The 57,671-nt window shown below is 68.8% G+C and carries 44 protein-coding genes, 1 tRNA gene and 1 pseudogene (1 of these 46 running past the window's edge); 30 read left to right on the top strand and 16 right to left on the bottom strand.

All coding sequences use genetic code 11. The features are described 5' to 3' along the window. Together GWK61_RS09225 and GWK61_RS09220 are read left to right on the top strand one after the other, a co-directional pair. Window positions 1-663, top strand: the final stretch of a protein-coding gene (locus tag GWK61_RS09225; RefSeq protein WP_194907085.1) for a mycothione reductase. 729 nt of this gene lie to the left of the window's left edge; the window shows 663 of its 1,392 coding nt (coding positions 730-1,392); its start codon lies off the left edge, out of view; the stop codon is at window positions 661-663. Between the two features lie 141 nt (window positions 664-804). Beyond that, complete coding sequence (locus GWK61_RS09220; RefSeq protein WP_194907083.1) at window positions 805-1,458, top strand: hypothetical protein; 654 nt, start codon at window positions 805-807, stop codon at window positions 1,456-1,458. A 99-nt stretch (window positions 1,459-1,557) separates the two neighbouring features. Here the strand turns inward: GWK61_RS09220 and GWK61_RS09215 are convergent, their stop codons facing one another. Further along, a complete protein-coding gene (locus tag GWK61_RS09215) occupies window positions 1,558-1,845 on the bottom strand; it encodes a hypothetical protein (RefSeq protein ID WP_194907081.1) in 288 nt (95 codons plus the stop codon). Between the two features lie 194 nt (window positions 1,846-2,039). On the opposite strand from GWK61_RS09215, the gene GWK61_RS09210 reads away from it, so the two are divergent. Further along, the gene (locus GWK61_RS09210) at window positions 2,040-2,309 is read left to right on the top strand and encodes a GlsB/YeaQ/YmgE family stress response membrane protein (RefSeq protein WP_323747472.1); all 270 of its coding nucleotides are present in this window, start codon (window positions 2,040-2,042) and stop codon (window positions 2,307-2,309) included. A gap of 76 nt (window positions 2,310-2,385) precedes the next feature. Here GWK61_RS09210 and GWK61_RS09205 read toward each other — a convergent pair whose 3' ends face one another. Continuing rightward, a complete protein-coding gene (locus GWK61_RS09205; protein ID WP_194907077.1) occupies window positions 2,386-2,940 on the bottom strand; it encodes a hypothetical protein in 555 nt (184 codons plus the stop codon). 126 nt (window positions 2,941-3,066) lie between these two features. On the opposite strand from GWK61_RS09205, the gene GWK61_RS09200 reads away from it, so the two are divergent. Further along, on the top strand, window positions 3,067-3,648 hold the full coding sequence (locus tag GWK61_RS09200) for a hypothetical protein (protein ID WP_194907075.1): 582 nt from the start codon (window positions 3,067-3,069) through the stop codon (window positions 3,646-3,648). Between the two features lie 135 nt (window positions 3,649-3,783). Here GWK61_RS09200 and GWK61_RS09195 read toward each other — a convergent pair whose 3' ends face one another. The 5 genes from GWK61_RS09195 to GWK61_RS09175 all read right to left on the bottom strand — a co-directional run bounded on the left by GWK61_RS09195 (window position 3,784) and on the right by GWK61_RS09175 (window position 10,099). Beyond that, window positions 3,784-4,863 carry a 1-acyl-sn-glycerol-3-phosphate acyltransferase gene (locus GWK61_RS09195; protein ID WP_194907073.1) on the bottom strand — a complete coding sequence of 360 codons (1,080 nt, stop codon included), beginning with the start codon at window positions 4,861-4,863 and terminating at the stop codon, window positions 3,784-3,786. A gap of 2 nt (window positions 4,864-4,865) precedes the next feature. Then, window positions 4,866-5,723: a patatin-like phospholipase family protein gene (locus GWK61_RS09190; RefSeq protein ID WP_323747471.1), complete on the bottom strand. Its 858-nt coding sequence runs from the start codon at window positions 5,721-5,723 to the stop codon at window positions 4,866-4,868. A gap of 13 nt (window positions 5,724-5,736) precedes the next feature. After that, entirely contained in the window at window positions 5,737-7,554 is a 1,818-nt protein-coding gene (locus GWK61_RS09185; RefSeq protein ID WP_194907071.1) for an APC family permease, read from the bottom strand. A 278-nt stretch (window positions 7,555-7,832) separates the two neighbouring features. Beyond that, on the bottom strand, window positions 7,833-8,861 hold the full coding sequence (locus GWK61_RS09180) for a GDSL-type esterase/lipase family protein (RefSeq protein ID WP_194907069.1): 1,029 nt from the start codon (window positions 8,859-8,861) through the stop codon (window positions 7,833-7,835). Window positions 8,862-9,085: 224 nt separating this feature from the next. After that, a complete protein-coding gene (locus GWK61_RS09175; RefSeq protein ID WP_194907066.1) occupies window positions 9,086-10,099 on the bottom strand; it encodes a helix-turn-helix transcriptional regulator in 1,014 nt (337 codons plus the stop codon). Between the two features lie 220 nt (window positions 10,100-10,319). Here GWK61_RS09175 and GWK61_RS09170 point away from each other — a divergent pair, with 220 nt between their 5' ends. From GWK61_RS09170 to GWK61_RS09160, 3 genes are read left to right on the top strand one after another with little or no spacing between them, the layout of a single operon-like run. Further along, window positions 10,320-10,490, top strand: a complete 171-nt coding sequence (locus tag GWK61_RS09170) for a hypothetical protein (protein ID WP_194907065.1) — start codon at window positions 10,320-10,322, stop codon at window positions 10,488-10,490. A gap of 11 nt (window positions 10,491-10,501) precedes the next feature. Beyond that, window positions 10,502-10,846 carry a hypothetical protein gene (locus tag GWK61_RS09165; RefSeq protein ID WP_194907063.1) on the top strand — a complete coding sequence of 115 codons (345 nt, stop codon included), beginning with the start codon at window positions 10,502-10,504 and terminating at the stop codon, window positions 10,844-10,846. Further along, window positions 10,827-13,706 (top strand): CHAP domain-containing protein, encoded by a 2,880-nt coding sequence (locus GWK61_RS09160; RefSeq protein ID WP_194907060.1) that lies wholly within the window; start codon window positions 10,827-10,829, stop codon window positions 13,704-13,706. Before GWK61_RS09165 ends, GWK61_RS09160 begins: the two co-directional genes overlap by 20 nt. 281 nt (window positions 13,707-13,987) lie before the next feature. Here GWK61_RS09160 and GWK61_RS09155 read toward each other — a convergent pair whose 3' ends face one another. Beyond that, the gene (locus GWK61_RS09155; protein ID WP_194907051.1) at window positions 13,988-14,623 is read right to left on the bottom strand and encodes a TetR/AcrR family transcriptional regulator; all 636 of its coding nucleotides are present in this window, start codon (window positions 14,621-14,623) and stop codon (window positions 13,988-13,990) included. 167 nt (window positions 14,624-14,790) lie between these two features. Between GWK61_RS09155 and GWK61_RS09150 the strand changes: the two genes are divergently transcribed. The 4 genes from GWK61_RS09150 (at window position 14,791) to GWK61_RS09135 (ending at window position 24,814) form a co-directional block, all read left to right on the top strand. Then, window positions 14,791-16,986, top strand: coding sequence for an MMPL family transporter (locus GWK61_RS09150; RefSeq protein WP_194907049.1), 2,196 nt, complete (start codon window positions 14,791-14,793; stop codon window positions 16,984-16,986). 143 nt (window positions 16,987-17,129) lie between these two features. After that, window positions 17,130-20,534 (top strand): FtsX-like permease family protein, encoded by a 3,405-nt coding sequence (locus GWK61_RS09145; protein WP_194907048.1) that lies wholly within the window; start codon window positions 17,130-17,132, stop codon window positions 20,532-20,534. Window positions 20,535-20,536: 2 nt separating this feature from the next. After that, window positions 20,537-23,449, top strand: a complete 2,913-nt coding sequence (locus tag GWK61_RS09140) for an FtsX-like permease family protein (RefSeq protein ID WP_194907046.1) — start codon at window positions 20,537-20,539, stop codon at window positions 23,447-23,449. 96 nt (window positions 23,450-23,545) lie between these two features. Next, window positions 23,546-24,814 (top strand): plasmid pRiA4b ORF-3 family protein, encoded by a 1,269-nt coding sequence (locus tag GWK61_RS09135; RefSeq protein WP_194907044.1) that lies wholly within the window; start codon window positions 23,546-23,548, stop codon window positions 24,812-24,814. Between the two features lie 98 nt (window positions 24,815-24,912). On the opposite strand, the gene GWK61_RS59405 is transcribed toward GWK61_RS09135, so the two are convergent. Continuing rightward, window positions 24,913-26,847, bottom strand: a complete 1,935-nt coding sequence (locus GWK61_RS59405; RefSeq protein ID WP_194907042.1) for a helicase-associated domain-containing protein — start codon at window positions 26,845-26,847, stop codon at window positions 24,913-24,915. Between the two features lie 188 nt (window positions 26,848-27,035). On the opposite strand from GWK61_RS59405, the gene GWK61_RS09125 reads away from it, so the two are divergent. From GWK61_RS09125 to GWK61_RS09100, 6 genes are all read left to right on the top strand, one after another. Next, on the top strand, window positions 27,036-27,668 hold the full coding sequence (locus GWK61_RS09125; RefSeq protein ID WP_323747470.1) for a TetR/AcrR family transcriptional regulator: 633 nt from the start codon (window positions 27,036-27,038) through the stop codon (window positions 27,666-27,668). Window positions 27,669-27,837: 169 nt separating this feature from the next. Beyond that, the gene (locus GWK61_RS09120; RefSeq protein ID WP_194907040.1) at window positions 27,838-29,385 is read left to right on the top strand and encodes a cellulase family glycosylhydrolase; all 1,548 of its coding nucleotides are present in this window, start codon (window positions 27,838-27,840) and stop codon (window positions 29,383-29,385) included. Between the two features lie 110 nt (window positions 29,386-29,495). Continuing rightward, window positions 29,496-30,269, top strand: a complete 774-nt coding sequence (locus tag GWK61_RS09115) for a hypothetical protein (protein ID WP_194907038.1) — start codon at window positions 29,496-29,498, stop codon at window positions 30,267-30,269. 151 nt (window positions 30,270-30,420) lie between these two features. After that, window positions 30,421-32,424 (top strand): sigma-70 family RNA polymerase sigma factor, encoded by a 2,004-nt coding sequence (locus GWK61_RS09110; RefSeq protein WP_194907036.1) that lies wholly within the window; start codon window positions 30,421-30,423, stop codon window positions 32,422-32,424. Between the two features lie 468 nt (window positions 32,425-32,892). Next, window positions 32,893-34,731: a beta-galactosidase gene (locus tag GWK61_RS09105; RefSeq protein ID WP_228562005.1), complete on the top strand. Its 1,839-nt coding sequence runs from the start codon at window positions 32,893-32,895 to the stop codon at window positions 34,729-34,731. A 5-nt stretch (window positions 34,732-34,736) separates the two neighbouring features. After that, window positions 34,737-36,569 (top strand): glycosyl hydrolase family 28-related protein, encoded by a 1,833-nt coding sequence (locus GWK61_RS09100; RefSeq protein WP_194907035.1) that lies wholly within the window; start codon window positions 34,737-34,739, stop codon window positions 36,567-36,569. Between the two features lie 122 nt (window positions 36,570-36,691). On the opposite strand, the gene GWK61_RS09095 is transcribed toward GWK61_RS09100, so the two are convergent. Together GWK61_RS09095 and GWK61_RS09090 are read right to left on the bottom strand one after the other, a co-directional pair. Continuing rightward, window positions 36,692-38,635, bottom strand: a complete 1,944-nt coding sequence (locus GWK61_RS09095) for a hypothetical protein (RefSeq protein ID WP_194907033.1) — start codon at window positions 38,633-38,635, stop codon at window positions 36,692-36,694. A 182-nt stretch (window positions 38,636-38,817) separates the two neighbouring features. Next, window positions 38,818-39,099, bottom strand: a complete 282-nt coding sequence (locus tag GWK61_RS09090) for a hypothetical protein (protein WP_194907030.1) — start codon at window positions 39,097-39,099, stop codon at window positions 38,818-38,820. 339 nt (window positions 39,100-39,438) lie between these two features. On the opposite strand from GWK61_RS09090, the gene GWK61_RS09085 reads away from it, so the two are divergent. Both GWK61_RS09085 and GWK61_RS59400 read left to right on the top strand, forming a co-directional pair. Further along, complete coding sequence (locus GWK61_RS09085) at window positions 39,439-40,713, top strand: hypothetical protein (protein ID WP_194907028.1); 1,275 nt, start codon at window positions 39,439-39,441, stop codon at window positions 40,711-40,713. Between the two features lie 139 nt (window positions 40,714-40,852). Then, complete coding sequence (locus GWK61_RS59400) at window positions 40,853-41,857, top strand: SEC-C metal-binding domain-containing protein (protein WP_194907026.1); 1,005 nt, start codon at window positions 40,853-40,855, stop codon at window positions 41,855-41,857. A 424-nt stretch (window positions 41,858-42,281) separates the two neighbouring features. Here the strand turns inward: GWK61_RS59400 and GWK61_RS09075 are convergent, their stop codons facing one another. Further along, on the bottom strand, window positions 42,282-43,571 hold the full coding sequence (locus GWK61_RS09075; protein WP_194907025.1) for a plasmid pRiA4b ORF-3 family protein: 1,290 nt from the start codon (window positions 43,569-43,571) through the stop codon (window positions 42,282-42,284). A gap of 183 nt (window positions 43,572-43,754) precedes the next feature. On the opposite strand from GWK61_RS09075, the gene GWK61_RS58415 reads away from it, so the two are divergent. From GWK61_RS58415 to GWK61_RS09055, 5 genes are all read left to right on the top strand, one after another. Next, a complete protein-coding gene (locus GWK61_RS58415) occupies window positions 43,755-43,886 on the top strand; it encodes a hypothetical protein (RefSeq protein ID WP_267254232.1) in 132 nt (43 codons plus the stop codon). Window positions 43,887-43,904: 18 nt separating this feature from the next. Further along, window positions 43,905-44,195, top strand: coding sequence for a hypothetical protein (locus tag GWK61_RS09070; protein WP_194907023.1), 291 nt, complete (start codon window positions 43,905-43,907; stop codon window positions 44,193-44,195). Between the two features lie 427 nt (window positions 44,196-44,622). Continuing rightward, on the top strand, window positions 44,623-49,824 hold the full coding sequence (locus tag GWK61_RS09065) for a DUF6531 domain-containing protein (protein ID WP_194907020.1): 5,202 nt from the start codon (window positions 44,623-44,625) through the stop codon (window positions 49,822-49,824). A 247-nt stretch (window positions 49,825-50,071) separates the two neighbouring features. After that, window positions 50,072-50,317, top strand: a complete 246-nt coding sequence (locus GWK61_RS09060; protein WP_194907018.1) for a hypothetical protein — start codon at window positions 50,072-50,074, stop codon at window positions 50,315-50,317. A gap of 348 nt (window positions 50,318-50,665) precedes the next feature. Beyond that, the gene (locus GWK61_RS09055) at window positions 50,666-51,901 is read left to right on the top strand and encodes a hypothetical protein (RefSeq protein ID WP_194907016.1); all 1,236 of its coding nucleotides are present in this window, start codon (window positions 50,666-50,668) and stop codon (window positions 51,899-51,901) included. On the opposite strand, the pseudogene GWK61_RS60650 reads toward GWK61_RS09055, so the two are convergent. Then, window positions 51,900-52,142, bottom strand: a pseudogene (locus GWK61_RS60650) (maturase); the annotation flags it as partial. The gene GWK61_RS09055 and the pseudogene GWK61_RS60650 overlap by 2 nt on opposite strands. 25 nt (window positions 52,143-52,167) lie before the next feature. Beyond that, window positions 52,168-52,452 carry a hypothetical protein gene (locus tag GWK61_RS09050; RefSeq protein WP_194907013.1) on the bottom strand — a complete coding sequence of 95 codons (285 nt, stop codon included), beginning with the start codon at window positions 52,450-52,452 and terminating at the stop codon, window positions 52,168-52,170. 159 nt (window positions 52,453-52,611) lie between these two features. On the opposite strand from GWK61_RS09050, the gene GWK61_RS09045 reads away from it, so the two are divergent. From GWK61_RS09045 to GWK61_RS09030, 5 genes are all read left to right on the top strand, one after another. Next, on the top strand, window positions 52,612-53,331 hold the full coding sequence (locus tag GWK61_RS09045) for a hypothetical protein (protein WP_194907011.1): 720 nt from the start codon (window positions 52,612-52,614) through the stop codon (window positions 53,329-53,331). Window positions 53,332-53,744: 413 nt separating this feature from the next. Further along, complete coding sequence (locus GWK61_RS09040; RefSeq protein ID WP_194907008.1) at window positions 53,745-54,074, top strand: hypothetical protein; 330 nt, start codon at window positions 53,745-53,747, stop codon at window positions 54,072-54,074. 3 nt (window positions 54,075-54,077) lie between these two features. Continuing rightward, the gene (locus tag GWK61_RS09035; RefSeq protein ID WP_194907006.1) at window positions 54,078-54,236 is read left to right on the top strand and encodes a helix-turn-helix domain-containing protein; all 159 of its coding nucleotides are present in this window, start codon (window positions 54,078-54,080) and stop codon (window positions 54,234-54,236) included. Window positions 54,237-54,343: 107 nt separating this feature from the next. Then, window positions 54,344-54,580 (top strand): hypothetical protein, encoded by a 237-nt coding sequence (locus GWK61_RS56180; protein ID WP_228562004.1) that lies wholly within the window; start codon window positions 54,344-54,346, stop codon window positions 54,578-54,580. A 23-nt stretch (window positions 54,581-54,603) separates the two neighbouring features. Further along, a complete protein-coding gene (locus GWK61_RS09030; protein WP_228562003.1) occupies window positions 54,604-55,596 on the top strand; it encodes a tyrosine-type recombinase/integrase in 993 nt (330 codons plus the stop codon). Between the two features lie 64 nt (window positions 55,597-55,660). Here the strand turns inward: GWK61_RS09030 and GWK61_RS09025 are convergent. Together GWK61_RS09025 and GWK61_RS09020 are read right to left on the bottom strand one after the other, a co-directional pair. Next, window positions 55,661-55,733: transfer RNA gene (locus tag GWK61_RS09025), tRNA-Ala, on the bottom strand. 220 nt (window positions 55,734-55,953) lie between these two features. Next, window positions 55,954-56,370 (bottom strand): YidB family protein, encoded by a 417-nt coding sequence (locus GWK61_RS09020; RefSeq protein WP_194907004.1) that lies wholly within the window; start codon window positions 56,368-56,370, stop codon window positions 55,954-55,956. 203 nt (window positions 56,371-56,573) lie between these two features. Between GWK61_RS09020 and GWK61_RS09015 the strand changes: the two genes are divergently transcribed. Beyond that, window positions 56,574-57,527 (top strand): amidohydrolase family protein, encoded by a 954-nt coding sequence (locus tag GWK61_RS09015; RefSeq protein WP_194907002.1) that lies wholly within the window; start codon window positions 56,574-56,576, stop codon window positions 57,525-57,527. The last annotated feature ends 144 nt before the right edge of the window (window positions 57,528-57,671 follow it).

The following is a 57,671-nucleotide window of genomic DNA, read 5'->3' as shown; positions in this document are numbered from 1 at the left end:
CGGGTTCACATCAAGGGTCCAGACGGAAGCGGCGGCGAGGTCGTCGAAGGCGACGAACTCCTCGTGGCCGTCGGCCGACGCTCCAACGCCGACCGGCTGGACCTGCCCGCGGCCGGGATCGCGACGCATCCCGACGGCCGGATCGAGGTGGACGGCCGGCAGCGGACGAACGTGCCCGGCGTGTTCGCGATCGGCGACGTCAGCTCCGAGTACCAGCTCAAGCATGTCGCTAACCACGAGGCCCGCGTGGTGGCGCACAACCTGGCGCATCCCGATCAGCCGATCGAGGCCGACCACCGCTTCGTCCCGCACGCCGTGTTCACGTCACCGGAGATCGCCTCGGTCGGGCTGACCGAACAGCGGGCCCAGGCCGACGGCGTCCGGTACGCGGTCGGGCGGCGCGACTACAAGGACATCGCGTACGGCTGGGCGATGAACGACCCGGAGGGCTTCGCGAAGGTCCTCGCCGATCCGGAGACCGGACGGCTCCTCGGCGCGCACATCATCGGCCCGCAGGCGTCCGTCCTGATCCAGCCGCTGATCCAGGCGATGAGCCTGGGCCAGGACGCGCAGACCGTGGCGCGTGGCCAGTACTGGATCCACCCGGCGATGTCGGAGCTCGTGGAGAACGCGCTGCTCGATCTTCCGCTGCGAACCGGCTGACGACTCTTGCGGCGAATCTTGCGACAACCAGACGGCATTCCCGACGACCTGCCCGTGGATTACCCGGCATCGGGGGTATGGAAGGGCTCGTGCGCCGACCGAAGGCCACGGGAAGCAGGTGCGACGGCCATGATCCGACGGGTGAAGTCCACGTCCCTGAACGTGCGGGGCGACACATCGGCGGCCCGGCATGCGATGCTCCTCACCGGGCAGAAGCTCCTCGACGAGGTGCTGGCCGTAGCGCCGAAGCTGCCCGTCCGCAGCCAGGAGACACTGCGCGAGCAGTATCCCGGGCTCACTCCCGATGAGATCGCGGCGCAGCTGATCCGCACCGCGTCACGCGCCACGGCGGCGACCGGCGCCACTGTCGGCGTCTGGGCGGTCCTGCCGTTCATCCCGGCGTTCCCCGTGGAGGTCGCCGCGGAGACCGTGGCCGTGGTCGCGATAGAGGTCAAGCTCGTCGCCGAACTGCACGAGTTGTACGGGCTCGGCGTCCCGGGGACGAGCGTGAGCCGCATGACGGCCTACGTCGTCGCCTGGGGCGAGCGCCGCAGCGCCGTACTGGTGCCCGGCGGCTTCGCCCTGGCGATCGGCTCTCCGCTGCGCAAGCGGTTGTCGCGCCGACTGGCGGCCCGCACCGGGCGCAGCGCACTGTCCCTCGGGCCCCTCCTCACCGGTGCGGCCGCGGGTGCGATCTTCAACCGCCGTGAGACCCGGCGCGTCGGCCAAGTGGTCCTGGACGACATCCGGAAGCGGGCTTCGGCCACGTTTGCCGATCCGAATCCGGGTCACTAGGCGGAGGTGGGCCCGCCCGCCATCCCCCCCGGGCGGGCCCCCTTCCTCCACAGACCAGGTCGGCTCCGGCCGCCGGAGTCGGAGCCGGAGCCGGAGTCCCTACAGGTCGCGCACCACGCGGCGCAGCAGCGCGCCGACGGCCAGGAAGAAGAGCGCGGCGAGTCCGTAGTTCAGGAAGGTCCTGAGCTTGACGTTCGCCGGCGTGAACAGGTCGATGAACCAGGTGGCCAGCCAGCCGGCCCAGTCCGCGTCGGTGGAGACGATGTCGTTGCCCTGGTTCGCGTTCAGCCACACGAAGATGATGTGGAGGACGAGGATGGCCGCGATGATGAGAGCGGCGAGCGATATCAGGTCTCTGGGTCCGCGCGAGCGGAGTTCGTATGCCATGGGCCGCCTGGTGCCCCGGTTCAATATCGAATAACGGTCGCCGGGAAAAGGTTCAAGAATTCTTCGGGATAGGTCTGAATATTCTGGTTGATGCCGTGAGGCGTGGGTAGCAGGACGCGGCCGCCGGAGAGTACGGCGGCGCAGAAATCCCTTCCACGACATCGGAGATCCTTATGGGCATCATCGCTTGGATCGTGCTCGGCCTCGTCGTCGGCCTGATCGCCGACCGCATCATGGGCAGCCCGCACGGCCTCATCGTCACCACGGCGATCGGCATCGTGGGCGCGCTGCTCGGCGGATGGATCGCCGACAAGGTCTTTCATGTCGAGAACCTCCAGGGCTTCTTCAACATCTCCACGTGGATCACCGCGATCCTCGGGGCGATCGTCCTGCTGGGCGCCGTCGAATTGGTGACCGGAAAGCGGGGCCTCACGTCGGGCCGGCGGCGTGGACTGCGTCGCTGAGAGTTCGCCTCGCACCCTGACCGAAACCATTCGGCCGCCGCGGCCCGAGGGCTGCGGCGGCCGAATTCTGCATTTCCTACCCGGGAAGGATCACGCCGAGGAGCGAGCGGTACTGCAGGACGGCCCGCCGCATCTCCTCGGTCCCGCCGTCGTTCTGCCAGGTGGCGCTGAGCGCGCTGCGGCGTTCCGCGATCGCGCTGACGTAGGCGGCTGAGATGTCCTCGATGAGGGCGTCGGCATCGCGCACGGACTGCGCGGGGTCCTCGACGAAGCCGACCTGGATGGTGTTCCAGCGGCTGAGGAACTCGCGCTTGTCGCCGGACGGCAGCAGCCCGGCGGCGGACGTCGGCTCCGGGGGAGTGGCGGGAGCGGTGGGAGCGGCGACCGCGACGTTGTCAGCGTCCTCAAAGCGGCTCGGGTTCTCCTCGGCGGCACCTTCATCGTGCGCATCATCGGCGTCCACCGGGAACTGGCCGTCCACGTCGATCCCTGCGGCCGCCATCGCCACACGTCCCTGCGGACCCTGCGGCCCGTCCTGCAGCAGGCGCTGAACATGCGCCTCGTCCGGGGCGTGGTGGACGCTCTCGTTGTCGTTCTCTTCGACAGGGTGCTCGTCGGTTGCATGCGTCATGTTCATGCCTCTCGTACCTCGTCGAGTTCGGGGCCTCCTGCTACCCCTGCCCGCGATTCCTAACAGCCCTGTTTCGGTCGCGACATCGAGGGCATGGCTGAGCCCCGAGAACCTCAGGAGGCGCTCATGTCCATCGGTGCGATCATCGCCGTCATCGTCCTCGTGCTCATTGTCGCCGTCGCGGTGTACGCGGCACGGCGCGAGCACGCCAGGCGCCAGATCCGGGCCGCGTTCGGGCCCGAATACGAGCAGGTCAGAGCCGACTACGGTGGCGTGCGCGGCGCGGACCGGGAACTCGTCCGGCGCACCCACCTGCACAAGAAGCTGCGCCTGGAACAGATCAGCGCGGACGACCAGGACTTCTACACCACGTCCTGGGACCACGTCCAAGGCGGCTTCCTCGACAACCCGGCGCTCGCCCTGACCGGCGCCGAGCAGCTGCTCGCCCGACTGGTCGCGGCCCGCGGTTACCCCGCGGCGGACGACGACGAGCACCTGGCCCTGCTCTCGGTCCGACACGGACACGTCCTGCCCGGCTACAGGCAGGCGAGGTCGGTCAGCGAACGCGCGGCGACCGACCCGACGCTGGTGTCGACCGAGGAGGAGCGCAAGGCCCTGATGCAGTATCGGACCCTCTTCGAGGACCTGCTCGCCGTACCCGGCGCGACGGCTCCCCGCGCGACCCAAAGCTCGGGCGCCGAGCGGTAAGCCGAAAGCCAAGTAAGCGCGTGCAGGTAGGCAAGACCAGGTAGGCAAGTGCAGGTAGGCAAGTAAGCACCCAGCAGCACAACCACCGACTTGGTGGCCGCGCCTCCCCGCCGAGGCGCGGCCACCAGCCGCGTCTCAGCCCCGGTGCTGCCCGATCCAGGCATCCACCTCGGCCCAGTTGTCCTGCAGCCACCGCAGGCGAGCCTCCCGGTCGACCGGTATCCGCGAGGCGGGAATCGTCCACCAGGTTGCCTCGACCGGCTTCGTCAGCGGGACCGAGCGCCAGACACCGGCGACGGACTCCATGTGGTCCAGGCCCGTGTGCGCGACGAACACGACCGAGGCGTCCGGCGCGGCGTCAATCGCCGCGAAGACCCCCGCCGGCCGCGGCGGCAGCACGTGGTGCAGCCGACGAGCGCGGTTCGCCGAATCCCGCAAGCCCCGGCGCCGCAGCTTCGTGATGGCCCGGATGCGGCGACCCGGCGTGAAGTTCCCGCCCTCGGGGAAGACCACCAGCGCGTCGGACGGGCCCATGCCGGCGGCCAGGCGTCCGATCTCCGCAGCCGTCTTCTCACCCTGTTGGTCCGGGTCCGGGTCGATGAAACGGTGCGGCACTCGATGAAGCACGACATCGATCAACGGATCCATTGCCAGCGTGTCCTTGAGCACGATGCGAGGCCGTCGCCGTCCGTGCACCAGCAGCGCGTGGATCAGCAGGAACGAGTCCCCGGGACCACCGTGTCGGCTCAGGATGATCATCGGACCGGCAGGCAGCTCCGGCACCGTGGGCGTCCCGGAACGGGAAGGACCCACCGTCTCCGGAAGCTGCATCCGCAGCCCGTAAAGCCTCCCGGCCGCCGCGTACAAACGATCGAGCAGGCGAGCCAACAGCCGGAAGTTCGCTTCCTGATACGCCTGCGATGACTCGGTCGTCGCAGGCCCTTTCGACACGCGAAGGCCCGCGCGACCCCAGATCGCCACGCAGGCCACCAGCCCGCCGATCTCAGAGGCTAGATATACCGCCAAGAAGACCGAGAACCGAAAAGCGCGCCCCCGTCCGCCCGGACGTAGCGTGAAAGGCGCCGTGAGCACCCCGACGACCGGGACCAGCGCGAACGTCAGCACCGCGAAGCACAACAGCACCGGGATCGTGATCGTGCGGCGGAGCAATGGGAACCGCAGCACCGCACGCCGAACCGATATGCCGACGCCCATCACTACCTCCCGGCCAGATAAGCGGCCGACGCGTGGTACGACTGCTCGATCCGGGCCCGCGTGCGGCTGAAGTCGCGGAACCGCACGTACTTCGACCATCCGTCGCCGTCGGACGCGGCGTTGCCGGTGGGCAGCACGTGGATCGCGACGTCATCGGGCACCTCGGCCAGGTCCCGGGTGAACCGGTGCCGCCGCGCGACCTCGAACGCCACCGCCGCCACCTCCCAGGGCCGGCTCGGCGCCGTCAGCGGCCGTTCCAGGTGTCCCACCTGCAGGACGTAGACCGTCGTGGCCCCGAGCGCGAGGGCCCGCCCGACCGGCACGCTGTTCACGATCCCGCCGTCCAGGTAGTGCTCGCCGTCCACCGGCATCGGCGGCAGCAGCCCGGGGACCGCACAGGAGGCCAGGACAGCGTCGGCGATCGGACCGCGGGTGAACCAGTGCTCTGCGGCCCGCTCGATGGAGGCGGCCACGCACTGGAAGGGCACCGCCAAGTCCTCGATCAACCGAACCGGCAGGTCGGATTCCAGCCGCCGACGCAGCGGTTCGTTGGTGAACAGGTGCGTCCGGCTGCGCAGTGCCGTGCCGAGCCGCGTCGTCAGGGAACCCTCGAAGACCCCGTTCTTGCCGAGCCCGGACCAAAGTTCCTCTAGGCGCGCCACGGCTACTTCAGAGGGATCAGCGGCCAACACCGCGCCGTTGATCGCTCCCACCGACGCCCCGACGATCGCGTCGGGTTTGATTCCGGCTTCCAGCAAGGCCCGGAGCATGCCGACCTCGTACGCGCCCCGGTGTCCGCCGCCGCCGAGGACGAAGATGGTCCGCCCGGTTCCAACAGTGCTGTCCGTCGTGGGACTCACGCTCCTTTCGTCCCTACCGCGAGGTGAGCCGGTAGGGGATCGTGCAGATGACGACGTCGGTACTGGCCCGCAAGACCGTCGCCAACAGCAGGCCGCGCTGGTTCTGCAGGATGCGGTACCGCCATCGGCGCGGCTGGACCTCGACGATGAGCACGGCGATCTGCCGACCGCCCTTCGCAGCGTCGCGCACGTATCCGACCATCGGGTGGACCAGCGACCGGTGCGGGCTCACCAGCGTCTCGAGCCGGACGCCGGGATCCCACCGGTCCCACGCGGCGCGGAACTCCTTGCACTGGTCGGGGTCCGGCCAGACGCTGACCGCGACGACGTCGTCGGCCAGCGAGACGGCGGCGGACAGCGCGTGCTCGGTCAGCTTGCTGACACTGCCGACCGGGACGATCACCAGAGTGGGCGTCGGCGTGAGCGGCGGCGGAGTTCCGGTCAGGTCGAGTTCGTGGCCGACCGCCGTGTAGTAGCTCTCGATCCGGGCGAACAGCAGCATCAGCGCCGGCACGGTGATCACCACGACCCAGGCCCCCTCCGTGAACTTCGTCGCGACGAACACGGCGGCGGCCAGCGCGGTCAGGGTCGCCCCGGTGCCGTTGAGCATGACGCGCAGCCACCAGCGCGGCGGACGCTCGCCGAACCAGTGCCGGACCAGGCCGGTCTGGCTGATCGTGAAGCCGATGAACACCCCGATCGCGTACAGCGGGATCAGCCGGTCGGTGGCCGCGTGCACGACGATCAGCAGCAGCCCGGCCAGCAGCGCCAGCGCGACGACGCCGTACCGGTACACCGGGCGTTCGGCGCGCAGGCCGAACAGGTGGGGCAGGCGGTTGTCCCGGGACAGCAGGCTCATCAGCACCGGCAGCCCGCCGAAGCTGGTGTTCGCGGCCAGCGCCAGGATCAGCGTGACGATGATGTTGGTGGCGTAGTAGGCCCAGCCGGTGCCGAACGACCCCGCGGCGAGCTGCGCCAGCACCGTGACGCCGCCGCGCGGTGCCACGTGCTGCCGGTGGATGAGGATCGACAGCCCGATCAGCATGGTGCCCAGCAGCGCGCCGAGCATCAGCTCGGTGCGCTGGGCGTTCCTGGCGCGCGGTTCGCGGAAGGTCGGCACGCCGTTGGCGATGGCCTCGATCCCGGTCAGGGCCGAGCAGCCGGCGGCGAAGGCCTTCAGGACCAACAGCACGCTCACCGCCTCGGCGGCGTGGACCGGCATCGCGGTCCCCACGACCGCGGCCGGGTGCGAGCGGCCCAGGCCGATGCCGATGACGGCGAAGACCGCGCCGAGGAACAGCAGCATCGGCAGCATGAAGGCCCGGGCGCTCTCGGCGATGCCCCACAGGTTGATGCCGGCGATCACGACGAGCCCGGTCAGCGACAGCCCGAGGACGTGGCTCGCCAGCGACGGGAACACCGAGGCCAGGCTCGCCGCGCCGGCGGCCAGGCTGACCGCGACGGTCAGGACGTAGTCGACCACCAGGCTCGCCGCGGCCAGCAGGCTGACGGTGCCGCCGAGATCCTTCTTGCCGACCGCGTAGGCGCCGCCGCCGTCCGGGTGCACCGCGATGACCTGGCAGTAGGAGACCACCAGCACCACCAGCAGCCCGGCGATGGCCAGCGTGATCGGCAGCGTCAGGCGCAGCGCCGAGGTCCCGGCGGCCGCCAGGACCAGCACGATCGCCTCCGGGCCGTACGCCACCGAGCTCAGCGCGTCCAGGGACAGCGCGGCCAGGCCGCCGAAGCTCGTCAGATGATCCTTCTTGCCCTCACCGTGCCGGAGCGGGACACGTGGCACGACCTTCTTCGGCGCTGTCCCATATCCCATGGCGGATCCCTGCTGTCGAGGCTCACGGCGGTCGTTTCACGGCTTTTGACCGCCTCTGTCACAAGGTACTGATCCGGCGGGAGGGTTTATCGGACCGAACCGGAGTGGGTTCGGCGCGCGCGGGTGCCGGACAGCCGGTCGTCGGAGGCTGTCGGCCTCCTGCTGTCCGGGACGCGGGAAGGTAAACCGGGGGAGATCGCGGCGAGCCTTGCCGAGTGCCGAGTGCCGAGTGCCGAGTGCCGGCGGGAACCTGTGTGAGCCGCCAGAAGGTCCGGCCGTCAGAGACCGGCGCTCAGCCGCAGCAGCTTCGAACGCGGTCCGAGCCTTTCGCCGCGCGCCGAGGTGACATCGAATTCGTAGAGGTGGCCGGCGGTCAACCCCTGGGCCAGCCAGCGGTCGCCCAGCACCGGGATCGGCCCCACCCGGCGCGGCTCACCGAGCGTGACGTCGCGGAGCGCGACCCGGTAGGCGGAGGCGCCCCGGACCCGATTCCACGTGAGCCGGATGCTCGCGTCCCGGGCGCGCGTCGCGGCGATCGTCGGTTCGGCCAGCGGGAGCTCAGGCGGCCGCGTGGGCGGCAGTCGCAGCGGAACGCGGCCGACCCCGAAGCGCAGCAACGCGTCCGCGAAGCTCCTGGCCATGGCCAGCTCGCCGGACGGGTTCGGATGGATGCCGTCGTAGGTGTCGGCGTCGGGGTCGAAGTCGGAGTGCACGTCCACCAGGGCGACGGGGGAGACGTCAGTCGAGAGCGCGGCCAGGACCGAGGGGAGCTTGGCGTTGTAGTCCCGGATGGTGTCCCGGAACCACGCGTTGCCCCAGGTCGTGGTGCCGGCTATGGAAGCCGCCAGCACGACCAACGCCGATGCGGCCGAGCGGGCCTCGGACACCACGGCGGTCAGGTCCCGCAGGGCCTGTTCGGGCGGCCCCACGGTCGCGAGGTCGTTGAACCCGAGCTGGACCAGCAGGAAGTCCGGGCGTTCGGCGGCGACGTGCTCGCGGACCGACGCTTTCGCGGCGTGCGCGGTCCATCCCGGCCGGGCGCAGTGGCCGCCCTCGAAGCGCCCCTCGCGGTAGGAGCCGGTCATCGGGTTCTGCACGTCGGGCCCGGTCGGGATCGGCTTCCCCTCCACGAGCGCCAGGAGGACGGGATCGTCGTACATCGAGAACGTCCCCGTGTACGGGCCCACGAACTCAGCGGGCGTACCAGTGCGCCGGAAGTGCTGCGCCAGCTGCCAACGCCAGGTGTAGTCGTCGTGCATCCCGCTGGCGAGCGAATCGCCGAGGACCATGATCCGGGGTGACCTCATGACGCGCCTTTCGTCGTGTGTCGTTCGTCGGCAGTTTGAAGCCTCTCATCCGGGTATGAGGCCGCGGATCCGAAGGAGGTACGACGATGGCGACCGTCCTGATGCTGCTGCTCCTGGTGGGAGCCACCGTGTTGGTCATCGGTGGATCGGTGAAGGCGGCGAGAATGCAGTCTTCCGCTGCCCGCGGTCGCGCTCGACGTGACGCACGACAACGGTGATGCCTCCTATGACAACCAGCCACGCTGCCCGGCCTTGAGCCCGGCCTGGAAACGGCTGCCGGCATCGAGCCGGCCCATCAGGTCTTCCATGCGGCGCTTGACGGTGCGCAACGAGACGCCGAGCCGTTTGGCCGCGGCTTCGTCCGTCATGCCCGTGCCCAGCATCTTCAGCAGTTGGCGTTCGATGGCGGTGATGGCCTGCCGCGCGTCGTCCGGTGCGTCCTCCTGCGCGTCGTCCGGCCCGGCCACCGCGTCGAGGCCGGCGGCGGCGTCCCACGTCTGCTCGAAAAGGGCGACGAGGCTGGCCAGGACGCCGGCTTCGCGCAGGACCGCGATCCCGGCGGCGGGGGCGTCGGGATCGGCCGCGACGACCGCCACCGCGCGGTCGAACAGGAGCATGCGGGGCGGGACCACGGGAGCGGTGCGGACGGCGTGTCCCAACCCTGTCAGCCAGCGGGCGTAGGCCACGGTGGTGCGGTCGGCCCGCATGCTGTCCTGGTAGACGCTGCGCAGCAGGACGCCCCGGGTGGCGAGCGATTCGTCGAGCGGCCGGGCCGCGGTCAGGATCTCGGCGGACTGCGGCCCTCCGGGGACGACCGCCATCACCTCGGTCGCGGCCGAGGTGGCCAGTTCTTCCAGCCGCGCCTGGATCGCGTCCAGACCCAGCACGTGTTCCACCTGCGCGTCGGACGATCCCGCGGGACCTGCGCCGTCCGCGACGAGGTCGGTGATCGCCTGCCGTCCGGCGGCGATCGCGGCCTGCCGGGCGGTTATGTCAGCCTGCTGACGCTCCAGCAGGATGGCCATGGCCCGCTTCAGTGAGACCGGGACGCGAAGCCCGGGATCCTCGCGGGAACTGCGCAGCAGCGCCAGGTCGGCCAGCGTGTCCAGGGCCTCCCGGACCTGGTCCCCGGAGACCAGCAGATGCCTCGACAAGTCGGTGACACCGAAGTCGGGGAAGGCCAGAAGGGCCCGGTAGACCTTCTCCGCCGTCGGTTCCAGACCCAGCGACACCAACATCCGCGATCCTCCTGCCCTGCTCGCTCTGTCGCTCAGCGAGAGCCGTACCGTCGCACGAATCCTGATATTCGCAGTCTGATCCAGGCGCGGACAAGTGTTTTGAACCTCATCAAAAGGGTGTCGGCCCGGTGCTCGCCAGGTGTGGCCCGAAAGTGCCAGGCACGTTCGGGCCGTCGGCGGTGTCTTTCTGCCTCCATGACGTGCTGGAAAGGTCTTGGGCATGCCCCCTTTTGCCCGCGCACGCATCCGCATCGTCTTCCGTGACGCCCTAGTCGCCTCAGTCGCCCTGGTCGCAGCCGCCGCGCTGATCGGCACCACCGGTACGGCGCAGGCAGACGTGAGCGCGGCGCCGGCGCACCGCCTCATGGCGGCGTGCGTGTGCTGGGGCTGAGGCCGAGGGCCATGGACCTCGTCCTCGTCCGGCTCAGCGCGCCGAACGGCGGTGGGGTCACCGATCGGCACCCCGATCCGGAAGCGGTCGCCGACATCCTCTGGGCCAACGCGGCTGTCGACGACCGGCTCGAACACATCAGAGCCCGTCACGGACCGACCGCCGGATCCTTCGATCTGGCCCTGTTCTACCGATCCGGCCCGGCATCGCCGACCGAACTGGCCGAATGCCTGTGCCACCGCACGATCACAGCCTCACCCGCACTCGACGGTTGGGTCATGACCATTCCCTTCGACATCGTCACCTGTTCTGCCTCGAATCCGTCAGGAGACAGCCATGTCCTTGATTTCCCGTAGCCGGCGCACCATCCGTGCTGCCAGCCTCACCACCGCGTTCGCCCTGGTCGGAACGATGGGGGCGGTGGCCGCGGCGGTACCTGGCCACGCCGCGGTCGTCACGGCCGCCGCTCACGCGTCCGTCCATCAGCGCACTGCGACGGTCGACGGCGTGCCGTTGACCGTCGACTCCTCCGACTCCTCGCTGCTGCCGACCGACGCCTTCCAGGTCAGCAAGCCCGGAGACCTGGTGCAGCTGGCGTCGGTGCTGCAGCTCAAGCCCTACCGCGACTTCTCGGTCACGGCCGTCCCCTACGGAACGTCTCCGCCCGGGACGAAGCTGCCGTTGGCCGGCGCCGGAGCCGTCGCGCAGTACCGCGATCTCCTGAACCAGTCCGACGGCCCGACGAGCACTGCGACCGGGCCGACCGCCTCGTTGTTCGGGCAGACCGTCACGGGCACGCTCACCCACCGCACGGACGCCCCGGACGGGAAGAACCAGGTCGACATCGTCACGGCCCGCTGGGTCGTGGCTGCGGGGAACCGGCTGTGGATCGTTCAGGCGGCCCGGGATTCGGCCGGTGCCACGGCCGGATTCGGCAGCGGGATATCGGTGGCCGGCAGCGCGCTGGCGACGCCCACCACTGTGAAGGTGACGGCCGGGGCCACGCCGTCCAAGACCCCGACGCCCACGAAGCCCGCGTCCCCCGGCCACGCGGTGACGAACCAGGCGCTGTCCCCGAATTCCGTGCCCTTGGGCGGAACGCTTCCGACGCCGTCGTGGTGGAGCGGGCTGTGCGACAACGGCAACGGCGCTTCCTGGAACCTCGGTACCAGCCCGCACGCTCTGAGCGGTGGCGCGAGTTTCATGGGCATGGAGGCTTGCGGCCCCACGAGATCCGACCGCGGCGGTGGTTCGGAGCCGGTGACGTCGGGCATGCCCGGCACCCAGGCCTACGAATGGGAGTGCGCTGAGCTGTCCGCCCGCTACATGGTCACGCGGTACGGCATCTCCAACCCCGGCGAGTACGGGAGCACCGCCGCGAACGACTTCTTCACGTCGTACGGCCAAGGGCACGGGTTCTCACTGATCTTCAACGGAACCAGCGGCCAGGCACCCCGACCCGGGGACGTCATCAGCTGGGATGCGAACCCCAGCGTGCTGACCAGCGGCACATCTCCCACCGCCCTGTCCTGGGGGGAGTCGCACAACGGCCACACCGCCGTGGTGACCGGTTCCAGCGTCAACTCCTCCGGCAACGGCAGCATCAGCATCATCGAGGAGAACTACAACGAGGGCGGCACCGGCACGATCTCCGTCAACAACTGGGTCGTCCAGTCGGTCATGGCCAGCCCGGTCGGCACCATCAACTGGCTCCACAACCCGGCCGACGGCGGCACCACGGTGTCCGCGCCGACCTCGGTGACCATCAACGGCCTGGGCAACGGCACGCTGACCGGGCCGGCGACGATCAGCAGTACCGTCACCCCGCTCACCAACGGGACCAACGACAAGCTCGACAGCCTGAGCTACTCCATCGACGGCACGGTCGTCGCGGCCGTCGGCGGCACCGGCAACCTGACCGGCGGCGACAACTACACCTGGACGCTGGACCCGATCCGGGACACCGGTAGCAGTTCCGGCGGCGGTACGTGGAGCATCCCGGCGAACCTGCTGTCCAGCGGCACCCACACGATGACGGCGACCGCCGTGAACTCCGCGGGGAGCAAGACCGGCTCGGCCGCCTTCACGGTCGCGTCCGGCACGGACAAGCCGGTCGGCGCGACGCTGCTGCACGACGGGGTGACGAGCGTGTACTCCGTCGATGGCAACGGTCACCTGTGGGAGACCTGGCTGACCGCCTATGGCCAGAACTGGGCCACGCAGGACATGACGTACCTCTACGGCACGCCTGTCGTGAAGCCGGGTACCGCTCCGGCCGCGCTGTTCCATGACGGGGTCGCGAGTGTGTACACCGTCGACGTGAACGGGCACCTGCACGAGACGTGGCTGCCGGCGCTGGGCCAGAACTGGGCCACCCAGGACATGACCTACCTGTACGGAACGCCGGTCACATCGCGGACCCCGGTCGCGTTGGCGCACCCGAACGCCAGCGGTGGTATCGCGGCCAGCGTGTACACCGTCGATGGCAACGGGCATCTGGACGAGACCTGGTTGCCGGCGATGGGTCAGAACTGGGGCACGCAGGACATGACCATATACGGCTCGCCGGTGGTCAAGGCCGGGACTGTTCCAGCTGCGCTGCTTCATGACGGTGTCGCGAGCGTGTACTCCGTCGATGGCAACGGCCACCTGTGGGAGACGTGGCTGACCGCGTATGGCCAGAACTGGGCGACTCAGGACATGAGCTACCTCTACCGGACGCCAGTCACGTCACGGACTCCGGTCGCGTTGGCGCACCCGAACGCCAGCGGTGGTACCGCGGCCAGCGTGTACACCGTCGACGGCAACGGGCACTTGGACGAGACGTGGTTGCCGGCGATGGGTCAGAACTGGGGCACGCAGGACATGACCATCTACGGTTCCCCCGTGGTCAAGGCCGGGACTGTTCCGGCCGCACTGCTTCATGACGGCGTCGCGAGCGTGTACAGCGTCGACGGCAACGGCCACCTGTGGGAGACCTGGCTGACCGCCTACGGCCAGAACTGGGCGACTCAGGACATGAGCTACCTGTACGCGACCCCGACCACGTCCCGAACCCCGATCGCGGTGGCGCACCCGAACGCCGGCGGAGGCACCGCCGCCAGCGTCTACACCGCCGACTCGCGCGGCCATCTGGACGAGACCTGGCTGCCGGTGATGGGCCAGAACTGGGCCACCCAGGACATGACCATGTACGGCACGCCGACCGTCAACTGATGGCCAGCCGCACCATAGTCGCACCGTAGTCGCATCGAACTGATCACAGGCCCCGGTCGCAGCGCCCAGCACGCGGCGCTGTGACCGGGGCCCTGCTTGCACTCCTTGTCGCCGAACCCGCCGTCCTCCAGGGACGTGGTGCCGTCGTCGGCGAAGGCGCCGGGGCCGCCGGACGTACCGGACGCACCGGACGTCGGGGTCGTCTGACGCCCTGATCACCGGCCCGGGTCGCACCATTCGGAATCTGTGATCCGATCGCGATTGCGCCAGTGAACAGTGCGTCAGCGCTGCTTGGCCGCGTCGATCACGGCCCGCAGGTAACGGATGGCGGTCTCGTGCCGCTCGGGCGTGGGCGTGTGCGTCGCGAACGAGATGAAGTAGGCGCCGATCACCGCCTGCACCGCGGCCAGGCACAGCTCCATCGTGGGATCGTCCGCGGGCAGGCCGACCAGGGCGATGAGCGCCGCGTCGCCGGCCTTCGCGGCGTCGGCGAGGCGCACGTTCGCGAGGGCGCGCAGGTCCGGGTTCGTCACCCACATCGCGTCCGTGAGCGCCATGAACTCCCGGTCGAAGACCTTGCCCTCCTCCACCAGCCACTCGTCGAGGACGTCGACCAGGTCCGTCTCCGGGGTCGCGGCGAGGGCGGTGGTGAGGCGTGCGGCGATCTCGTCGGCGAACGAGGTGGCCAGCTCCAGCTTCGACGGGAAGTAGCCGGTGACCGTCCGCACGGCCAGTTCGGCCTCCTCGGCGATGTCGGCCAGCGTGGTCTGCTCGAAGCCGCGTTCGGCGAACAGCCGGATGGCCGTGCGCTGGATCAGCGCGCGCCGCTTGGCCTTCGACCGTTCCCGCAGCCCGGAGGCCTGCTCGGGTGCGGCGTCGCGGGTTCCGGGAGTGGCGGGAGGGACGGTCGAGGCCATGTGTCAAGACTACCTCACATGGTGAGTTTGCCGTCCACGGCAAGAATGCCTACTGTGGCAGTCATCGGCTTCGGACCCGGGCACCCCCGTCCGACCCGCGACCGACCCGCGACCGGCCCGCCCCTGTTCACAACCGGCCCGCCCTATCTCCGAGGAGCTGCGACGCGATGTCCGTCTACCTTTACCGATTGGCCCGCTGGTGCTTCCGGCGACGCCGGACCGTGCTGGGTATCTGGCTCGTCGCGGTGTTCGCCACCGTGCTGATCGCGCAGGCCGGCGGCGGCAAGACCAGCAACACGTTCACCATCCCGGGCACCGAGGCCCAGCAGGTCGTCTCGGTCCTGCAGCAGAAGCTGCCGGCCGCCTCGGGCGGCTCGACCCAGGTCGTGTTCGCGGTGCGGGACGGCTCGGTCGCCGACCCGGCCGGCACCGCCGCGATCGACCAGGCCGTGGCCCAGCTGGGCAAGCTGCCGCAGGTCGCCGCGGTGACCAATCCGTTCCAGGCCAAGTCGATCTCCCCGGACGGCAAGGTCGCGCTGGCCACCGTCTCCTACGACGTCGCGGCCTCCGACGTGAAGACGAGTACCGTCGACGACCTCGATCCGGCCGTCGCCGCGGCCCGGCACGCCGGGCTCGATGTCGAGTTCAGCGGCGTCCACCCGCAGCCGGGCGCCGGCGCGAGCTCCGAGGCCGTCGGTCTGCTCGTGGCGTTGGTGGTGCTGGTCATCACCTTCGGCTCACTGCTCGCCGGCGGCCTGCCGATCGTCACGGCCCTGGTCGGCGTGCTCATCTCGATGATGGGGCTGACCGCGCTGTCCGCGGTCGTCCAGATCGCCTCGGCGTCCACGGCGGTGGCCACGATGCTCGGCATCTCCTGCGGCATCGACTACTCCCTGTTCATCCTCTCCCGCTACCGCGCGCACCTCGTCGAAGGCCACGAACCCGAAGAGGCGGCCGGACGCGCCGCCGGCACCGCGGGCAGTTCGGTGGTCTTCGCCGGTCTCAGCGTCGTGATCGCGTTGTGCGGACTGGCCGTGGTCGGCATCCCCTTCCTGACCGTGATGGGCTTCGCCGCGGCCGGAACCGTGCTCGTCGCCCTGCTGATCGCGCTGACTCTGCTGCCCGCCGCGCTCGGCTTCGTCGGCCATCGCGCCGCCCGGTTCTCCCGCCTCCCGGGTCTGCGGCGCGCGAGGAAGGCGACGACGACCTCGGTGACCGATCCGACCAAGCTCACCGGCACCCGTTACGCCGCCTGGGTCGTGCGCCATCGCTTCCCCGTGCTGATCGTCGGCGTGCTCATGCTGTCCGCTCTGGCCCTGCCCGCCTTGCGCATCGACCTCGGTGTCCCCGGCGCGAGCTCGGAGCCGACCAGCCAGACCGACCGCCGTGCCTACGACCTGACCACCGCGCACTTCGGTCCCGGCTTCAACGGGCCGCTGACCGTCCTCGCCGAGGACGTCACCAACCCCGCGCAGGCCCAGCAGGTCGCCACGAACCTCGGCCGCCAGCCCGGCGTCGCAGCCTCCAGCGTCGCGACCGTCACCGACGGCATCGCGCTGGTCACCGTCGTTCCGACGACGGGGCCCAACGACAAGGCCACCACCGACCTCGTCCACCGCATCCGCGCGGACCGCGCACAGTTCGAGGCCGGCACCGGGACGCACATCCTGATCGGCGGTGTCGCCGCCACGAACATCGACGTCTCCGGCAAGCTCGGCAGCGCGCTGCCGGTCTTCCTGATCACCATCGTCGGCCTGGCGTTCCTGCTGCTCACCTTCGCCTTCCGCACGATCCTGGTGCCGATCAAATCCATCATCGGCTTCCTGCTCTCGGCGGCGGCCGCCCTCGGCGCACAGGTGGCGGTCTTCCAGTGGGGCTGGTTCAAGAAGGTCTTCGACATCGAACCGAGCCAGACCCTCAGCTTCCTGCCGATCATCCTGCTGGCGGTGCTGTTCGGCCTGTCCAGCGACTACGAGGTCTTCGTCGTGTCGCGCATCAAGGAGCACTTCACCAAGACCGGCGACGCCCGCGAGGCCGTCGTGCACGGCGCCGGGCGCTCGGCCCGCGTGGTGGCCGCGGCGGCGCTGATCATGGCGAGCGTCTTCGCGTCGTTCATCTTCACCAACGACGCGACCACCAAGGCCATCGGGTTCAGCTTCGCCATCGGCGTCCTGCTGGACGCGTTCGTGGTCCGCCTCACGCTGGTGCCGGCGCTCATGGCCATCGCCGGCGAACGCATCTGGTACCACCCCAAGTGGTACGCCAAGCACGTCCCCGACCCGGACATCGAGGGGGAGAAGCTTGAGGAGAAGCTCGGCGGTACGGCGGCTCCGGAAACGCGCGCACGGCATGCTGCGGTCTGACCGGCTGAGCATCGACAGCCACCGCCATGCCACCGACCGATAAAGATCCGCCTCCAACCGCAACGCGCCGCGCACGCCGAGACGTCTTGCTCTGAAGGGCCGGTCGCCGACCGGCGTTCAGGGGTTCCGCGCGAGGGGGTGCGATGCCGACGCACAGGCTGGTTCTCAGCCGGCTCCGGCGACAGCTGCCGACGATGAGCGCCGTGGTCGCGCTCATCGTCATCACGACGACGCTGCTGGCGATGCTGGCGCGGTTCGTCTCCGCGGCCGGCGACACCGCGGCGCAGCAGGCGCTGACGTCGTGGCGCGCGTCCGGGCAGCTCACCGCGCAGCTGGACAGCCATCCGGATCCGACACAGCGCTCCGCGGCCCTCGCGGCGCTGGCCCAGGACACCGGCGCGCTGCCGCACCCGACCGTCAACGTGGCGCAGGTGTCGGCGTCCTACGCGCTGCCCGGCAAAACCGCCACCGGCGATCCGCCGCTGATGACGTTCTGGGCCGTGGACCGGCTGGACCAGGAGGCCGAACTGCTCGCCGGCGCCTGGCCCGCCAAGGGCGACGCGGCCGGCCCGATCCAGGTCGCCGTCCCGCGCGCCGCCGCCGATGAGCTGAAACTGGCCGTCGGCGCGCAGGTGACGGTCGTGAACCGGATCAGCGGCACCGCGGTCCATATCACCGTCGTCGGGATCTACCAGCCGCACGACACGGCCGACCACTACTGGCAGCTCGACCCGCTCGGCGGCGCCGGGGTCAGCCGCCCGCAGCGCGCTTCCAGCGGGTTCCTGCAGTACGGGCCCTTCGCGATGGACGCCGCGGCGTTCGACCGTGCCACAGCACCGGTGGCCCTGTCGACCCTGCGCGCACAGATCTCCCCCGACCCCGCCGGCATCGGCCAGGCTCGCATCCAGCGGTTCTCCGACCAGCTCAGCGCGCTGGTCAGCACCCTGAAACAGGACACCCGCCTGGGCAGCGCGACCGAAGCCTCCCTGGGCGCGCCGGCCCAGATCAGCGAGCTGCGACACTCTCTGGCCGTGGTCGCCTCCAGCGCCCTGATCCCCACTCTGATGCTCGCGCTGCTCGCGCTGTGCGCCCTGGTGATGTCGGCGAGTCTGCTGGTCGAGTACCGGGCCGGCGCCACGACGCTGATGCGCGCCCGAGGAGCCGGCGCCCCCACCATCGCCTTCCAAGCCCTGTCGGAGGCGCTGGTGTTCACCGTCCCGGCAGCGATCCTGGCTCCCCTCATCGCCCAGGCGACCGTCCCGCACCTGTTCAGCGGCACGTCAGCGGCGGGATCGCAAGCCGCGACCTGGACCGCCTCGGTGGTCACGGCCGCGCTGTGCACCGCGACCCTCGTCCTCACCGCGATACGCGGCACCAACAGCGACGTACTCCGCTCCCGCTCTCGCCGTATCGCAGGCGCGACACTGCGTCGCGGCGTCCTGGAGCTGGGATGCGTGGCCCTGGGCCTGCTCGGCTACAGCCAGCTGCGCCGCTACGGCGCCGCCGGCACCCCGGCGGCCGACGGCTCGGGCACCGGCGTCAACCTGGTCCTGGTCACCGCGCCGGCCTTCGCCCTGGCCGCCGCCGCGCTGATCGCGGTACGGATCGTGCCGCTGTTCGGCTGGCTCGGGCAGACCGCGGCCCGCCGCGGCCGCCGGTTCTCCTTTGAACTCGGCGCCTGGCGCGCCGGCCGCGGCGGCCGCATCGGCACCCCGGCCCTGCTGCTCGTCGTCGGCGTCGCGATGGCCGTGCTCAGCACGTCCTACTCCGCGTCCTGGCGGCGCGCGCAGACAGATCAGGGCACGTTCGCGGTCGGCTCGGACCTGCGGGCCTCCGGCTACAACCAGCCCGGGATCCTGGTCTCCGGGATCGGCGGCCGGCTGCCGGCCGGGGACAGCGCGATGCTGGTGAGCCGGGACGTGGACACCGTCGGCGCCACCGACACCTCGGTCACGGTGCTGGCGGTGCAGTCGGACAAGGTCGCCGGGGCCGTGAACCTGCGGCCGGACCTGTATCCCGGCGGTGTGTCAGCACTCGCCGCCAATCTGGGCGCCCAATCCGCGGCGCGTGCGCTGGCGATCCCCGGCCAGCCGACCGGGCTGGCGCTGCGGGTCAAGGCCACGATGCCGGGTCTGAGCACGATGATCTGGCCGGCCGGCTACCTTGCGGACACGCCGACGGCGACCTTGACCGTGTCGATCGTCGGCCGGCTCGGCCAGCAGGCGCAGTCCTCGGTCGCGGTGCCGGTCGACGGCCGGGAGCACGACTTGACGGTCCCGTTCGACTTCGGCTCAGGATCCGGCTTGGGTTCGGGATCCAGCTCGGGTTCCGGCTCCGGCGGCGGAACCGGTTCGGCCGGCACGCTGGCGTGGCCGCTGACCCTGACCGCGGTGAGCCTGGACGTCGCAGCGCAGGAGGCGCCGCAAGCCGTCCAGGCACTTCAAGGGGGACCGGGAGCGGCGCAGCCCACCAGCGGCGCCATCGACTCCCGCCTCCAGCTCGCCGTCGAATCGGCCCGGCCGATCGGCGCCGACGGACAGGCCGGAGCGCCGATCCCGGCCCCGGCCGCCGGGACGTGGACCTCCCTGGCCACGGCCGACCAGAGCGTCGTCGACTCCACGGTGAGCAGCGGCGGCGGCGCGTTCCTGAACCTCACCACGAGCCTGTCGACGATCAGTGCGCAGGGCACTGACACGAACGTGGTCGTCGGCTACGGCACGATCCCCGCGGCGCTGACCCCGCACCAGGTCGACAACCTGCCGCCGGTGCCGGTCGTCGCCTCGGCCGCGTTCCTGAAGGCCACCGGCCAGCACGTCGGCGACACCACGAAGATCACCGTGGCGACGCAGAGCATCACCGGCCACATCGTCGGCGAGATCGCGGCCATGCCCGGGGTGGACCACGGCGTTCCGGCGATCATGGTCGACCTCGGCCGCTGGAACGCCCAGACCGAACTGGTCACCGGCCACCAGGTGCCGGACACGACGCTGGAATGGTGGGTCCGGACCGCGCCGGGCCGAAGCGCCGCCACCGCCGCCGCACTCCGGGCCCTGGACACCCCGGCGAACGTCGTGGCCTCCGCCGACACCGTCAGAACCCTGACGACGGATCCGGCGCAGAACGGGGTCCGCTCGGCGTACCTGCTGGCCGCGGCAGCCGCCGCGGCGTTCGCGCTCATCGACTTCCTGGTCCACCTGATCGGGGCGCAGCGTGAGCGCGCCAGCCAGAACGCCGTGGTCCGCGCCTTGGGCGCGACCCGCCGCCAGATCGTGGTGGCGTCCTCGGTGGAGCTGGCGTTCCTGGTGGGAGTGGGGGTGGTCGCCGGCTGTGCGATCGGCGAGCTGCTCGCGCACCTGCTGATTCCGGCGGTCATGGTCACCCGCGACGGATCGCCCGCGGTCCCGCCGGTGGTGATCACCGATCCCTGGGTGCCGATGGCCGAACTCGCCGCCGCCGCGGTCGCCGCGCTCGGCCTGGGCGTGGCAACGGTTCTGTCGTCCAGCCGGCGCACCGCCGTCGGTTCCATGCTGCGCCTCGGGGAGGACTGACGATGGTGAAGGTGAACGTCATCGCGCGCCGAGGCGCCGCGGCGCACCGCACGACGCTGCTGCTGGTGGCGTTGCTGGTGGCGGTGACCGGCGCTGCGGTGTTCGCCGTCCCCGGCTACCTGGACGTGCATCGCACCCGGGCCCTGCACGACGCACTGGCCTCGGCCGGGGGCCAGATCCGGATCGGGGTCACCGAGACCGCGCAGCTGAACACGCAGGACCGGATCGTCGCCGGCGACGCGGCCCTGACCGAGGCCGACGCCTGGGCGGAACAGGCGCTGCCGGCGAGCCTGCACGCGGTGCTCGGCACCGCGAGGATGGTCGCCGTCAGTCCCGGACCCGGCACCATGACCACCGACTCCCACACCGCCGCCCCGCTCACCACCCTGGACCTGCCGCCCAAGTTCGGGCTGCGGCCGCCCTACGGTTCCGACGGCAAGCTGCGCACGGTCGCCGGCCTTGCCCCGCCGACGCCCCAGGACACCAGGGCGGCCGGGCCCGCCGACCAACCGGCAGACGGTTCGGCGCCGACGGTGTGGGCCTGGATCTCCCAGGCCTCGGCCCAGAAGCTGCACGTCGGTGTCGGCGACCGGCTGGTCCTGGCCGCCGAGCTGTGGGGCGTACCGATCCACGTGACCGTTGCCGGCATCTTCGCCCCGGTCGACGCGGCCGACCCGTGGTGGACCGACCCTGACACCACCGTCGCGGACGCCCTGGCCACACCCCAAGTCGACACGACGATGGTCGGGAACGAACAGCAGACGTTCTGGCGCTCGGACCTGCTGCTGGACGACGCCGGCGCACAGGTCGCGGGCGTCCACACCGGCATGGTGCTGAGCTGGGACTTCCCGCTGAAGCCGAACGCGATCGGCACCGGGAACGTGGCCGGGATCGTCAACGATCTGAACCGCGTCAAAAGCGGCGCCTATCTGCCCGCCTCGCCACGCATCACCGATCCTCAGCACCCGAGGTTCAGTGTCGACATCCTCAAAGCACCGGGAGTCAGCACACCGCTGCCGCCGATCCTGTCCGGCTACCTGACCCGCGCCGGCGCCTCCATGGTCGTCATGTCCCTCGGACTGGCGACGCTGGCAGCCGTCGCGATCGGCGTGCTGGCACTGGCGATACGGCTGCTGATCCATCGGCAGCGCGCGGATTTGGTCGTGGCCCGGGCTCGGGGCGCCTCGCTTCCGCAACTGGCGCGCGGTGTCGGCTACCAGGTCGCCACGGCCACCGCCGCGGCTGTGGCGGCGGCGTTGGCGGCGGCGTGCGCCGCAGGCTACGCGACCTTCGACGCCGGCAGCGTGCTGCTGGCCGCGGCAGTGGTGGTCGGGACGTTCGTGCTCGGCGCCGGCCAGGCCGCCGCCGCGCTGCGCGGCAGCACCGGCTCGGCGGGGTTCGTGGCTCGGCGGCTCGGCGGCCGGACGGACGCGGTGGCGCGGATCGGGCTGGAGCTGATCGTGCTGGCGCTGCTGGCCGCGCAGATCATGACGCTGCGATCGCGGGGCCTGGGTTCGGTGGGCACCGGCATCGACCCGGTCGTGGCCACCCTGCCGGTGACCGTGGCGCTGGCCGCCGGGGTGCTGCTGCTGCGGCTGGCCCCGCTGGTGCCGATCACGCTGGCGGCGGCGCTGGGATCGGGCCGCGGCGCGACCGGTTTCGTCGCGACCTCCTCGGCGCGCCGCAACGCGGTGATCGGCCCGCTGGCCGCCGTGGTGATCCTGGCGACGCTGGCCGGCTCGGTGTTCGGCGCCACCTTCACCCGTTCGCTGTCGGTGGCCCGCGACGTCGACCAATGGTCGTCGGTCGGGGCCGGCGCGCACGTGAACGACCCGTTCGCCGGCTTCGGCAGCTCCCGCATCACCGACACCGACCTGGGCCGGATCCGGGCCATGCCCGGAATCACCGCTGCGGCCGGCGGGTCCCTGGACGGCGGCGCGTCGTTCGCGGCCGGTGCGGCGGGCAGCGGCGGCGACGCGAACAGCAGCGGCGGCCAACCGGTCACCCTGGTCGGCCTGGACGTCGCCGACTACCTCGCCGTCATCAAGGGCAGCCCCCTGGACACCCCGGGCCTGCACCGCGCCCTGACAGTGCTCGAACAGGCATCGGCGGCCCGCCCGGCCACCGACTACAGGCAGAGCAACCCGGGCCACCCGCCACTGCCGGCCCTGCTGACCTCCGGCGCCGCCCCGGGAACCGACGGCGCCGTCCAGGGCACCGTGCAGTACGCGGGCATGCCGGTCACCATCGTCACCAACTCCCCGGCGCTCCCGCCGGGCATGGCGCCCAAGGGCGAGGCGGTCCTGATGGTGGACTACCAGATCCTCAAGGCACAGATCGGCTCAGCACCGGCCCGCAGCGACGCATGGGTGTCCGGCCGCGCGACGGCTCTGGCGGCGCTGAGCGGACCGGGCCTGTTCTCGGAACCCAACGACCAAATCTCAATGGAAGCCGGGCCCGCGGATGCGGCAGGCACCACCGATCTGGACCGCCTCACCGAGCGCGTGTACGCCGGAGAGACGGTGCTGGAAGCGCTGCTGTGCGCACTGGCCGTGCTGCTGACTCTGGCGGCGGGCTCGGCCGCCCGACGCCGGGCGGCGGCGTTCCTGGCCACGATGGGCTTCGGCCGTCCGCGGCTCCGGCGCATCGCAGTACTGGAGGCGCTGCCTGTGCTGTTGGTGGTAACCGTCGGCGGCCTGGCGACGGGGCTGGCGACAGTGCCGTTGCTGGCCGGATCCGTCGACCTGTCCGCACTGGCCGGCCTGAACTCGTCGCACCTGGCGGTGCACACGAACGTGGCGGTGGTGGCGGCCGCCACGATCGCGGTTCCGGGCGTGGCGCTGCTGGCGGTGTTCGCGGAGGCGGCGCTGCGCAGGCCGCTGACGGTTGTGAGCGCACTGCGATCGGGGGACTAGGGGGAGCGGCGGGCCTGTCGTGCCTGGGCGTGGGCCTGGCCACGCCGTGCAAGGATCGGTTCCGTCAGTCGGCCATCGAATGTGAGGAGCCCCGACATGGACGGGCGCGACCGGTCGCTCCTGGAGCAGGTCCAGGCGTTCGTGGAGTGGATCGCCGACGGACGCAAGCTCACCCAGACCGGGCGGCTCACCTTGGCCGACGCCCGCGTGCTCGTTCCGCTGCTGGGAACCGGCGACCGGATCGATCCGGTGATCGGCGACCAGCTGTTCCGGACCAAGTCCAGCCAGGAACTGGTCCGGCTCAACCTGCTGTTCGAGTGGTCCAAAGCCGGCGGACTCGTCCGCGTCATCAGTGGTCGGCTGGTGCCGGTGAAGAAGAACGCCAAGCTTCTGACGGACACCGATCGGCTGCGCGCGGCCCTGTTCGAGTCGTTCCCCGGGGTGTCGGCCGACGCCGTGGTGCCATCCCGATGGATCACCTCCTTGGTACTGGAGGCGTTTCCAGAGACCTGCGCGCAGCTCCGATTCCGGCTCGGTCTCGGCGACGGAACGGATCTCGGCGCACTGCAGAGCGGGGTATGGGCCGACCTCGCGTCCCGATACGTCCTGGACCACCTGACCGCCGAACAACTGGCCCGGCTTCGCGACGCCACCGACCGAGACGTCTCGCGCGTCCTCGCGCTGTGGACGGAACTCGGCGCGATCGAGCACGACGATGGTCCCTTTCGACTCACCGGCCCGGTGTTGGCCACCCTGCTCGCCGCGCATGGCGGCACAGCAGCCGGCGAAGAACTGTTCCAGCTGCGAGTCGTGCTCGAAGACACCGATCCCGTGGTGTGGCGGCGAGTGCTGGTGCCTGCGTCGATCCGACTGGACCGGTTGCACCGGGTGCTGCAAGCCGCGCTGGGCTGGACCGACTCGCACCTGCACGTGTTCACCCTCGGCGAGGCCCGCTACGGGTTGCCGGACCCCGACTTCGCGGAAGACACCATCGCCGAACACACCATCCGCCTGGCCGACATCGCAAAGTCCGGAACCGTCATCGGCTACGAATATGACTTCGGCGACGGCTGGGAGCACCGGATCCTCGTCGAAGCCACGCTGCCCCCCGAACCGGCCACGGCCTACCCCCGATGTGTCGACGGAGCCGCAGCCTGCCCGCCTGAGGACTGCGGCGGTACGTGGGGCTACCGGAACCTCCGCGAGACCTTGGCGGGCCCCGCCGCCGAGGATCACCAGGACACGCTGGACTGGCTGGGCATCGACGACGCACGACAGTTCGACGCCGCGGCCTTCGACGTGGACGCCGCCAACCGCGGGGTAGCCGCGAACTGGGTCGGTCGCAGCGCCTCCGTGGATGTCTGACGGCAGTGGGACGGTCACAGCACCACAGCACCACGGCACCACAGCGTCGGCGAGGTCGGCTCCTGGCCGCGCAGGTCGGTTGGTGCGAGTGGTGTCTGTCAGCGCTGCGGCAATACCTCGGACGGGGCTCTGGGCGGAGCGACCATCGCGACGGTCACCGCGCCGTCCGCCTCGTGAGCAGAGGGCAGGTATCCGGCGAACCTCAGCACACTGAGCACCTCCTGCTGGGGCGCGTCCAGAACCAGAACGGTGTCGGCGATACGGCGCACGCCAAGGCGGGTCAGGGCGGGCACCAGGGCCAGCTCAGCGCCCAGCCCCTCGTCCGCGGCGACGATGACGGCACGGGCGGCGATCACATCGACCAAGCCGTGGCGGCGCGCGGCGTCCTCGATGAGATAGCCCAGGGCTTGAGTCGGCTCGTCCTCGCAGAACTCCGTCAGGCCGGCGCGCAGTTCCTCGGCCGAACGGCCGGAGTCCAGCCACCGGCGAACCGAGCCGTCGGTGATACGCCAGACCGTCGCGGCGCCGCCGGCCTCGCGCTCGGCGGCTGAGTCGAAGAACGCCGCCAGCCTGGACGACGGCAACCCGGCGGCCACGACGGTCATGTCGCCCTGCAACCGGACCCGCTCAACCGGTGCCGGCATCGCCGCGGTCAACGCCGCGGCGAATTCGGCCGCGATGGCCGAGACGTCATCCTGCGGTCCGGCGAGAAGCACGCGAACGATCGGGGCAATCGTGCCGAACGCCACGGCGCCGAGCTGGCCGCCCTCGGCGAGCACGGTGGCGACGGCGGCGGTGGCTGTTTCCTTTCCCGACGGGCCTTCGCCGAAGAACTGACTCCCGCACTCGCCGCAGTCGCAGGCGATGCCGTCGGTTTGCGGCTCCATCAGCAGCGGCATTCGCCACAGCAGCGCATCGGCCAAGGAGTCCACGGCTGCGACCGCCCCGGCACCACAGGCGGTCATCAGTTCCAGAACAACCGCCCGAACGTAGTGCCCGACACCGTCGAACGCGGGGTCGGACAACACCGCATGCGGCTTTCCCGCCGCATCAGTCGTGGCCAACGGGCCCAGCACCGATGTCGGCAGCGCCAGCCACGCTCCGAGCAACACTGCGTAGCGGCGGCTGGGCTCGTCCGAGATCCACTCGTCGTATTCCGGCGTCGCCCACAGCTTGCCGTTCTGGCACGCCACCAGACCTACGCGTTCCGTGACGTGCAGCCAGAACCTGACTGCCTCTTCGTCCAGTCCACAGGCCCGCACGAGTCGTTTGACCTCACGAGCGCCCACCCCGCCGGCCTTGAGCAACGGCACCGCGTCGCTCGCGACGTGCCTGAGCAGCCGCTCGGCGCGCTCCAAGGCCGCGGTCGCCACGGCCTGAGCCTCGCGATCGACGTCCGCGACCGGCAGCTGACGTGCCACCTCCGGCAGCGGCGGTACCAGGTCGAACACCTCCCACCGCGGTCCCGGCTCGGGCAAGACACCGAACACGGCGTCGTGGATCCGCAAGGACCCGCCGCCCTCAGGTTCGGGCCAGACCAGGCAGGAGTTCGTCAAGCCGGCGAGGATCCGGTCGAACTCCTCCGCCGCCGCCGCGCGGGCCGCGACGTCCAGCTGCCCGCACAACGCCGCCCGTGCCGAGCGCGGGTCCGCCTCGACCGCACCGCCGGCCATCGACAGCATGCGAATGACCTCCATCGCCCCGACCCGGCCCGCTCCTCTCTGTACGAGATCGGTGCACCACGGCCCTCCGAACATCCCACCGGACCGGTCGTCGGCCTCCTCCGCCGAGTCGGCCAACGCCATCAGCACCTGGACGGCAGGCCGCGCCAGCCGAATCATCGCCTCGGCGACCCCATCCGGATCCAGCAGCGCCCCGGCGATCGATCCGACGTCCGCCTGCGCCTCCTGCCCGTCCGGTACATCGCCGAACAACACCTCTGCCACGTCGGGGCGGGCGGCCATCAACGCGTCGAACCCGTCCTGCGGGAGCGATGCGACGTGCTGCGCCAAAGAGCTGAAAAGGTCATGCACGGCATCATTCTTCCAGCCCAGAACACCTCTGTCGGCCAAGTTGCCCAAGAACCATCGGCCGATACGGTCGCCCATCACACCACCGAGTGAAACTCGCCGATGGTTCGGGACGACCGCTCGCACCGCAACCGACGCCTCCGCCAGTAGTGTGGGGGTGATCGGGCGGGCACCGAAGGGGCGTGTTGAGCGTGGCTGAGGCGGCGGGGAGGCCCCGGCGGAGCCGGGCCCGGCTTCCGGCGGCCCAGCGTCGGCAGCAGATCATGGCCGCGACCTGCGAGCTGATCGCCGACTGCGGCTTCTGGGGCCTGTCCATGCGGGACGTCGCCGACCGGTGTGGGCTGACCGTCCCGGGTCTTCTGCACTACGTGGGGTCCAAGGTCGGGCTGCTCGTCGCGGTCCTGGAGCACCGTGACCGCGAGGACGCCAGGTCGTTGCGCGTGCAACTCGGTGTCGACGAGGAGCATGTGCCCGACGAGTGGTCCGACGGCGGCCCCGAAGGCGTCGATCTGCGCCGGCTGTGCGAGGCGACGATGCGCAGGAACGCCGGGCAGCCCGAGATCGTACGGCTGTTCGCGGTGCTGGCGGTCGAGTCACTGAACCCCGACCATCCGGCCCACGACTACTTCGCCGCGCGCCAGGCGCGGGTGGTCTCCTCGTTCGCCGCGCTCGCCAAGGAGCTGACGGACCGCCCGGAACTGCTCGCACGCCAGATCGTGTCCATGATGGACGGCGTGCAGCTGCAATGGCTCCGCGACCCCGGGACCATCGACCTGGTCCAGGAGTGGGAAGCCGCCGCCGAGGCGCTCTTCGGTCGGCTCTGATCAGCCCCCTTACACCTCTTGCCGCAGCATCAGCTCTCGACTACCTTCCACAGCAATCGCTACCTAGTACCTGCTAGGTAATAGGTATAAGGCAGTCAGCCTCAGGAGACGAGCAATGATGCGATCCTCCGCCATGTGTCCCAACCCTCGTCGGCGATACCGGTGGCGCATGGCGCTCGCCGCGGTCGCGGTCGCAGCCGTGAGCTTGACGACGACGTCGTGGAACGCGGTCTCGGCCTCGGCTTCGGTATCGGCCGCGGCTTCGGCTTCGGTATCGACGGCGGTGCCGGCATCGGCGTCGGCATCCGGCACGATCGTCGGCCAGCAGAGTGGTCGGTGCGTCGACGCTCAGGGCGCCGGCACCGCGAACGGCACCGTGACCCAGCTCTACGACTGCAACGGCACCGTCGCGCAGCAGTGGCAGGCGCGGTCGGACGGGTCGATCCTGAACCCGAACTCCAACCGCTGTCTCGACGTGACCGGCGCCGGCACGGCGAACGGCACCCGCGTGCAGCTCTACGACTGCAACGGCACCGGTGCGCAGCGGTGGACCGTCAACACCAACGGCACCGTCACGAACGCCAACTCCGGCCGCTGTCTCGACGCGAACGGCACCGCGAACGGCTCCTACCTCCAGATCTGGGACTGCACCGGCGGGGCGAACCAGCACTGGACGGTGAACGGCAACGGCGGTGGCGGTGGCGGCGGCACCGGATTCTGGTCGCAGATCCACGCCGGCTGGAACCTCGGCAACTCCTTCGACACCAGCTGCAACGAGACCTGCTGGGGCAACCCGGCGACGACCAAGCCGATGATCGACCTGATCTCGACCAAGTTCAACTACCTGCGCGTCCCGGTGACCTGGTACCCGCACTTGACCAGCGGGGCGCCGAACTACATCGTCGACCCGAACTTCCTGGCGCGCCTCAAGCAGGTCGTGGACTGGGCGATCAGCGACAACATGTACGTCGACGTCAACATCCACCACGACGGCGGCGGCGGAAACTGGCTGGTCCCGAGCACCGGGGGCATGGCCACCACCGAACCGGAGTTCATCGCGCTGTGGCGCCAGATCGCGGGCTACTTCAACAGCGAGGGCGACCACCTGCTGTTCGAAGCGATGAACGAGCCCCAGGACGTCAACGGCGGCAACCGCTACGGCGGCGGCACGTCGGACAACTGGGGGCCGATCAACACCCTGAACCAGGACTTCGTCAACACCGTCCGCGCGGTCGGCGGCAACGACGCCACCCGCTGGCTGATCGTGGTGCCGTACGGCGCCAACGCCCAGACCGGCGCCGACAACCTCGCGGTGCCCGCCGGCGCGAACATCGCGGTGTCGCTGCACACGTACAACCCCTGGTCTTTCTGCTCCACCACCGCCCCGAATTACCTGACGTGGGACGGTTCGATGAACTATCTGCCCGACGGTGACGTCAACAACGGCTACAACCTGTTCACCAGCAGGGGTATCCCGGTGATCTGGACGGAGTTCGGCGCCACCGTGAAGCCGTACAACGGCGGCGACAACTCCGATCAGGTCGCCGCCTACGAGTCGCACATCGCCTCCTACGCGGCGCAGCACAACCAGAAGGTCGTGGTGTGGGACAACGGCTACACCGGCGTCGGCGACGACCAGTTCGGGCTGATGAACCGCAACACGGCGCAGTGGCAACGGCCGAACATCGCCAACGCGATCCAGGCCGCGGCCGGCTGAGCGCGTGCGGCACACGTCCATTCTCATGTGATTCACACGGAAATCTGATCAAAGGCGGAGTAAATCGGTGGCAGCGTCTATACAAAAGACGCACATGGGGAGTGTGACTCATGACTACCGATTTCAACTCCAGCCCTGACCAGGAGCAAGACGGAAAGCGCACTTTCGTGCCCCGTAAACGCAAAGTCGCCTTGATCGCCGGGATCGCCGTACTGGCGGTGACCGGGATCGGCGTGGGCCTGGCCGCCGCCTCCGGTTCCGGCTCTGGCTCCGGCTCGGCAGGCGGCACGTCCGCCGCCTCGTCCGGCACCACCGGTTCGTCCGCCCCGCAGGCGGGCGCCGGTGGTGCCGGGCAGGGATCCAACGCGCGCAGCACCAACGAGCCTGGCGGCACCTCGGGCACGATCAGCAGCGTGACCGGTACCGGTTTCTCCGTGAAGACGACCGTGGGCGAGACGATCACCATCGACGAGAACTCGTCCACCACCTACGCCAACGCCACCGGCGCGCTCACACCAGGCGAGGCGGTCCTCGTTCTCGGCACTGTGAACGGCACGACCATCACCGCCACCCAAGTCACCGTCGAGCCCGCGAACAGCCCCTACACAACGGCGTCGGCCGACGTCACAGCCGTGCACCAAGGCCAACAGAACACCTCGCAGTCATACGGCACGATCCCGACGGACTACACCGAAGGCCAGGGCACGATCGTCGGCTCCGACACAGCGAACCAGGCCGTACAGACCGCGCTGCAGAAGTACCCCGGCGGCATCGTCGACCGGGTCGTCCAGCTGCCGGACGGAGACTACGAGGTCCACGACATCGGTACCAACATCCACCACATCTTCGAGAACTCGAGCTTCCAGGTGATCGGGGCCAACTGACCCCGTCCACGTGCTGCCTGGCCGGTGAACGCCAACCACATCACAAGACCGATCCAAGACGGTCCCCAAGTTTGTGCAATGCTCGGGCGCGCCGCGGCCCTCCCTTCTATGACAGGACGACAACAGGTCTGCGGCAGCGAAGGAAGCGAGCATGACGGAAGCGAACCGGGCGCCGGACGCCAGGACGGTCGAAGCGGCCCGCGCCGGCGACGGCCGGGCCCTGGACGTACTGATCGGCGCGTATCTGCCCCTGGTCTACAACGTGGTCGGGCGGGCGCTGCGGCGCTCCGTCGAGGTGGACGACGTGGTCCAGGAGGTCATGTTCCAAGCCGTGCGCGACCTGCCGCAGCTGCGCGATCCCGAGGCCTTCCGCTCCTGGCTGGTGGCCATCGCGATGCGCGAGGTGCGCCGCCACGACAGCCGCCGGCGGTCGGCGCCGGACGCCGCACAGTACGAGGCGGAGGCGCTGGCCGATCCGGGGTCGGACTTCGTCGACCTCACCATCGCCACGCTGGGTCTTGCCGAGCAGCGGCTGGAAGTGGCGCAGGCCACGCGCTGGCTCGACGCCGAAGACCGGCAGCTGCTCTCCCTGTGGTGGCTGGAGACCGCCGGCCATCTGACACGGTCCGAGCTGGCGGCCGCGATGGACGTCAGCCCTGCGAAGGCCGCCGTCCTCGTGCACCGGACCAAGGCGCGGCTGGAGACGGCGCGCTCGGTGGTGCGTGCACTGGCGGCCCCGCGGCGCTGCCCGGAGTTGGCCGAGGTCTGCGCGCGCTGGGACGGCCGGCCCGAAGGTCTGTGGCGCAAGCGCATCGCACGCCACGTGCGCGAGTGCCCGTCCTGCGGAGTGCTCCAGCAGGACCTGGTTCCCGCCGAGTTCCTGTTGGTGGGCTTGGCGTTGGTGCCGGTCGCGGTGGGACTGCGGGTCACGGTGACGGCGCTGACGATGAAGGGCGTGGGCTCCGGAGCCAGCTCTGCTCTCGGTCGGGGCGCCGCGGGTCGCGCCACGAGCCGTACCGTGCGCCAGGCGGCCGGGCGCGGTCATCGCATCGTGCACTGGACAGCCCTGCCCGCCGCCGGCAAGGCGACGGTCGCAGGATTCGTGGCGCTCGCCGTCGTGGCCGGGGGAGCGGGCATCCGGTACGCGACTGCGTCCCCGGCGCGCGCCGCGGACAGTCTCGGCACGAACGCCACCACGGCTCCGCCGACACCGGGGTCGTCCGCACCGGCGACCTCCGCCGCGAGTCCGTCGGCGAGCCCGTCCGCGTCCCCGTCCACTCACACCACGACGCCGAAGCCGACGCAGCCGAGCTCGATCCCGTCCTCTGCCTCGGCTCCCTCGACGATCGTCAACACCGCGCTCCCGGTGCGCGCGGCCTTCTACTACCCCTGGTATCCCGAGAACTTCGCCAACAACGGCAGCCACTACACCCCCTCCGCCGGCGACTACAGCGTGGACCAGGCGTCGACCGTCGACCGGCAGATCCAGGACATGCAGTACGGCGGGCTCCAGGCCGGGATCATCTCGTGGTGGGGTCAGGGGCGCCGCGAGGACAAGCGGACGCCGCTGCTGATGGCCGAGGCGGCGAAGCTCGGCTTCTCCTGGTCGGCGTACTACGAGCAGGAGGCCTACGGCGACCCCTCGTCCGCCCAGATCGCCGACGACCTGGTCTATCTGCGCAAGTACTCCGACCAGAAGGCGTGGCTGCACGTCAACGGCCTGCCGGTCATCTTCGTCTACGCCGACGGCTCGGACGGCTGCGGCATGGCCTCGCGCTGGGCCCAGGCGAACGCCACCGCGCACTACTACGTGGTCCTCAAGGTCTTCGGCGGCTACCGCCAGTGTGCCGACCAGCCTCAAGGCTGGCACCAGTACGTGGACGACCTCGACGTCCAGAACGGGTACTCGGCCGTGACCTCACCCGGGTTCTGGAAGTACGACACGCAGACGCCGGCCGTGCCGCGCGATCCGGCGCGGTTCAAGCAGGACGTGACCACGGTCGCCCGCTCCAAGGACCCGTTCCAGCTGATCATCTCCTACAACGAGTGGGGCGAGGGCACCGCCGCCGAGTCGGCCACCGCCTGGGCCAGCCCCAGCGGTCACGGGGTCTACATGGACATCCTGCATCAGGTGTTCGGCCAGTACCCGCGGTGAGGCGCGGCGCGTCGGCGGCACCGCGGGTGGTCGACGCCTGGACACCTAGACGCCTGGACGCCGTACGATCGCAATTCTGTCATCGTTTTAGTGCGGTGAATTACTTTGACGCATCGTTAGTTGTGCAGTGGTGAGCCTGCGTCAGATAAGTTTCCATGCATCCGGCGTTCGGAATGCGTTCAACCGATCAAACGCAAGGTTGCGTAAGACGTGCAAGCGGTTGGTGATTCTGTCGCGCCTGCGCGTACATAATACCTGCTCAAGAGCCTGAAAGAGGCGGCAAAGAGTCGATGCCCTTCGAGTTCTTGAATAATCCTTTGCCGAATGATTGAAGATTAATTCCCGGAAACCCTCGACGCACATGTGAGGGCGCGGTAAAACTCATGAGACACCTTTCCGCTCGCCCCCCACCAGGCCGGGAGTGCCCCCTCGCGGCGCGTTCCGGCCTGCCCTGAGACAGGGAATGCGATGATTTTCAAGAAAAACCCGAAGCGATTCCCCATACCGCTTCCGGTCGCCGTCGTCGGCGCTGTGCTCGCGGTCGTCGCGCTGGTCACCGCACCGTTGATGGCGGCCGAAGCCACGACCTCGGCGAAGCCGAAGACGTCGAGCGCGGCGCCGGCCGCGGGCAAGCCGGCGGCGGCCGCGCCGTTCTGGTCCACGCAGCTCAAGTGGGACAACAACGGCACTGCCTGGTCGCAGTCCAGCTTCGCCGCGCTCAAGGCTGACGGCCTGACCTCCGCCGAGATCGACATGTCGTGGAACACCGTCGAGCCGTCGAACGGCACCTTCAACTACAGCGAGCTGGACCAGGAGATCTCCAACGCTTCGGCCGCCGGCGTCCGCCTGGTGCTCATCTTCTGGTACTCCGGCTGGAAGGGCAGCCCCGCCGCCTGGGCCACCAGCCACGAGATCACCAACACCGGCGCGCAGAGCACCACCCCGGCTTGGTGGGACCCCACGGACGAGCCGGCGTACCTCACCTACGTCACCAACACGGTCAAGCACGTCGCGGGCGAGGCGGGATACGGCGGCAGCATCCTGGACTACGGCCGGCTCGACGCGGTCTGGGGCAGCTCGGTCAGCGGCGCGGTCGACGGCTGGGCCCCGGCGGACGTCACCAAGTTCCACAACGTGTATCTGCCGCAGACGTACAGCAGCATCAGCGCCTTCAACAGCGCGAACAAGACCTCGTACACGTCGTTCTCGCAGGTGCCGGCAGCCACGCCCGGGCAGGCTCTGGCCAGCGTCTACCAGCTGTTCCGGCTGTGGACCGTGGAGCAGATCTACGGCCAACTGGCAGCCAATGTCCGCGGGGTCAGCGCCTCGACGCCGCTCTACTACTACTCCGGCGGCCACATCGGGAACTGGGCGACGTTCGAGAACGTGCCCGAAGTCCTGTTCTCGCTGGCGAAGAAGTACAACATCACCGTCATTCAGGACTGCTCGGAGTCCCCGGGCATCGACCTGCTGTTCGCCAGCATGGGCCGGGCCTACGGCGTCAACGTCGCCACGGAGTGGACCGCGCCGAGCGACAGCACGCAGCTCGCGGCGCAGGCCGTGAAGTGGATCGGGAACTACGGCATGATGCTCCCGAACGGCGGTGGGACGGACTTCTTCATCCACGACGGCACGCAGAAGGACGTCGTCGCCTTCCCGATCTACACGAACTGGCTGGCGAACATCAAGGGCCTGTCCGGGTCGTATCCGCAGCAGCCGGTCGCGGTGTACATCGACGCCTCCGCGGCCTTCGGTAACGCCTCCGGCCCCAACCTCGGCGCGCCGGAGAACACCATCGCAGCCCTCTGGGACGGGTACCAGGCCGGCTTCAGCGTGGTGACCAGCCAGGAGGTCAACTCCGGGGTCGTCAAGCTCGCGCAGTACAAGGCGGTCCTGCCGATGAACGGCGTGGACGCGAACCTGACCGCGTACAAGAACGCCGGCGGGAACCTGCTGACGGCCGGTTCGCAGCTGGCGCAGTACGCCCCGGCCTACGCGAAGCTCGCGAACAGCGGCATCGTGCAGATCGTCCCGGTCGTCGCGGCGGGGAAGACCAGCGCGCAGCTGACGATCGCCGACATCAACTCCGGCACCGCGTACAACAACGTGATCACCGTGAACCCGGCCGGCCTCGGCCTGGCATCGGGCAGCTACCACCTCGTCAACGCGAGCGGCGCCACGATTCCGCAGAAGGCGGTCTCCGGCGGCGTCTGCGCCTCGGCCAGTCTTGCCGCGGCTTCATTGACCAAGTGGTCGATGGTGGCCGGCGGCGTGCCGTCGGGAACTCCTACTCCGTCAGGATGCTGATCGTCATGCCTCTTTCCCACCGAACACTTCGGCGGACCGCAGTGTTCGCCAGCGCTGTAACGCTCGTCGCCGGGATACCCATGGCCGTGGTCAGCCTCGCTTCGACCGCCGTCGCGACTCCCTCCCACGCCGCACCGGCAGTCGCCACTGGCGGCAGCGGCGCGAGCCTGCCGTACACCGAGGTCGAGGCGGAGAAGGAGCCGACGAACGGCACCGTCATCGGCCCCAGCTTCACCGCGGGCCAACTCGCCGACGAGGCCTCGGGCCGCAAGGCGGTCACGCTTCAGGGCACCGGCCAGTACGTCACCTTCACCACGCCGGTGGCCACGAACTCGATCGATTTCCGTTACAGCATCCCGGATACAGCGACCGGTTCGACCTACACCGCGCCGCTGTCGCTGTACATCAATGGCGCCAAGCAGACCGACTTCACGCTGACCAACGCCTACAGCTGGTACTACGGCACGTACCCGTTCACCAACAACCCCAGCAACGGCAAGGCGCACCACTTCTACGACGAGGTGCACCGGCTGTTCTCCACGACCTATCCGGCCGGCACGACCTTCAAGCTCCAGGTCGACTCCGAGGACACGGCCTCCGCGTACACCGTCGATGTCGCCGACTTCGAGCACGTGGCCGTGCCCGCGAGCCAGCCCGCCGGGTCGGTGTCCGTGACGAGTAAGGGCGCTGACCCGACCGGGGTCGCCGACGCGACGAGCGCGTTCAACGCCGCGATCGCCGCGGCCGGACACGGCGGAACGGTGTGGATCCCGCCGGGGACGTTCAACATCCCGGGGCACATCGCGGTGAACAACGTCACCGTGGAAGGCGCGGGCATGTGGTACTCGACCGTCGCCGGTACGGCGCCCGGCTTCTACGGCAACTCCGCGCCGAACCCGAGCACCAACGTGCACCTGTCGAACTTCGCGATCTCCGGCAACGTCCAGATCCGCAACGACGGCGCGCAGGTCAACGGGATCGGCGGCGCCATGAGCAACTCCGGTGTGTCGAACCTGTGGATCGAGCACATGAAGGTCGGGGCCTGGATGGACGGCCCGATGTCGAACCTGACCTTCAGCGGTATGCGCATCCGCGACACCACGGCTGACGGCATCAACCTGCACGGCGGCGTCACCGGTTCGACCATCACCAACAGCAACGTGCGCAACACCGGTGACGACGGCATCGCGCTGTGGGCCGACGCCAGCATCGGCGCCGATTCGCAGGACACGATCTCGAACAACACCGTGCAGCTCCAGCAGCTCGCCAACGGCATCGCCGGCTACGGCGGGAACAGCAACACGATCAGCGGCAACCTGGTCGTCGACAGCGGTATCAGCCAGGGCGGTGGCATCCACATCGGCCAGCGCTTCAAGTCGACCCCCGTCGGCCTCTACACGATCCAGAACAACACGATGCTCCGCGACGGCGACCTCGACCCGAACTGGAAGTTCGGCGTCGGCGCCCTCTGGTTCGACGCGCAGCAGGCCACCATCGCCGGCCCGCTGAACGTCACCAATGCCCTGATCGAGCAGAGCCCTTACGAGGCCGTGCAGTGGATCCAGGGCACGGTCAACGGCGTCAACCTGGACACCGTGACCATCGCCGGCACCGGCACGTTCGCCTTCCAGGACCAGACCGGCGCCTCGGTGACGCTGAAGAACGTCACCGGCACCGGTATCGCGCAGGCCAACCTGGGCAAGACACCCAGCTACAGCTGCGACGGCGGCAGCTTCAAGGTCACCGACAACGGCGGCAACTCCGGGGTCCTGCCGACCAGTTGCACCACGACCAGCCCGACGCCGGTCTACCCGCCTTATCCGTCGGTCGCGCGGTAAGCGTCGACGGAAACTGAAATACGGGCTCTCACATAACGTGAGAGCCCGTATTGCCTTGCCTCTCCCCTTCACCGCACGCCGGACGCGAGCAACCTGCGAAGAGGAGCCCCTTCTAGTTCGTCTCAGCCGATGGTGTAGGCGTTCGCGACGGTCTGGCTGATCGAGCCGCCGATCGCGTCGGTGGCGGTCACCTTCAGCCACGGCGTGCTGCCCTTCGGCGCGTTGTTGGGCCACGCCGCCAGGTAGTGGCCGTCACGGGTCGGGGCCACGACGGCCGGGACCCAGGTCTTTCCGGCGTCGTAGGACACCGAGACGGTGGCGCCGGTGATCGCCGCGTGCGAGCCCTGGCCCTGGTAGGACTGGTGGCCGACGCCGAGGTCGAGCAGTTGGACCGGCAGGCGGCTGGTGTCGGAGCCGTCGGTCACGAGCTGGTAGTCCAGGGACAGCGCCGGCAGGATTTCGCACCCCGTGGAGTCGAAGCCCCCCGCGTAGCAGAAGTCATCCGTCGGGAGGGCGGGCTGCTCCGCCGACCCCGTCGCGTAGCGGAAGGTGATGTCGGTATGGGTCTTCGTGGACTGCGACATCGGCAGGCCGCTGCCGGTGGTGTCGGCGTCGTAGACCATGCGGTAGGTGCCGGGCTGGGCGGTGGGGCCGGGGAGTTCGGTGTGGGGCCAGCCGGGCTGCGTGGCGACCTGGACGCCGTCGCGGTAGACGCTGAACGTCTCGGTGTACCCGGAGCCGAGGTCGCGGGCAGCGCTGTTCGGGTCGCTGTCGGCGAACTCGGTGATGCCGAAGTCCATGACGCCGTTGCTCGGGTTCACGCACGCGTTGCAGGCCATGGCGTTCGTGTACTGGCCGACCTGCGGCGTCAGGGGGCCGTGGCCCCAGGCGCGCCAAGTCTCGCCCGGGCCCCGGTAGAAGCCGAGGTCCGTGAATTCGAGCTCTGAGTTCTGGTTCGGTACGTTCTCCACCGGAAAGTAGAAGGCGAACCAGTCGATGTCGTCGGTCGACACCCCGAGGTAGTCGGTCAGACGCCCCGGAGCGGGCACGATGTGCTCCGTTCCGCCGCCGCCGTTCGGGCCGGTGGCCGCCATTTCCCAGGCGGCCTGGTGCGCGGGGTTGACCGCGTCGGTGGCGAAGACGTTGTGGGAGGTCTGGATCCGCGACGGGTCCGGCCGATAGGTCTGGTTCGCGTCGATGTGATCGGCCGGCGGGAAGCTGAGGTCGTAGCGGTAGGGGTCGGGCCCGGCGGGTCCGGCAGCACCGAACTGCACGACGCGGTAGGCGAGGGTGCCTATCCGCGCGGCCGGCTGCGGCGTCACCCAGGTGGCGCCGGTACTCCCACTCGAGACCTGGCCCGTCGCCCCCGCGGCGTCGGTCCGGGCGATGCTCTCCACGTCCCCGTCGGCGGTGGAAGGCCTCGGCGTGACGGCCCCGACCCGCGCGGTCGCACTGCGCTCGTCCGCCGTCAGCGTGGTGGTGCCCGAGCCGGTCACCGCCAGATCGGTCCGGGTCACGACGTGCTCGGTGGCGTCGCGGGTCGCGGGGTCGTAGGTGGCGAAGACCGTGACCGCCCAGTAGTTCCCGCTCGGCACCGCGACCCGCGCGACCCCGCCGCGCAGCGGGATCGGCTTCGCGTACCGCTTCATGTCATCGGTGTTGAACAGGAACGTGGTCGCCTGAGCCGCCGCGCCACCGTCGAGACCGATGCCGTCGATCTCCAGGATGCTCAGCGGGTAATGCGGCGTGACAGCCGCAGGGCGCGCGGCTGCCGTGGTGTCATAGGCGGCCGAATCATAGGCCTGACCCGAAGCGATAACCGACACCGGAATCACGTACGCGTGCCCACCCACGTCCATCTGCACCGCAGGCACCGAATGCCCATCCGGCCCAGTCACCATCGTCGACGTACGCGCCCCCGACCCGCGCACGGTGACCCGATCGCCGTTCGGCAGCGTACTGACATGCACGGCGGACCGCGCCGGCACACCTGAGGCCGCCGTCGCCGCCGCCGTACTGACCGCCGCCGAGGCGGTTAGCGCGCCCGTGGAAGTGGTGGTAGCCACCGCCAGGCCAAGGACGGCCGCTCTCCGACGGACCGAGCGGCGGCTGATGCTGTTCTCTGACACTGGTCTCTCCCGTTCGTGGACAGTCACCTGCTAGACGGGGTCGGACCCAAGCCAGGTTGTCAGTTCCCTGGCATAACTGTCGGCGGCACTGCGACATCGCGCACGCCGCACGCCCCCGCCTAGCCGGCGAACGGCTCCTCGCCGAGGATCATCGACGGCAGCCTCTTGAGCGCCGACACCGGCAGCACCCGCCGAGGAACGAAGGGGCTGGACACCCGCCGACTGTCACTCGCGCGAAAGACAAGCCGGTCATCGACCACAGTCGCCGCATACCGCCCGTCAGGCCCATACACCTTGCCCTCGACCAGCCGCCCCACCTGCCTCCCCGACGTGTCGTAAAGCGCATCGCCCCGCACCCGGATCAAGTGGCCCTGCTTGGTGTACAAGCTGCCATCGTCCATCGAGCACCTCCCTGCCTGCAGATACACGTCAGCCTCGCGCGAGGCCAGACAACGCCGCTGTGCTTCATCACGAGGCGCCGGCTCGCAGCATATTGATTACGGTCGGACCCTCGCACACTCGACGAGCCCCTGCCGGAATGATCTCTCTGCAACGCGCTGCGCATCGGCGCTCGGGGCATGCGCCCACCACTCGATCGGGTACCGACGGCTTCCTGGACAGACGGAATCCAGCGACAGCCTCCAGCCGTCTGCGGCGTTGGTTGATACTTGGCTACGCCGACGAGTACGGCGCTATCAAGGTCCGACGGGACGTACGCTTGTTGGAAGCGAGGAGAAAACGTGAGCTCGAGGCAGGGCTGGTCGGGCCCTGACCCGGCGCAGCTTCGGCTGCCGCCGGCCGACGTCATTCAGCGAACGACCGAAGTGTGCGGGGACCTCAAAGAAGAGCTCGTCGACTATGTGCGGCAGCCGCGGTTCTCCAAGCAGTTCAATGCAGCGCTCAGCAAAGCCGTCGATCCCGACGGGGTTCTGGACCCGGGCGCTGCGATCACAGCGATCGACGCGCTCATCCTGCAGAAGAAGCAGCCCGACGGCGGCACTATCGTGCGGCGGTTCGCCGAACAACGCCGCCCGGCTTTCAGCGAGGAGGAGAAGGGCACGCTTCTGCGCTGGCAAGAGGTGGTCGAGGGCTGCTTCGAGGTCCGCGAACGTCTCGACGGCGGGCTGTTGCTGCACAACCTGCTGGACGATCTGCTGTATCCGACGTGGGCGACGGCTCGCTCGGACGTCTTGAAGCTCATGAAGCCGCAGACGTTTGTCGTCGCGCGGGTCGTGCCCGCACACGCCGACTTCGACATGTGGCTGTTCTCCGGGCCCCAAGCCGCCTACGGGCGTGGGGACGGCCCGGAACTCGTCCAAGCGGCCGTGCAGACCGTCCTCACCGACCCGCGCGTGATGCGGCGCAACACCGAACTGATGGCGATGGCCTGGCAGCGGCAGGCCGAGGAACGAGCCGCATTCATCGACTTCGCCGGTACCGACCTGGTCGTCGGCCCACCACAGACTGTGCGGGCGCTGCTGGTGGAGTTCTACAAGTCGCGACAGCCTGGCCCCTCGGCAACAGGATCGTACGGATACCCGGTGCCCGGACCGGAAGACCTCGTGGCATTCTCCGACGAGATCCTCATGTCGGACAGCGTCGCCGTCGTCTACGACGACGCCGAAGGAATCCACTATTTCAACGACTTCGCCGCAGCCGTCGAACCGTTCACCGTCCCGGTCGAACAGCTGACCCCTGCGCGGCTGACCACCCTCCGCGGCTATCTCAGCGCCGATTCGATTCCACCATTCCTCTTCCGCCGCCTGGCCGCGGACCATCCCGACAGCGTCGACCGAGTCTTCGCCAAGCTGCTGGGGAAGAAGGGTTTCCGCTGGGACCGTGACGGCGAGGCGATGCTGGCTCGCAAGAAACCGACGTTTCTCCACCATGAGCCGACCCCCAGCATCACCGTCTTGCCGACGCGCTTGGCAGAGCTCCGCAAAGCGAACGTCGGCTCGCGTGGGCCAAACTGGCTGAAGAGGCCAGGGCGAAGATCCGAACGAGGCCGCCAATAGCGCACATGCGGACCTACGAGCCGGGATGCCTGCGCCCGTCCCTCCTCCCTGGCTGCCGCTGCGAGCACGGACAGGTCGTTGCCGCGTACTTTCTCCCAATCGCCGCCTGCTCCACAGCCCTCATCGCTACCGTTGACATGTGACGAAGCGCAGATCAGGCGGCAACGAACCGACCTTTGCCGACTATGCGGCCGAGGCTATGAGGTCGGAGGCCGACGCGGAGCAGTACCCGGAATCGCGCGCCGATTGCCTCCTGGAGGCCGCCGAGTCCTGGGCGCGCGCCGGGGAACCCGAACGGGCGTCGGCTCTGCTGCGCCCGCTGATCGCCGAGGGCGGCGAGAACGCGGAGTATGCCCGGTTCGCCGTCGCCGACATCGCTTTCGGAACTGGGGACACCGAACTGGGCTATGCAGAACTCGCTGGGCTCAGGGCCGCTCGGCCCCGTCACGATGGCCCGTGCCAACTGGCCGCGGAGCTTCTCGCAGAACGCGGCGATCTGGCCGGTGCGTTGGAGTGGTACAACCTGGCCGTCGCGCGCCTGTCCGACGCCGACCTCGAAGAAGTGGCCCTGAGCTCCGCCGGCTACCTCACCGCGGGCATGGTACTGGCCGGGCGTGCCGCCATCCGTTCGCACCTTGGCTTCACTCCCGACGACCTCGATCGACTAGCCCCGGAACCAGGCCCGCGAGCACTACGCGGCCAAGCCCGAACCGGTGCTGCGCCGCGCGGGTTCACCCCGATCGACAAGATCGGCGAGGCCGTTGAAGAACACGGCCAACAGACCAGAGTGCAGGTCCTGGTCTATCGCCGCGCCGACCTGGCCGAGGCCGAGAGCCGGTGGCCTGACCTGCTGATACCGGAGGCGCACGACGTCTATTACCGCCGCCAGGAGCAGCAGTGCCGTCAGATGTCGGAGAACGGCACGTCGTCAATCATCCTGGTCGCCGCCGAACCGCAACCGATGGCCGAGTACGCAGCCCTGCACGGCGGCACCGTCCACGACGACGATCTACGTCTGGCGTACCTGAACGCGAAGGTCGCCCGCGGTGACAGCATCGCCTGGCCACCCCCGCGCAACGGACCGTGTTGGTGCGGCTCCGGCGTCAAATACAAGAAATGCTGCGGCAGCCCCGCCAATCGATAGCCACCGCACCGGCGGCGACCGCCCAACCAGCGTTCTCGAAGCCCCACTCCGCACCGAGAACCGTGGTTCAACACAGTTCGGACGCCCTATGGACGACCCCTGTCGCCGAAGCGCCGACCCAACCAGAATCGGCCCGTTTCGGAGTGATCTGAACCAGGCCGATTTGCACTCTTTGCGGAGACGCTGGCTGCTTACTTAAAAATCGGGTGGGGTGGGGACAGCGAACCGGGTCGTCCCGGATATCAGAGTGGTGAGGTTCGTTCCGCTTTGTTGAGCTGATCTTGTGCTGCCTGGCGGATCTCGTGCTGCTTGAACGCCGCTGACCCGCCGGAACGCGTCCTAGCGGGCCGCGGGCACGTAGCACCGGCTGACACGACTGTGACCGGTGTGGAATCCAGCAGCGTTGCAGCGCGCCACCTCGACGTCAGCCCATATCGAACAGAGCGGCCAGGCCCTTGTTGATCCGCGTGAGTTCGAACGCTCGATCGCCGACCGGGACCGGTATGCGGATGGCATTCCCGTCGTCGTCCTCGCGCCAGTCCTGTCCGTCTTCGGCCGGGACTGTTCCTGCCCCAGCCAGACACCGCACGACCGGCACGCCTTCGGGTACCTCGGCCGCCAGGACGATCTCATGCTCCCAGGAGTCCCCAAGATCGTACTCGTAGCGTAGTTTCCTGATCCCAAGCGCTCTCAGATCAGACATGGTCGGGAACTCGGTAGGAATCGTGTCGTCCAGCCGGCGCCAGTCGGACTGGCTGGAGAACCGGAACGGACCAGCCTCAAAAACGTGAAGATGGTCGTTGCTCCAGCCGAAAGCCGACTGGATTGCCAGGTGTAACCCGTGCATCGTCAACTCACCGGGCACCGACAGCCGACGCCACACGTTGTGCCGCAAGAGGGTCACCTTCACCTGGAACCCAGGCTCGATCCGTCCCGTTGGCTGCCCGAGCAGGCATAGCTCGTCCAGTTCGTCGTCCTCGGCCGCCAACTCGGTGTAAGGCATCACGCATAAGGCGTCGACCACCCGTCCCAGCGCCGTGACCCGCCAACGGCCGCGAACGGAGGCACCGGCTGGCTCGTCGCGGTCGATCAAGGCGAGCGCCTCGGCCATCAGGATGGACACCCGAGCCTCGGCAGCCATCGGCGCAACGTGTTCCCCATACAGGGATGTGTATGTGCGCACTACTGCGTCGTCATCGAGCGGACCGGCCGCCAAATGCCGAAGAAGGTCACCGATCGCCGAGAACGGTTCGTGTCCGCAGACTCTTGACCCGCCGTACTCGCCCAGCAAGTCGCTGAAAACTCTGTCAGGTCGCTGCATTGCCATGAGCGCGCGGAACCAAAGCACTTCCGGAGCCTCAAGCCAGACGAGGTTCTGCTTGGCAACCCGCAACATGCCGCTTCGAACGCGCAGCAGCCGTGCCTGCACCGCCCAGTGAACGGCGAGGTTGCAAAACATCGCCACGGCATCAGCGTCCTCGGCACCGAATCGGTCCAGGCTCAAGAACCCCGCAACGCCGTCGACGTCCTGTTGGCTCAGCTGCGCCGGGTCTCCAGGAGCGAAGGACCGACCGTCAGCCACCCAGCTGGCCAAAGCCCGGAACCAGCCGACCACCGCTGCCGAGGCGACCTCCCGTGCCACGGTGTCCGCGTCGGCTATAGGCAATACCAGGCCCTTGGCCTGCGCGTCGTCAAAGGATCCCGACGGCCGCATGTCTACCAGTTCCTCCCAGACCCACGCGGGCGGGCAAACGCCGGCTTCGCCTCGCCACAGCCATATCGTGCTAACGAGTATTCCAGTCGGGCCAGTACAGACGCCAGACTGAACCGGTTCGGCGCAGTTGCGCGAAGGGCCGAGCCGTCCATTCGCCCACACCATATCGCCGCCGGTGCGGCCGTGGTGCTGACGCTCGCTGCGGTGGACGCCTACCTGACCGGGGCGGCGGCGCTGGTCGCGCACCTTCGCGCCGAGGGGGCCGCCGACCGGACAGCGCGCGCTCCCAGGGCAGAGCGCGAGGTCGGGGGATAACACGGGTCGGGGGAGAGCGTGAAGCCGGCGCGCGGCTTCTTCGTCTGGACCGTGGTGGACGGCTGCGTCGAGCTGACCGGCGAGGCCTTCGGCCTGCTGGACGCGACGTGGATGATCACGCTGAGGACGTCCCTGTTCCTGGTGGTCTACGTGGCCTCGATGGCTTCGGCGACGAAGGTGCTGACCGGCTGGCACCGCACCGCGGCGGCGGCCGCAGGCCTGGCATCGCTGGCGGTGCTCGGGTTCGCGGGGGCGTCGGCGGCGCTGGCCCTGCCGTCGCGATCGGGGAGTGGCTGTGGCAGGAGGTGAGCACCCAGCGCCGGCTTCGGGGTGTGGGGTCGCTGATATTCAGGTCCTGATTCAAATGAGTCACCCTGTTTCAAAACTCCCTGAGTACCGCCCCGGCCTCGTATCGAAGTGTCAACGTTCGAGCGCTTGTCTCACTCGGTGTTTGGTGGCGCGTTCGCACAGTGAGCATGCCGTTGCGGAATCCCCGGTTCGGCGCTTAGCGTGCGCGACAGGCAAAGAAGGATACTTATTTATGGGGGTTGGTATCTCCGTGCGTGCCGTGGTGTCTCGATGGGTCGTGCTGTTCCTTTCTTCTGTCCTGGTCCTCGTCGGCGTCCAGGCGCCGGCCGCATTGGCCGGGTCCTCTGTCGCCGGACGAGCGGGGACGTCCTCATCGGCAGGTCACGAGGTCAGGTCGGCTAAGCTGCCGCCTCCTGCCCCGACTCCGATGACGTTGGATCAGCGGCGTGCGCAGGTGGCCAGGCAGCTCGGTGGGTTGACGCCGGTGCAGGCGGCCAAGCGGGACAAGGATTTGGCCGCGCACCCGACTCCGCCGGTGCACAAGAAGCCGGGCATCGCGCGGCCGTCGCTGCCGCGGCATGCCGCCGCCGGGGTGGTGTCGCCGAATGTGGTGCCGCCGGACCCCGATGAGGTGGTCGGCGACTCGCTGGTGTATCCCGGCGAGATCACGCTGGATGTGGACACGCACATCCCGGCCGGGACCACCGCGGCGAGTCTGAAGGAGTTCGCGGTTCTGGTCTACGACTCGACCGGGACGCTGGTCTACAGCCAGGAGATCCCGGCCAGCGTCGATCCCACCACCTACAACGGCCAGCCCTCCGGCGGCTACTGCTACGGCTGGTGGCCGCCGTCGCAGTATCCGCAGGACTGGTGCTTCTGGACGCTGGGCAACGCCCCCGGCGGGCCATTGAAGGACGGCCAGGTCTACTTCGCACAGGTGCTGTTCGAGTCCACCTCCGGTGACTTCAGCCCGAACGGCACCTACTCCAACAACGTCACCGTCTTCTACACCCCGAACATCCCCGGCGCCGAGACCGGGATCTGCACCTGCTACGCGCAGAACAGCAAGGCCGACCCGGTGAACACCGCCACCGGCGCCTACTACCAGCAGGCCACTGATCTGAAACTGACCGGGGCCGGCACACCGTTCGCCATCACCCGCAACTACCGCTCAGACCGCACTACAGCCGGGATTGTGGGGACTGGGTGGTCGACACAGTTCGATGCGTCTCTGGCGGCCGGGTCGGGCACCGAGACGTTGTCCGACAGCGATGGCTCGCAGATCGCGTTCACACAGAACGCGAATGGGACCTACAGTCCACCAGCCGGGGTACACCTGAGCCTGGTGAAGACCGGCTCGGGCTTCACGGTCGCCGCCCTGGATCACACCAGCCGGACTTTCGACGCCAACGGCCGCCTCACAGGGATCTTGGACGCCTCCGGGCATGGCCTGTCAGAGGCCTACGACTCCTCGGGACACCTGGCCGGCGTTACTGACACTGCTGGACGCATGGTGACCTTCACTGTCGGCAGCAACGGTTTGTTGACGAAGGCGACGCTCCCGGACGGCCGCGCGGTGTCTTATGCCTACACCGGCACCGACCTGACCAGCGTCACCGACGTGCGCGGCGGCGTCACCGCCTACACCTACGACTCCGGCAACCGCCTGCTGACTGTCGTCGATGCGCTCCATCACACGGTGGTGACCAACACCTACGACGCGACCACTGGTCGCGTCAGCAGTCAGACCGACGGGGTCGGCGCCAAGACCACCTTCGCGTGGAAGGCCGCCACCCAGGAATCGGACATGACCGACCCCGACGGCGGCGTGTGGACCGACATCTACGCCAACAACGTGCTCACCCAGAGCATCGACCCGTTCGGCAAATCGGTCTCCTACAGCTATGACAAGTCCCTGAACCAGATCGGGATCACCGACCGCCTCGGCAACACCACGGCGGTGACCTACGACAGCGCCGGCAACATGCTCACCCGCACCGCGCCTGCTCCCCTGTCCTACGCCGAGAGCTGGACGTACGACGCCGCGGCCAATGTCACGGCGCACAAAGACGGCAACAATCACACGACCGGCTACGGCTATGACTCCCTGGGCCGGCTGACCACCACCACCGACCCGAACGGCGGCGTGGCCAAGCGCAGCTACACCGGCCTGGGCGAGTTGGCCACGGAGACGACGCCCCGCGGGGAGATCACGACCTACGGCTATGACAGCGCCGGCAACCGCACGTCGGTGACGACCGCCGCCGGGGAGAAGACCACCTTCACCTATGACGGTTCGGGCCGGATCCTCACCAAGACCGACCCGCGCGGCAACCTCACCGGCGCGAACCCGGCGCTGTACACCATCACCTACACCTACAACGTGGCCGACCTGTTGGCCACGGTGAAGGACCCGGCGGGCAACACCGCCTCCTACACATACGACGCAGACGCGCAGCAGACCGGCATGACCGACCCGCTGGGCAAGGCCACCACCACCGCCTACGACGCCGACGGCCGGGCCACCGTCGTCACCGACGCGGCGGGCAAGACGGTCACCAAGGCCTACGACCTCAACGGGAACCTGCTGTCGACCACCGATCAGTCGGGCGACAAGACCAGCTCCACCTACGACAAGGCGAATCGCCGGATCACCTCGGTGTCGGCGCGCGGCAATGTCGCCGGGGCGAGCGCCGCGGCCTACACCACGACATTCGGTTACGACGCCAACGGCAATCAGACCACGGTCACCGATCCGACCGGTGCGGTCAGCACCACCGCCTACGACGTCATCAACCGGAAGGTCAGCGTCACCGATCCGCTGGGGGCGGTGACCAAGACCGGTTACGACGCGACCGGCGAGGTCACCTCCGCCATCGATGCGCTCGGGCACACGGCGACCTTCACCTACGACGCGCTCGGCCGGCAGCTGACGGCCGTCGACCGCGACGGCAACCGCTCGAGCGCGGCCTATGACGCCGACGGCAACCACGTCTCGCAGACCACCGCGGCCGGCGAGACGACGAAGTGGACCTTCGACGCCGACGAGCGGACCGTGACCGCGATCGATCCCCGCGGCACGGTCACCGGCGGCAACCCCGCCGCCTACACCACCACCTACGGCTACGACGCGGCCGGGAACCCCACGACGGTCACGGACCCGCTCGGCGGTGTCCACGCGGCGGCGTTCGACGGCGACAACCGGCGGACCTCGACCACCGATCCGACCGGCGCGGTCACGACCTATGCCTACGACGCCGACAGCCGGGTGACCGGGGTTACCGCGCCCGATGGCGGGGCGACCACTTACGGCTACGACATGGTGGGCGACGTGGTCACCCGTACCGATGCCAATGCCCACGTCACGACGTACGCCTATGACGCGGCACGGCGGCTTACCGGCGTCACCGACCCGTTGAGCCACGCGGTCGGGTATACGTATGACGCCGACGGCCACGCGGTGGTGTTCACCAACGCCCGTGGTCAGACCACGACCCGCACCTATGACGGTCGTGGATTGGTCACCAACACCGCCTATTCCGATGGCACCACCGCGGTCGCCCAGGTCTTCGACAAGGCTGGCCATCTGACCGGTCTCACCGACGCCACCGGTGCCCGGACCCTGGGATATGACATGGCCGGGCGTCTGACCGGGGTCACCGGCACCTCGACGGAGGCCGGTTTCACGTACACCTACGACAATGCCGGCAACGTCACCTCGCGCACGTACCCAGACGGTGAGAAGACCACTTACACCTACAACGGGGACAACGAGCTGGCCACGCAGACCGCAGACGGTGCCGCGACCACCTTCGGCTATGACACCGCCGGCAACCTGGTCTCCAGTGCACTGCCTGCCACGGTCGGGTACACCGAGACCCGCACGATAGACGCCGCGGGGCAACTCACCGGTATCAAGGCGGCCAGCAGCACGGCGACGTTGGCTTCGGAGAACCTGACGCTGGACCAGGACGGTCGGCCGACGTCGATCGCCGTGGCGCACAGCGGGGCGAGCGCTTCCACACTCACCTACGGCTATGACACTGCTGGGCGGTTGACCAGCGCCTGCACCACGCCGTCGGCGACGACGGGCTGCCCGGCCGGGTCGACGGTCAGCACGTACACCTACGACAAGGTCGGTAACCGGCTGACGCAGAGTGCGGGCGGGTCGACGACCACGTACGCGTATGACGCCGCCGACGAGCTGACGACCTCGGTCAAGGGCACGGCGACGACCTCCTACACCTACGATGCCGACGGCGATCAGACCGCTGCCGGGACCAACACGTTCACGTACAACGCCGCTGGTGAGCTGTCCGGCGGGACCATCGGCGGGCTCGCCAAGACGTTCACCTACGATGCCGCCGGCGACCGGGTGAAGACCTTTGTCAGCGGCGGCTTGAACCGGGTTCAGACGTGGGACTCGAACGGTCAGCTGCCGCAACTGGCCACCATGACCACCGGCAGTGGTGCGCTGACCGGCGACTACCACTATGACCCGCTGGGTACGATCGCCTCCGAACACACCACCACCGGTGCGTTCTACGACACCCACGACTACCTGGGGTCGGTCTCTGATCTGCTGTCCTCGACCGGGGTCGATCAGTACACCGACACTTATGACGCATTCGGTTCTCAGACGGTCAAGAGCCTGGCTACGACTCCGCCGGCTCAGCCGTTCGGTTTCACCGGTGCGCTGGTGGATCAGAGCATCACGGGCAAGCTGGATATGCGGGCCCGCGTCATGGACCCGAGCACGGGCCGGTTCAGCAGCCGTGATCCGCATTCCTCGCAGGTCGGGGACCCGTACGTCGCGTCCTATGCCTATGTGGCCGATGGGCCGACGTACCTGACCGACCCCAGTGGCAAGGACATCTTCGACTGGCTGGGGCATCAGTGGGACGAGTTCTCCAGCGGGTTCGTGATCGGTGTCAAGGCGCCGTTCAAGCTCGCCGGGGATGTCTATGACGCCGCTACCGGCAAGAACGGCGGCTGGAGCAACTTCTTCGACACCTATGTGCCGGTGCGGCCGGCGTACCGGCTGTACCACATCGCCGACCTGCTTCGGCAGGAAGGCTGCCCGCAGCTGGCCGACCTGTACAGCCAGGCCGGTGACCAGTTGGCCGGGCAGATCGCGGTGCTGGGTATCGGTGGCCTGACCGGTTGGGAGCGTGACGCGGCCGCGACGGACGCGGCTGAGACGCAGGCGGCTGCGGGTTCGGCCGACGCGTATCGGTCGGCGCCGAAGAACCGTCCCGCGTGGTATCCGAGCGGGCCGATCATCGGCATCGACCGGTTCAAGGCGATTCTCGGGCGGGCCGGGTTCGGGGATCTGGCTTCGAAATACGATTTCGAGTACACGCCGGTGATTCTCGATGATGACGGATATCCGGCGTACGGGATTTCGCCGGCCGCATACGGCGGCCCGGACCTGGGGGTGACCGGGAAGCCGATCATCCGTTTCTCGAACATCGGTCTTGAGAATGTCCAGGAGGCTGTGACCACATTCTTCCACGAGGTCTACCATCAGGACGCGTGGGTGAAGTACAAAGTGCCCGGCGGGGAGATTTCGGCCAAGGCCTACGGCGAGGCGAAGTGGGAGGAGCTCAAGGGCAGATTCGGGTTCTGACCCCGCCCGTGACCTTCTGGTAGGCCTGTGACGAGGCCGGAAGCGGCTCCCCCTTCGCCGGCGGGGCAGGCTTCCGGCCTCGTCCTATTGACGACCACCAGTACCGATAAGGTGTAACTGATAAGGTGTAAATGTGCGAGCCTACTCCGACAGTGAAGTGGCTTTGTTGCGCGAGCAGCGTGACCTTCCCACAGAAGCCCGGCAATGCCCGGTATGCAACGCAATCGGGATCAGGCGCTATTACCGGATGTCGTACGGCCGGTCGTCGCCGACGATCTCCTCGTGCGTCTGGTGCCCGAACTGCCACTCCTACACCGGGTCGACGGGTCCCGCGGCGGGGCGCGTCGTCACCTCGGATCCGCTGCTGGAGATGGAGAACCCGCCCACGGACGATCCGGAGGGGATGGAGAACTTCCTGACCGTCTTGGACCGGCTGTGGGCTGAGGGAGTGCTTCCGCAGGAGGTCATCGGCGGCCGCGAGCGGGATGGCTGAACAAAATATTCGGTTCGCCGGAGAACGTGAACCCCGACGCACCACCCGGGCCGGACTTCACGCTCTATTCCCGACCTGCGGTTTTGCAGGTCGGGACACGGGGTGGAGCTGATGTTGCGCTACTTGAACACTGCCGACCTGCCGAAAAGAACTCCGTTCCGCACTGCGCGATCAACGCTCGGGACATGCGGTCAAAACCCGATCGGGTGTCCACGGCTTCCTTGACAGATCGGAATCCGACAACAGCCTCCAGCCGTCGGCGACGTTGGTCGATACTTGGCTGTGCCGTCGAGTACGGCGCTGTCGACGTCCCGCCGGACCTGTGCGGGGTGGAAGCGAGGAGAGAACGTGGGCTCGAGTAAGGGCTGGTCGGGTCCTGACCCCGCACAGCTGCGGCTGCCGCCGGCCGACGTCGTCGAGCACACGATCGAGGTGTGCGGGCGCCTCAAGGAGGAGCTTGTCGACTATGCGCAAAAGCCGCGGTTCTCCAAGCAGTTCAAGGCCGCGCTGGCCGAAGCAGTCGGCCCCGGCGGCGTCCTCGACTCAAGCACTGCGATCACAGCGATCGACAGGTTCATCCTGCAGAAGAAGCAATTCGACGGCACCACCATCGTGCGGCGGTTCGCCGATCAGCGCCGCCCGGCCTTCGGCGAGGAGGAGAAGGCCACGCTCCTACGCTGGCAGGAGGTCGTCGAGGGCTGTTTCGAGGTCCGCGAACGTCTCGACGGCGGGTTGTTGCTCCACAACCTGCTCGACGACCTGCTGTATCCGACGTGGGCGACGGCCGGCGCGGACGTACTGAAGCCCATGAAGCCGGGGTCCTTCGTCGTCGCGCGGGTCGTACCCGCACGGGCCGACTTCGACATGTGGCTGTTCTCCGGCCCCCAAGCCTCCTACGGACAGCAGGACGGTCCGGTCCTCGTCCAGGCCGCAGTGGAGACCTTCCTCACCGACCCGCGCGTGATGCGGCGCAACACCGAACTGATGGCGATGGCGTGGCAGAGGCAAGCCGAGGAACGAGCCGCGTTCATCGACTTCGCCGGTACCGACCTGGTCGTCGATACACCACGGAACGTGCAGACGCTGCTGGTGGAGTTCTACAAGCTGCGACAGCCGATTCCCTCGGCCGCAGCATCGAGCGGACACCCGGTGCCCGGCCCGGAGGACTTCGCGGCATTCCCCGACGAGATCCTCGCGTCGGACAGCGTCGCCGTCGTCTACGACGACGCTGAAGGAATCCACTACTTCAACGACTTCGCAGCAGCCGCCGAACCGTTCACCGTCCCGGCCGAACAGCTGACCCCTGCGCGCCTGACCACGCTCCGCGGCTATCTCAACTCCGATTCGATCCCACCGTTTCTCTTCCGCCGCCTGGCCGCGGAACACCCCGACAACGTCGACCAAGTCTTCGCCAAGCTGCTGGGAAAGAACGGCTTCCGCTGGGACCGTGACGGCGAGGCGATGCTGGCACGCAAGAAACCCACGTTCCTCCATCACGAACCAACGCCCAGCATCACCGTCCTCCCGACACGCTTAGCAGAGCTCCGCAAAGCCGCAGGCCCGCGTGAGCGGGGCCGCCAATAGTCCACAGTCGTGCCACCGGAACAGCCATTGTGAATGCCTCGTTGAGCGCGGTGTGGCGACCCCGTCCAGTGCGGAAGCCGTGGGAGCGGTCGGAGAACCGCACGTCGTAGTACGCGTCCAGCAGCACGCGCACCACCTCCGCCACGATCTTGTCCAAGCATGGAGGCATGCCCAGCGGGCGCTTCTTCGTCGAAGAGCCCTTCTTCGGGATGCGAACCCGCCTGGCCGGCGACCACCGGTGTCCAGCACAGTCTCAGCACTCTGCATTACGCATACCTCCCTGCGTCTTCGCCGACGCCGGCGGCACGGGCCGGGATCAGCAGCACCGACCGGCCGCCCACCTGCGCCTCCGACGGCGGCGCGAGCGACAAGTACTCGCCGAAGCCCTGCTGACTGATCCGCTGCACGACCCGCTCGGCCACCACCAACTCGTCACGCTCGACCCGCATATCGGCCAGCCGCTTGACCAGATCCTCTTCCAGCGGGTCCCGCTCGGCTTGGTCGACGCGCTGGTGAACAACCCGGGGATCTTCGAGGGCTGATTGACGCACTTCTCTGTTGAACCGGTTGGACCACGGTCGCGTATGCCACGTGAAGACTCACCACGAAACGTGGATCAGCCCTGACCTGAGCGAATCCCGCAACGCCGAGGATATGTTCTGCTTCGGCGGCCGCCGCCCGTTAGTGCAACTCCCTGGAGAACTCAGTCCATGCTGCGCGACATGAACCGTATGAACCGGCTTTTCACCCTCACCTCACTGTCCGTCGTGCTCGTGACAGTCGAGCGATTCTCCTTCACGACCAGGGTTCTGCTGGAGCCGCATGCTTTCCTGCGCTTGCACGAACTACTCCAGATGGTACTGATAGTCCTTGTGACCGTGCTCATTCCTTCTCTGCTTCTGCGCGAGGTCTCGGCTGACTTCACCGCGCTGCGCTCACGAGGAGGAACATTGCTGTTCCTGCTCTTCGTAGTAGGGATCTACTACTATTCAACCGGGAACGGCGTGCACGAGGTCGCCTCGTTCACCTTCAACACCTACTGCGATCCGCACCATTTCTCCGGCAGCTTGTGCGGTGGCCAGTTCGACAATGACTTCTACACCGGCAACATACTGTTCTTCGTGGGCGGATTCCTGATGACCGTCAGCCTGCTGGCCTTCGAACGCCACCGCCCCAGCGTGTCCTACGCCGCGGCCGGCAGGACCGCGCTGCTGGTCAACGGGACCATATACGCCCTCACTGTCCTCGCCTACGCCGGCTTCGACCGTGTCTTGGTCGGGTTGGAGTACAGCGTGGCGATGTGGTTCGTCACGCTCGCCTTCTTCCTTCCGGTCCGGAAGCGGTACCTGGAGTTTCCGTTCATTACCTACACGACACTGGTTTATACGCTGGGAACGGTGTCGTCGATCATTGTGCGGTTGGCGCGATAAGCGCGGAGGATTCTCGCCGGTTCGGCGAGAATCCTCCGTGACAACGCAACGCCGAGTTCGGTGATGGGATCCCGCACTTCGGCACCGACGGCCGCGCGATCAAGTCAGCCCAACCTGGCAGGATATGAAGCCGTTGTCTACTTCCTGGGTCTCCAGAGGTCCCGGCCGGGGACGTTGCGCCGATGTGCGGCAAAGTAGGGTACGGGAACAGCGGGCTCAACGCCGGCCTATCCGTAGTGCCGGTAAGTCCGTGGGGCAGTATGGGCGCGGGAAGGCGCTACAGGAACCGTGGATTGTTGCCTCGAGCACGTGCGTCAGATTCATGGTCATCCCAGCCTTCCTCGGGACGGGCGCCGTCGATGTCCGGGTCTCGGGGAGACGAGGAGACGCCCGCGGATGTGGGGCATCAGCACGTGGCCGCGCTGGACATGTCCAAACCCGATACCGAGGCAGGTATCCAGGCGCGGGGCAAGCGCGTAGTGGCCGGTGATCCGGAAGTCGTCGGCCGGACGGCGGTTGTCCGGGCCTGGGTGACGCGCATGTCGACGTGCCCGAGCCGGATCGATCGAACTTTCCGGCAGCATCGCCGGGCACGGCAGCGTCTGGCCGGCTCGCACACGCACCAGGAATTGCGCACCGGTATCACGCACCGCGCCGAGGCACTCGCCTCTGTCGAAAGCGCGGTCGGCCGGCACCAGCATGTCGGCGGCCGGTCGGCCAAGTCGGGGCCCGACCAGCCCTGAGCGATGTACACCGTTGAACAGGCGGCCGAACTGCTCGGGATCGGCCGAACCACGATGTTCGGACTGATCCATGATGGTGAGATCGGCACCGTGTCGATCGGAAGGGCCCGCCGAGTTCCCGCCGACGAGATCGATGCCTACATTGCCCGCAAGCTGGCTTAGCCGAAGGCGAAAGCCCCGGCGCATTCGTCCTGAGGGCACCCGGGCCCCGAACGGCGCGGGCAGCATCTACCAGGACCAAGAACGGGAAGTGGCACGGCCGCGTGACCATGGGCACTCGCGATGACGGGAAGCCGGACCGCCGGCACGTACGCGGAGCCGACGAGGCCGAGGTGATGCGGAAGGTCCGGAAGCTGGAAAACGAGCGCGATTCCAGGCTGAAGCGGAAGCCGGGCCGCGTGCCGAAGTTCGGAGACTGGCTCGACCACTGGGTCGAGAACATCGAGGTCCGCACCGCGCGGTTCAACACACTGCCGGACATCGCAGTGCCATCCGCAAGCACTTGAAGCCGGTTCTCGGAGAGCACCGGATGGAGCCGGAACACTTCGAGAAGCTGTATACGAAGATCGACGCGTCTGGGCTGAGCGGCAACACCGTTGCGGCCATGCACCGGACCGCGCGAGCATCGTGCAACGAGGCGGTCCGACGCAAGGTGGTCATGTCCAATCCGATCGCACTGGCCGCCGTGGGGCCCGCCGCCGATGACGACGACGAGGTCGAGCCGCTGGAGCCGGATGAGGCTCAGCGGGTCATCGCCGCAGCGCTGCGTCGGCGCAACGGCCTCCGGTACGTCATGGCTCTGGTCTTCGGCGATCGTCAGGGCGAGTGCCTGGGCTTCAAGTGGGAGCGCGTGGACCACAAGAAGCGCTCGATCAGGGTCCGCAAGCAGCTTCAGCGGCAGACCTGGCAGCACGGGTGTCCTGACCCGGGGGAGTGCCCGGGAGCGCGCCACAAGGTGGAGCCGTGCCCGGAGCCGTGCAAGAAGCACACGCGGCCCTGCCCGCCGCCGTGTGCGCCAGGCTGCACGGACCACGCTCGCCGCTGCCCGCAGCGCCACGGGGGCGGCCTGGTCGAGGTCGCGGTGAAGTCGAAGGCGGGGCGGCGCACGCACGCCTTCCCCGATCGGCTCTGGGACATGCTGGTGGAGCACGAGGCGGCCCAGAAGAAGGAGCGGGAGCACGCTGGTTCCGCCTGGCAGGCTGGTGACTGGATGTTCTGCCAGGAGGACGGGCGGCCGATTGACCCGAAGGCGGACCGCACCGAGTGGTACGCCATCCTCGCTGAGGCGGGGGTGGACATGAAGCGGCTGCACGACGCGCGGCATACAGCCGCAACCGTGCTGGCGCTGCTGGAGGTCGCGCCCCGAACCACGATGGACATCATGGGATGGTCTGACCCGGCGATGCTGCTGCGGTACGGGCACGTGACCGACACGATGCGGCGGGAGATCGCGGGACGCCAAGACGCGTTCTACTTCGGCGGAACGACAGATGGGAATGCCGGTCCAGCGGACGGGGAATGAGACCACAAGCGAGACCAGAAACGCCCCCGGGGAATCCCTGGGGGCGTTCTCGCACTTCAAACTGTGGAGCTTACGAGACTCGAACTCGTGACCTTTTGTCTGCCAGACAAATGCTCTACCAACTGAGCTAAAGCCCCATCTGGTCCCCCGGTGAGATCGTCCGATCGATCTTGCTGATCTCCCCGGCGGGCGTTGCCTATATTAGCCAGAGCTGCGGCTGGATGGGAAATCGATTCGCTACCTGGGGGTTTGGGCGTGGCGCGGCCGGGCCCCGGGGGGTGGGGTCCGGCCGTGGGGTGGTGCTTTGGTGCCTTCGCGGTCGCGCGGTGCGTGGCTGCGTCGGCTGCCTGCGGTTGGCTACATTGCGGGCGGGTTGGGGTTGCTGCGGGGCATGGCGGTTTGGCCGGTGCTCGTGGCTGCGTTCTGCGTGGTTTGGGCGGCGCCGGCTGCGTTGCCCCTGATGGACTGGGGGTCGGGGAGTTGGCCGTCGGGGGTCATCTTGTCGACCATGCCGGGGAGCTTTTCGGCCATTGTTTGGGCTGCCTGCTCGGGGGTGGTGCCTGCCTGTTGGGCGATCTGCTCCATCTGGTCCTGGCCGATCGCCTGTGTGACCTGGTCGGCGTTGACGGGCTTGTTCTCGCCCTTGCCGATCCAGCTCTGCACCTGCTCGCCGATGCTGCTCTTCTTCAGCTTGTCGAGGGCCTCGCTCATGCCGCCGCCGACGTTGTCGGTCAGCTGCTTCCACAGTTTGCCCAGGTCCGGGGTATCGGCCATGGCGTTCCGCCTTTCTGAACGGGCCCGGGCCGGGTGGCGCCGGGCCGTGTGTGCGGGCCATGTACGAGCCTTCGGCACCGGCGCCTGGTGTGTGCTGGCGGAGGCAGCCGTTCGGGGCAACGCCGGTGCGCGCTTCGTCCGGACGGCCGGTGGCCGCGGGGTTCCGGGACGCCCCGGGGCGGGCGTCGCGCCAGCCTGGCGGCATGAGAGTCGACGTCCACGCGCACCTGTTCCCCGCCCTCTACCTCGACCTGCTCGACGATCTGCGGGGCGACGGCGGGGCTGGGACGCAAGGGGTCCGTGCGCTGGGTGGGGGCGACAGTGAGCGCGAGCTGCGGTTGCGGCTGGCGGCGATGGACGCGGTCGGCGTGGACGTCCAGGTGCTCTCGACCTGCCCGCAGGGGCCCTACACCGGCGACCCGACGGCGTCCGTGGAGGCGGCCAGGTGTGCGAACATCGCGCTGGCGCACATCGCCGAGCAGCACCCCGAGCGCCTCCGCGCCCTGGCCACGCTGCCGCTCCCGCACATCCTGGCCTCCGTCGACGAGCTCAACCGGGCCATGGAGCAGGACGGCATGCCGGGGGCCGCGGTCGGCACCTCGATCCTGGGCCGGCCGCTCAGCCACCCCGACTTCGACCCGCTCTTTGCGGCGCTGAACCGGCGCAAGGCGGTCCTGTTCGTGCACCCCGTCGGGGACGCCGCCGGGTCGCCGCTGATGCAGGCCTCCAAGCTCGGCCCGGTCATCGGGCACGCGGCGGAGGTCTCGACCGCGATCCTGCAGCTGTTCCAGGCCGGGATCACCGTGAAGTACCCCGATATCCGGATCATCGCCCCGCACATGGGCGGCTACCTGCCCTTCCTCATCCAGCGCCTGGACCGGTACCGGGACTGGTATCTCCCGAAGGACGCGCCGAGCGCCGGCCAGCTGATGCGCGGCATCGCCTACGACACCGCCAACCCGCTCCCGGCGGCGCTGCGCCTGACTGCGGAGGTGGTCGGCGCCGAGCGCCTGCTGCTGGGGACGGACTATCCGTTCGAGCAGGGTCCGTCGCTGCGGGACCACATCGAGTACATCCTCGCGGCAGGATTGTCGGATGATCAGGCGAAGATGATCGTCGATACGAATGCGGCGGACTATCTGGGAATCGCGAAGTAGCGGCAGAGAAGGCCCTGGAAATAGCAGAGCGCAGCGCACCTGTGTGACTCAGTGTGACTCAGTGTGACTCAGGCCGCATCGACTTCGGCCCCGGTCCCGTGCGGTGTTACCGTCCACCCATGGCCGCCGACCAGCCCCCCGCCG

The sequence above is a fragment of the Catenulispora rubra genome, assembly GCF_015356825.1.
In the GTDB taxonomy this organism is placed as follows: domain Bacteria; phylum Actinomycetota; class Actinomycetes; order Streptomycetales; family Catenulisporaceae; genus Catenulispora; species Catenulispora rubra.
The sequence above is the reverse complement of the archived record's forward strand: the minus strand, read 5'-3'. Positions and strand labels throughout refer to the sequence as shown.

Bases quoted from the DNA above. Each gene is read 5' to 3' on its own strand.
- GWK61_RS09215 (WP_194907081.1), bottom strand. From the start codon at position 1,845: ATGGCATACGAACTCCGCTCGCGCGGACCCAGAGACCTGATATCGCTC.
- GWK61_RS09205 (WP_194907077.1), bottom strand. From the start codon at position 2,940: ATGACGCATGCAACCGACGAGCACCCTGTCGAAGAGAACGACAACGAG.
- GWK61_RS09200 (WP_194907075.1), top strand. From the start codon at position 3,067: ATGTCCATCGGTGCGATCATCGCCGTCATCGTCCTCGTGCTCATTGTC.
- GWK61_RS09195 (WP_194907073.1), bottom strand. From the start codon at position 4,863: ATGGGCGTCGGCATATCGGTTCGGCGTGCGGTGCTGCGGTTCCCATTG.
- GWK61_RS09185 (WP_194907071.1), bottom strand. From the start codon at position 7,554: ATGGGATATGGGACAGCGCCGAAGAAGGTCGTGCCACGTGTCCCGCTC.
- GWK61_RS09180 (WP_194907069.1), bottom strand. From the start codon at position 8,861: ATGAGGTCACCCCGGATCATGGTCCTCGGCGATTCGCTCGCCAGCGGG.
- GWK61_RS09175 (WP_194907066.1), bottom strand. From the start codon at position 10,099: ATGTTGGTGTCGCTGGGTCTGGAACCGACGGCGGAGAAGGTCTACCGG.
- GWK61_RS09170 (WP_194907065.1), top strand. From the start codon at position 10,320: ATGCCCCCTTTTGCCCGCGCACGCATCCGCATCGTCTTCCGTGACGCC.
- GWK61_RS09165 (WP_194907063.1), top strand. From the start codon at position 10,502: ATGGACCTCGTCCTCGTCCGGCTCAGCGCGCCGAACGGCGGTGGGGTC.
- GWK61_RS09160 (WP_194907060.1), top strand. From the start codon at position 10,827: ATGTCCTTGATTTCCCGTAGCCGGCGCACCATCCGTGCTGCCAGCCTC.
- GWK61_RS09155 (WP_194907051.1), bottom strand. From the start codon at position 14,623: ATGGCCTCGACCGTCCCTCCCGCCACTCCCGGAACCCGCGACGCCGCA.
- GWK61_RS09150 (WP_194907049.1), top strand. From the start codon at position 14,791: ATGTCCGTCTACCTTTACCGATTGGCCCGCTGGTGCTTCCGGCGACGC.
- GWK61_RS09145 (WP_194907048.1), top strand. From the start codon at position 17,130: ATGCCGACGCACAGGCTGGTTCTCAGCCGGCTCCGGCGACAGCTGCCG.
- GWK61_RS09140 (WP_194907046.1), top strand. From the start codon at position 20,537: ATGGTGAAGGTGAACGTCATCGCGCGCCGAGGCGCCGCGGCGCACCGC.
- GWK61_RS09135 (WP_194907044.1), top strand. From the start codon at position 23,546: ATGGACGGGCGCGACCGGTCGCTCCTGGAGCAGGTCCAGGCGTTCGTG.
- GWK61_RS09120 (WP_194907040.1), top strand. From the start codon at position 27,838: ATGGCGCTCGCCGCGGTCGCGGTCGCAGCCGTGAGCTTGACGACGACG.
- GWK61_RS09115 (WP_194907038.1), top strand. From the start codon at position 29,496: ATGACTACCGATTTCAACTCCAGCCCTGACCAGGAGCAAGACGGAAAG.
- GWK61_RS09110 (WP_194907036.1), top strand. From the start codon at position 30,421: ATGACGGAAGCGAACCGGGCGCCGGACGCCAGGACGGTCGAAGCGGCC.
- GWK61_RS09105 (WP_228562005.1), top strand. From the start codon at position 32,893: ATGATTTTCAAGAAAAACCCGAAGCGATTCCCCATACCGCTTCCGGTC.
- GWK61_RS09100 (WP_194907035.1), top strand. From the start codon at position 34,737: ATGCCTCTTTCCCACCGAACACTTCGGCGGACCGCAGTGTTCGCCAGC.
- GWK61_RS09090 (WP_194907030.1), bottom strand. From the start codon at position 39,099: ATGGACGATGGCAGCTTGTACACCAAGCAGGGCCACTTGATCCGGGTG.
- GWK61_RS09075 (WP_194907025.1), bottom strand. From the start codon at position 43,571: ATGCGGCCGTCGGGATCCTTTGACGACGCGCAGGCCAAGGGCCTGGTA.
- GWK61_RS09065 (WP_194907020.1), top strand. From the start codon at position 44,623: ATGACGTTGGATCAGCGGCGTGCGCAGGTGGCCAGGCAGCTCGGTGGG.
- GWK61_RS09060 (WP_194907018.1), top strand. From the start codon at position 50,072: ATGTCGTACGGCCGGTCGTCGCCGACGATCTCCTCGTGCGTCTGGTGC.
- GWK61_RS09045 (WP_194907011.1), top strand. From the start codon at position 52,612: ATGCTGCGCGACATGAACCGTATGAACCGGCTTTTCACCCTCACCTCA.
- GWK61_RS09035 (WP_194907006.1), top strand. From the start codon at position 54,078: ATGTACACCGTTGAACAGGCGGCCGAACTGCTCGGGATCGGCCGAACC.
- GWK61_RS56180 (WP_228562004.1), top strand. From the start codon at position 54,344: ATGGGCACTCGCGATGACGGGAAGCCGGACCGCCGGCACGTACGCGGA.
- GWK61_RS09030 (WP_228562003.1), top strand. From the start codon at position 54,604: ATGGAGCCGGAACACTTCGAGAAGCTGTATACGAAGATCGACGCGTCT.
- GWK61_RS09020 (WP_194907004.1), bottom strand. From the start codon at position 56,370: ATGGCCGATACCCCGGACCTGGGCAAACTGTGGAAGCAGCTGACCGAC.
- GWK61_RS09015 (WP_194907002.1), top strand. From the start codon at position 56,574: ATGAGAGTCGACGTCCACGCGCACCTGTTCCCCGCCCTCTACCTCGAC.